This window comes from Photobacterium sp. (assembly GCF_033720175.1).
Classification (GTDB): domain Bacteria; phylum Pseudomonadota; class Gammaproteobacteria; order Enterobacterales; family Vibrionaceae; genus Photobacterium.
The window spans coordinates 1-57,671 of the sequence record NZ_JAWWDA010000014.1 but is presented as its reverse complement, the minus strand read 5'-3'; the positions used below and the strand labels follow the sequence as shown (position 1 = coordinate 57,671).

Sequence of the window (57,671 nt, the reverse complement as noted above, 5' to 3'; positions counted from 1 at the left end):
ATAAACAAACTCAAAAATACATGGGTTCAGTTGGGGATTATCAGCACACTGTTCAGTGAACAATTGTCCCTCAAACGTAATATAAATGGCTTCGCCGGGAGCCACATCACGCACAAAATCAAACCCGACAGCATCAAGTGCGACCGACTCTGACGCCACCATGTATTCGATCCGGCCTTCAATTTCACGCCTGCCCAGACATAGCGGACGAATACCGTGCGGATCACGAAAAGCAATCAGACCGTGGCCAATCACCATGGCAACCACAGCATAAGCTCCTTTAACCGCGCGATGTACTTCGCGAACCGCAGTAAAAATATCGGCAGGAGTCAGCGGGTGAGCTTGGGCAACTTCAAGCTGATTCGCTAATACATTCAACAGAACTTCAGAATCAGAGGTTGTATTAACATGGCGCCGGGCTTGCTTAAACAAAGACTCCCTGATCTCTGAGGCATTGGTTAAATTACCATTGTGTGCCAGAGAAATACCATAAGGAGAATTCACATAAAACGGTTGAGCTTCTGAAGCGCTTGAACTGCCTGCTGTTGGGTAACGAACATGGCCAATTCCAACATCTCCCTGAAGACGTTGCATGTGCTTAGCTTCAAACACATCACGAACAAGCCCATTCGCCTTACGCAGACGGAAACGATTGCTTTCCAGGGTAACAATACCGGCAGCATCCTGGCCGCGATGCTGTAGCACGGTCAGTGCGTCATAAATAGACTGGTTTACCGGGGTTGAGCCCACGATTCCGACGATACCACACATATCCTAAATCCTCGTCACGCAAAAATTACCAATGGATGGAGTAACAGCACGCTCTGTTACTCTCCATCGTTGCCATAAGGCCGACGCTAGAGCGCGCCGGGTAAAAAGCTGGAAGTATTTTTCAGGTATGAGAAGAACCATTCAATAACCACCCCGAACTGAGGGATCAACTGCGACTGTTTCCACCAGTCCGCACTCGAAAATCCAGTAAAGGCATCAATAAAGAACAATACCGCAGAGACGATTAACACGCCCCTCACACCACCAAAAACAACTCCGAGTACCCGATCTGTCCCAGACAAACCGGTTTTCTGAACTAATTGTCCGATAACATAGTTCACCACCGCGCCGACTATCAGCGTTGAGATGAACAAAACAGCGATGGCGCTACCATTACGTAACGTCGCATCTTGAATATTGCTAAAGTAAGCTGCCAGCTGAGGGTAAAACTGACTTGCAACAAAAAAGGCAGTAAACCAAATCACGAGTGACAGCGCTTCTTTAACAAATCCGCGGATTAAACTGACCAATGCAGAGAAGCCAATCACGCCTAAAATTACGTAATCTATCCAGATCATCATTTATAGTTTCGTCTTGTTGATGCGTATTCTAACAGAAAAAATGAGAACGCAAACGTTTACCTAAGGGTTTAGTGGGTTAAATCTGAGCAATTGACCTTTTAACCCCGTTAATTTTTCCAAGTCTTTAATCTGGCCTGTCAGTTTATCTTTCGCGACATTCGGGCCGACCACCACTCGTGCCAAATCACCCGGCATAGGTTGTTTCGGAAAAACATGAGCCTGAAAACCAGCCTTACGGATCTTCGCCACTAACTGATGTGCATTGTCAAAATTCCGGAAAACACCCAGTTGTATAACCCAGCCGCTCTTTTGATAACCGGCTTTCGGCGGCTCAACAGCTTGAGGGGCAACGGCTAACGGTACCTCTTCTTGGGCAATGTCTGAATCACCGGAAACCTCATACCCACTCTCATCGATAACAGCGGAAACCGGCTCTTGCGGCAGCTCGATATCGGCAAATTCAGGTTCAGGGATCGTCGTAAAGCCTTCCTGAGCATTCACTTCGGGCTGTAACGGAATGCTGGCAAACTGCTCCTGGTAATGTTGTTTCTTGCCATCAAACAAATCGGGCAGAAAAATCACCCCGATTGCGACCAGAATGATGGTCCCGACCAGACGGCTTTGGAATTTACTCGCCACGTTTACTCCTGAATTGATCCAATATGGCTGGAAATCTGACCAACAGTGTAAAACGAGCCAAAGACGATTACCACATCGTCCTCTTCAGCTTGTGTTAGCGCTGCGTCAAAAGCTTGCTCTGGTGTTGAAAAACCGGCTGTAGCATGAGGTAAGTGCTCAATGATCTCTTCGGCTTTGGCCGCTCGCGGGCCTTTTAAGGACGCAGGATACCAGACATCAACCATCCCTTTCATCTCAGCAACAGTGGATGCGATATCTTTATCATGCAGCATCGCAACGACCGCATGAATACGGGCTTTGTTTTCCCGCTTTTTCAGCAGCTCCAGCTGAGTGGCAAAATAATTGGCAGAATGGGGGTTATGTGCAACGTCCATAATCACTAACGGTTTTTCAGCCACTCGCTCCATTCTGCCGGGCAGTGAGGCCTTCGCCAAACCCGCTGCAATATTTTCATCGCTGATATTCAGCTCGGCCGCGCCTAGTGCCATCAATGCTGTCGCGGCATTAGGCAAAGGCAGCGACGGCAGCGGGAGCTGCTGTAAATCAAATGCGCCACAATTCCAGCTCCAGCTCTCACCGTGGTGTTCATAACTGAACTGATAGCCAACCTGGTACAAGTGCGCTCCGATATCGTCGGCATGCGCCGGTACGGTGGAAGGCGGATTAGGCTGGCCACAAATTGCCGGCTTATCAGAGCGGAAGATACCAGCCTTCTCGTACCCAATGACTTCAATATCATCACCTAACCAATCAACGTGATCGACGGCAAGGCTGGTGATCACCGCGACATCATGTTCGACAATGTTCGTCGCATCCAGCCGCCCGCCCAGCCCGACTTCCAGAATCGCCACATCCACCTGATGCTGCTTAAGCAGGTGCAACGCCGCCAAAGTGCCAAATTCAAACAGGCTTAGACTGGTTCCACCCCGGCATTGTTCTATATCAGCAAAAGCCTGGCTATGTTGATGATCAGCCAGCTCCTGACCGTTAATGCGAACACGTTCGTTGTAACGAACCAGATGAGGAGAACTATAGACACCCACTTTATATCCGGCATCAAGCAAAATGGCTTCAAGAATGGCACAGGTAGAGCCCTTGCCGTTGGTTCCCGCGACGGTGATCACCCGCTCTGCGGGCTTGGTAAGCTGAGCATGTTGGGCGACGGCGAGCGCGCGATCCAAACCAAGATCAATGGCGCTGGTATGAAGTTGTTCTAAATAGGTCAGCCAGGAGGAAAGGGAGGCTGTGGCTTGTGGTGCGGTCAATCCAGACATTGGGATGTATTCACTTATTAATACCCATCAAAGGTACTAATTTAACACTGAACCGAGCCTGAGTTCACGTAAACAAGAAAGAAATTCTACTTAGCACCCGCTAGGTGTTTTTTTCTTGTTTAAACCCGTTGCCCGGTTCAGTGGCAACATCAAAAAGGCTTATGCCTCTTCGTTATTTTCTTTTTCAGCTTCTATCTGCAGTTGCTGAGGTTGATCAACCGGCACGACTAAAGGTGATGTGTTATTCGTCATTTTAGCCACCAGGCCGCCAATGCGCTGACGCATTTCGCGACGATCAACGATCATATCAATCGCACCGTGCTCAAGCAGGAATTCACTACGCTGAAAACCTTCAGGGAGTTTTTCACGCACTGTCTGCTCGATAACACGCTGACCCGCAAAACCGATCAACGCTTTTGGCTCACCAATGTTGATATCACCCAGCATGGCCAGACTTGCCGATACACCGCCCATTGTTGGATCAGTCAGCACAGAAATAAATGGCAGCCCTTTCGCCGACAGGCGTTCTAATGCCGCGCTGGTTTTTGCCATTTGCATCAGAGACATCAGTGCCTCCTGCATGCGCGCTCCGCCACTGGCAGAGAAACAAACCAGTGCACAGTTGCTGGCAATGGCTTCGTCAACAGCACGAACAAATTTAGCACCGACAACTGAGCCCATTGAACCGCCCATGAAAGAAAACTCAAACGCACAGGCAACAATTGTCTGCTCCAGCAGAGTGCCCTTCATTACGATTAATGCGTCTTTTTCGCCACTGTTTTTTTGGGCAGCAGAAAGGCGATCTTTATATTTTTTTGAATCACGGAACTTCAGTTTATCTTTCGGCTCCATATCAGCAGCCAGCTCTACCGGGCTTTCTGTATCAAGAAAAGTCTCAAGACGACGGCGCGCCTTCATACGCATGTGATGGTCGCACTTTGGACACACTTCGAGGTTACGTTCCAGGTCGGCGTGATAAAGTACTTGTTCACATGACGTACACTTTGTCCAGACCCCTTCAGGGATCGACACTTTTCGAGAAGAGACAATATTGCTTTTGGTTAGTATCTTTTCAAGCCAGCTCATGAATGACCTTTAGTCTATATTCCCCCGCTAATTTAAGCTGAGGATGAAAATTCGTTAACTATCGGGGGTGAATTAAAGCACAAAGTTGCCAATCTGTAGATAAAAAACTGGTTGTACCTTATGGTTTATACGCTAATCACCTCAATCTGCCAGGAAAAGAGGCCCTAGCGGTGCTGTTGGTAAACCAAATTCTTCAGGGTAATCGACGGCGACTAAGTATAGTCCCGCGGCCTTTGCTGTTTCACCTGCGACACGGCGATCTTTTTGTTCAAGTACCCACTTCATCCACTCCGGAGTTTCCTGGCCGCGACCGACCCGGATCAGGCTCCCCGCAATGTTGCGTACCATGTGGTGTACAAATGCATTGGCTTTGATGTCGATGATCACAAAGTCGCCCTGACGGCTCACATTGACATGCTTCATATCGCGCCATGGGCTTCGTGATTGACATTGAGTCGCACGCACTGACGAAAAGTCATGCTCTCCAACCAAATATTGCGCCGCTTCATGCATTTTTTCCTCGTCTAGGTGGCCGTGATAATGGCTAACACCAATACCAAATATAGCCGGACGTAATGCATTATTATAAATAATGTAGCGATAACGACGTGCAGTGGCACTAAAACGGGCATGAAAATCATCGCTCACTTCTGTTGCCCAACGTACTGCGATATCTTTTGGCAGGTGCGCATTGACACCAATTGTCCACGCAACCATTTTGCGTTCAACATCAACGTCAAAATGCACAACCTGACCCGTTCCATGAACCCCAGTATCTGTCCGTCCGGCACAAAATACGGTAATCGGTTTATTCGCCACATGTGATAACGCCTTTTCCAAACGTTCCTGAACACTATCTACATCACGTTGACGTTGCCAACCGCAGTACTTTGCACCGTCGTACTCAATACCTAAAGCTATTCGCATAATTTAATTCGTTCTCAGAGCGGCGCATGGCCAATATCAAAAGGGGGATTATAAGGAATAGAGTGTGGGAAAAGAACCCCCCAGACGCTTGATACGCCGTCTAAGGGGATATTCGTGGGATTATCTCATGTATTGCGTCAGTAAGCTCTTCGCTTCACGTTGGCTGCCTGCATCGCCACCGGCAGTGACTTCTTCCAGCAGAGCAATCGCACCATCGGCATCATTCATCTCGATATAAGCCTTGGCTAAATCTAACTTGCTGGCGAATTCACCTTGGTTATCAACATCAAAAGATTTAATGTCAGTCAGTACATCCGGAAACTCGTCTAAGCCGACCTCTAAGTTCAACGGTGCGGTATCCAAATCGAGCGAATTATTCAGCTCATCGTCCTTCATCAGCTCTTCAATACTGATATAGGGAGAACTAGCTGACTCCTCTTCTTGCAGTAATTCACTGGCACCTTCATCGAGCAGTAAAGACGATTCTTCCGCTTCTGCAAGTAGAGCTTCAGGATCAAACGCATCGACGTCTTCAACCTGCATATATGGCTGTTCAGACCAATTTTCACTTTCGAGTTCAGGTTCCGGTGTTGACGCCGCCCAAATTGCACTATCTTCTTCTGACATAACAAGATCGGTATCGGCCTCGTCATTATAATCAGCAGGTTCTTGAGACAATAAACGCTCACGCTCGTCCACATCTAAACCTTGCTCACCGGGCAGATGTAAGTCTTGTTCAACGTCGGGTTCCGATACTCGTACGCCGGTTGGCTCAGCTTGCTCGTCTAAGTCAGATGGTTCGTCTAAATCAGGTTGCTCAGCTGAACTTGGCTGCTCTGATACCGACGTCATATTCTGCGCCGGCTCTGCTGGAGCTTCAGGCTCTGCTTCAACTTCAAACATTGAATCAGGCTCAGTCAGCAACGCCGCCATGTCCAGCCCTGCGGACTCAACCAGAGCCTCATCAAACATATCAGCCGGTGCTGGCTGTGCTTGAGCGGGTAACGGGCGGGGGGTGTACTGTTCTTTCAGTCCTTGTTCAAGCTCATACTGTTCCAGTTCATGCTGCTCTTCAAAGGAGGCTTGCAACGCTTCATTTTCACTGAACTCAGGCAAGGTTGCTGGATCGATAGCTGCAAACTCAAATTTCTCAGCACTTAACTCTTCAGGTTGTAACGCCGGAGCCTGCGGTGCCTCTTCAATAAGCTCACTCGCTTGCTGAGGCTTATCGGTAGCCTCAACCGCTTGCTGCAGCTGCTTAACCATATTATCTAAAGCCGCTTGCTCTTCGTCTTCAGAAAGCGGAGATAACGCTTCTTCTGCGGCATCAGCCTCCGGATCGTTGAACGCTGCTTCTTCATCAAACTCAGGAAGGTCATCTAAAGACAGAGATTCCCCAATATCAGAGCCTATCGGCGGTAAATCCTGGAGCTGACTGGGATCCAATCCAACTTCTGCCAGAGCCGTATCTTCATCGAAGACCGGAAACTCGTCTAAATCAAGAGTTGTCGGCTCGGGGTCGATAACGGGCTTATCGAAGGCCGGATTATTAACGGTTTCAAACAGCTCATCAACACTGCGCTCTAAATCCTGAATATCATCGTTCTCAGGCTCATCAAGCAAGCTTTCAACATCAGTCACCAGCGAATCGATACTGTCTTGGTCTTCTGCCATTAAGCCAGGCTCAGGGGCCGGTGTTAATGCCGGTTGCAAAGCCGGTTCATCGCCATCCGTGGGTTCTATATTCTCTGGTTGCGGTGTCAACTCATCATGAGGCTGAGTCTCTAGCGCTTCATTGAGGATGGCGTCGAAAGCTGCCGCCGGATCCTCTTGCGAAGGAAAGTCAGCATCCATTTCATCGGCAACGCTTCCTGGCTCACCAACCGAGGCTTCAACCCGATTGGCTGAGCTGTCGCTATCAACAGATTCAAATTCAGGATCTGTCTGTTTTGCAAGGCCAGGAGCCTCAGTACCATCGGCTACGGCAGAACTGACCACATCCGAAATCAGGTGATCGTCCAGAATATCATCCAGCAAATCAGTACTGTTTTCTTCAATAACCAGATTATCAATGTCTACCAGCTCATCATCCGGTTCTGGCGCAACATTGAGCTCCGGCGGGTCACTTTCAAACTCATCGTCTGCCTCATCAAGCAGCTCATCAAGTAATGCCGTGCTGTTTTCGTCTATCGATATAGCCGAGTTCAGAATGCTGTCGTCTTCAGCTTCAAGCAACTCATCCAGCAAGGCTGTGCTGTTTTCTTCGAGATCTATGTCACTCGATAGCTCATCAGCGTCAATGATTTCATCAAGTAATTCGACACTGCCTTCTTTAAAAACCGTGTCTTGCTCCGGGAGCTCTGCCTCTTTTTGCTCAGCGAAATAAACAGCTTCATCGACAACCGTTGGATTTGCCAGTTCAGCCGCTTCTGCAAGAGCTTGATCTACCGCAGCCTGTTGAACGATATCGTCAGCTGAGTTTGTATTTTCAAGGGCGCGGTCTTGAGGGGTATCGGTAGTGTCAGGCGCTTTGGCAAAAGAGTCAGCCCCTGTTAACTCCGGCGACTCTGAACTCAACGAGTCGAACAACGTATCAAGCTCATCTTGTCCTGCGACTTCATTTTCAACTTCTGACAACAGATCATCAAGAATCGACTGATCAAGCAGCCCCTCGTCAATGCCGCCATTGGTCAGGAGTTCATCATCAAAAGTACTGTTCGCTTCATCTGAAGAGAGATCAAAATTCTGCTCATTGGCATCTTGTTCTTGCAACGACTGCTCCCACATGGCAGCCAAGGCTTCATCTGAATTTTGATCGGATGATTGCTCCATCAAATCTAACGCCCGCTCCATATCTTGCAGGCCAATCGCTTCCTCATTACCTTTAACAGAGATACTGCTCAATGAAAGATCGCTATGGATATCAAAGTCATCATCGCTATTGAATGAAAGATCCAGACTTTGAGCATCACCTGCTGCATGCCCTATCTCCACTCCTGAATCCGGAGCAAATAAACTGTCTTCCGGATCATCAAACAACGCGCTCTCATCACTGGCGAATAAATCGTCGATATCGTTATCATCGCTCAGCGTCAAATCCGGAGTCTCATCATCCTCGCCAGTCGGCGGTGCCACCATAACCGGCCCATTAGCCTCCGGAGCATCGAGTGACTTAACATCATCCAAAGCCGGCTCTGTTTTCTTACGGCCAAACAAAAGAAACGCGATGGCACCGGCAATCAGGGTGCCGGGTATTAGCGCCAGTGCCGCTAAAATCCATGGGTTAGCGATTGCGCCGTCGACCCAAGAAGGCTCTTCAACCACAGGTTGTTGCGGCTGGGTTTTCTGCTGTTCCAGGAAACCAATGATTTCACCACGCAACTCTTCATCATCGGTGATCTGATCTTTAAGCGCGGCAACCTCATGGCGCATTTCTGCCAGGCGAACCCGTAGCAAGTGATTGCTTTCCAGTAGCTTCGTCATCTGAACGTCAGATGCATCTAATTGCTCTTGCAGCTCTGGAGAGGCTTTCAACGGTTTAGCCGGAATTCCCCCTCCAGCCGCACTCTTGCTCGGCGTGACCGTTTCTTCGCTCGCTGTTTCGGGCTTAGCTAACGGAGTGACAACAACCGGGGGTTTCGCCTTGGCCACTTTTTGGGGTGACGAATTTGCTGAAGCCTTGGGTGCAGGCTTGGACGTTGAGGGGACGGCAGTACTGCGGGCCTGTCGCCGCTGGTCGATCTCTAAGCGACGCTTAACACTCTCGATATCTTCACGCTGAATTTGAGCCATTGTCGGCATTCTCAGCTGGCTTCCCGGGATCAAGCCATGGACATTATTATTCTCAAACGCTCGCGGGTTAGCTCGATGGATCGCACCGATAACCTGATAAACAGAGACTGACGGACTGGGACGATAACGAGATGAAATCGACCACAAGGTTTCATTATCCCTTGTTGGTCCATATTGATTAACGGACCCCGTATTGGATACAGCCCCGGTCTGGTTAGTGTTTCGGTAGCGGTCAGAAACGGCAACAGGCTGATCATCATCAGCCGGGCCAAGAATGCGGACAGTATTAGCATGAACCTGCATCGGTACTAAGAAGGCTGCAGTTGCAAAAATGACCGGTAAAATTAAACGTTTCATCATATTAGATTGATTAGACACTGCCCGGGGCCCTCTCTGGCAGGATATGGAATGACATAAAATCGATTGGATAAATATCAACAAGGCTGTAAACACCGCAAAGGCTTATCCAATCGTATTTACTATATCGAACTGGTATGCAGAAGCTGTAGTCTGTTCACGAAAAACTGTGGTTTTATTAGCAAATAAGGGACAAGTATCAAAGTTCAGGCACCGAGATTATAAATCTCGATGCTAGAACCGGGAGACTAGGTACTAGAAACTCGAACCTCGATACTAGAAACTAGAAACTAGAAACTAGAAACTAGAAACTAGGCACTCGAATCTCGAACCTTACAAATACTCTGCGATCAGTTTTTCTGCAATCTGAACACTGTTAGTTGCTGCGCCTTTACGAACATTATCGGCAACAACCCACATATTCAGGCCGCAAGGATGGCTGATGTCTTCACGAATCCGAGCAACCATAACGTGATCTTTCCCCGTCGCATTATCTACCTGAGTTGGATAATCGCTACCGTGGAAGACTTCAATACCTTCGGCATTGTCAAGCAGGCCTATCGCCTCTTCGATATTGACAGGCTGACGGGTTTCAACATGCACGGCTTCAGCATGGCCATAAAAGACAGGAACCCGTACACAGGTCGGATTAACACGGATACTGTCGTCCCCGAAAATCTTCTGGGTTTCCCACACCATTTTCATTTCTTCTTTGGTGTAGCCGTTATCCATGAAGTCATCAATGTGCGGTAAGCAGTTGAACGCAATTTGCTTATCGTAAGCCTTGTTTTCAGCCGGCATTCCGTTAAGCAGCTTCGCGGTTTGTCCCGCCAGCTCGTCGATGCCTTTTTTGCCTGAACCGGATACTGACTGATACGTTGCCACATTAATGCGCTCAATACCGTAGGCGTCATGAATTGGCTTCAGTGCCACCAGCATCTGAATCGTTGAACAGTTAGGGTTAGCAATAATATTACGGTTACGATAATCAGCGATGGCATGCGGGTTTACCTCTGGCACTACCAGAGGAATATCGTGGTCATAACGGAAATGGGATGTGTTATCGATCACGATGACCCCAGCGTCAGCGGCTATCGGTGCCCAGTGTTCAGATGCTTCAGCTCCAGCAGAGAAGAATGCAATCTGTACCTGGCTCCAGTCAAAGTCTTCAACATCTGTGATACGTTTCGATTTACCGTGGAAGCGCAATACTTTACCAGCGCCACGCTCGGTCGCCAGTAAATAAAGATTACGAACAGGAAAATTGCGTTCCTCCAGTATCTCTACTATCGTTCCACCTACAACGCCTGACGCGCCGAGTACTGCAATATCAAATTCCTGACTCATTGAGTTTCCTCTACTACTGTAAAACCTAATTTAGCCAGCGACTCTACCCCAAAGTTGGCCTTTCCTGCTACTGTAATCGCACTATATTCGCGTCGATCCCAGTAATTTTTTCTCATCTGATCAAAAGCCGCAGCCATTTGGCTATCATCGCCTGCTGTCAGGGTCATTTTTCGTCTAAACAGAGCATCATCTTTGCGGATGTCATAAATCAGCTGGATCAACATAAACAGATCCGCTTCATCCCAGGGTTTGCTCAAGCGAACATAGGGCACGGGGGCTACCGGCAACAGGCTTGAAGCTGCAACCTGCCGCGTAAGATTGAGCGATTGACAAAAACAGTTGTACACCATGGTGGTGCCGCGCGCTTTACCTTCCAAACCGTAGCCTGCAATATGAGGCGTCGCAAAAGCCAGTAATGGCAACAACTCCAAATCGACTAACGGCTCTTTCTCAAACACGTCCAGCACCGCTGTCAGTACTTTATTCTGGCCAGATTGCGCTTGCTGCAACGCAACTTTCAACGCCTGATTATCAACAACGGGGCCGCGGGCCGCGTTAATAAGAATGGCATCGGGTGCAAGCTTGGCCAAAAAGGCTTCATCGACTAAATGATACGTCGGGAAATCACCGTCACGGGTGATCGGAGTATGCAAGGAGATCACATCACACTGGGCCAGGAGTGTTTCCAGGGAATGAAAAGTACGGCTATCCCCTTGCTGCTTTTTCAATGGATCATTTAACAAATAACGAATACCCAGCGCATCAAGACATTGTGCTAAATAGCTGCCGACATTGCCGGCCCCGATAATACCGATCGTTTTATCGAAAATAGAAAAGCCCTGCTGCTGACCTAATACCATCAAGCAGCTTAACACGTACTCAGCGACCCCGACTTTGTTGCAACCGGGCGCTGCCGTGAAGGCAATACCACGTTCAGCCAGTAATTGTTGATCAACATGATCGTACCCAGCCGTTGCGGTACCTATAAATTTCAACTTATCGGCTTTTGCCAGTAATGCTTCATTAACGGCGGTTACCGAACGGATCATCAGGGCGTCAATACCGACTAAATCGCCAGCCGATAAAGTACGGCCAGGCTTGGCAATCACTTCCCCAAGCTGGCCGAACAATTCTGGCGCATAGGGCATGTTTTCATCGACAAGAATTTTCATTTTTTCTCCGGGGGAAAGGAAAGCGCTCAGAAGCCAAAGGAACTAAATACTAGGTACTCGAAACTCGAAACTCGAAACTAGTATCTTATGTCTAACGCCTTACGTCTAGCACCTAGCACCTAGCGTCTAGCACCTTTCTTCAGACATAAAAAAACCCGGCACAGGGCCGGGTAAAAAATCCAGGTAAAAAGCATCAGCATCTGGGTATAGACACCTTCTATAAAAGAAAATACTATTCACAAAAGCTGATGTTGCGTCTGTTTACTGGCACTGGCAACAGAAAACCAATCATTAAGATGCCTCCGCTAAAAGTCGTCCATTTGATTGGATCTCCTAGCCAGTGCCGTTCCTGGAAAAAGACAAAAGAAGTTTTCAGGAGCGAGTGTAAAGTGTCAAGTTACTCACGAGAGTTTCGAGTAGCGCGTTGCTAGAATTCCGAAACGCACTCCTCGCTTCTCCTTACCCACTTATCGTCACTCGCTCCTGATGGTTTTTAACCTTCGTATTTCTTAATCACGAGTGTCGCATTGGTGCCACCGAAACCGAAGCTGTTAGACATAACCGTCTTCAGTTCTTGCTCACGCGTTTCAGTTACGATATCCAGACCTTCTGCTGCCGGATCTAGATTGTCGATGTTAATACTTGGCGCAACAAAGTTATTATTCAGCATCAAGGTTGAATAGATGGCTTCGTGTACACCGGCAGCACCCAGCGCATGACCGGTCATTGCTTTGGTCGCAGAGATTGCCGGGCTGTTCTTTCCGAACAACTCCTGAATGGCACCTAATTCTTTAACATCGCCAACTGGCGTAGACGTGCCGTGGGTATTGATATAATCCACTGGCGCATCAAGATCTTTCATCGCCATCTTCATACAACGGACGGCACCTTCGCCTGATGGCGCAACCATATCGTAGCCATCAGAGGTTGCACCATAACCTACGATTTCACCGTAAATTTTCGCACCACGTGCTAGCGCATGTTCCAACTCTTCAACCACCAGCATGCCGCCGCCGCCAGAAATCACAAAACCGTCACGATCGGCATCATAAGTACGAGATGCTTTTGTCGGATCATCATTATATTTGGTTGATAGTGCGCCCATCGCATCGAACATCATTGTCAGTGTCCAATCGAGCTCTTCACCGCCACCAGCAAAGACAACGTCTTGCTTGCCAAGCTGGATCAATTCAACAGCATGGCCGATACAGTGTGCCGATGTCGCACATGCTGAACTCATGGTGTAGTTCACGCCACGAATTTTAAATGGCGTAGCAAGGCAGGCTGAAACGGTTGATGACATAGTACGAGGTACCATGTAAGGGCCAACACGCTTGACCCCTTTTTCGCGCAGAATATCAACGGCTGCCGCTTGGTTATGCGATGACGCACCACCCGAACCTGCCACCAGGCCAGTCCGGTCATTAGATACCTGATCGTCGGTTAAACCCGAATCTTCAATGGCTTGTTCCATCGACAAATATGCAAATGCGGCGGCATCACCCATGAAACGCATCTTTTTACGATCGATGTGCTCAGCCGGATTCATTTTCAAATCACCCCAAACATTGCTACGCAATTTCTTTTCTGCGAACTGTTCAGAGAAGCTAATCCCAGACTTACCACTTTTTAGAGAGGCCAACACCTCTTTAACGTCGTTACCAATGCTGGATACGATACCCATGCCTGTAATTACGGCTCGTTTCATGATGAATTCCTACTGTCATTTAACGTTGTCAATATTAACGGGTTTACTAACAGAAAGTGGTCAGCTTTCCCTACAATCGGGTACAATCGCCACCAATTATTGATTAAGTATATCTCTAGAGCTGTTTAATTCGCCGCTATTTCTTTTAAGAACAATGAGAAAGTACCCTATTGAATAATAACCAGGCGCTACCTGGCGAAATAGCAATGAGATGAAATTATACCATTTATGAGGTTTCCCTTGTCTGACAAGCGTATCGAGCACGCCATTCTTGATTGGAATGAGGCCGGCACTCCAGTATCTAATAACTTTGACGATGTCTATTTTTCTAACACTAACGGGCTGGAAGAAACACGTTACGTCTTCTTGCAACAAAATGGACTGCCTGAACGCTGGGAAACACTTAATCGCCGCCGTTTTGTGATTGCCGAAACGGGCTTTGGGACTGGGCTGAATTTTCTCGCCGCATGGCAATGGTTCAAAGCCTTTCGCCAGGCAAACCCAAGCGCAACAACCAAAGAGCTGCATTTCATCAGCTTTGAGAAATTCCCGGTTACCCGAGATGACTTAATCAAGGCCCATCAGGCCTGGCCAGAGCTGGCTGATTTAGCAGAGCAACTGCATCCCCACTACCCGCCAGCTGTTGCCGACTGCCATCGAATTGTGCTGGAAGATGGGATGATCACCCTCGATCTGTGGTTTGGCGATATCAAAGACTGTCTACCGCAAGTCTGGACCAGTGATGACGGTATTGTTGATGCGTGGTTCTTGGATGGTTTCGCCCCCAGCAAAAATCCGGAAATGTGGAATCAGGAGCTTTTCAGCGGTATGGCAAAAATGGCGCGCCAAGATTGCACCACCGCAACCTTCACCGCTGCCGGTTTTGTTCGACGGGGTTTAGTTGAAGCCGGTTTTGAGATGGCTAAAGTGAAAGGTTTTGGCCATAAGCGAGAAATGCTGGCAGGAAAAATCACCAAACGCCAACACAAGGCAAACTTCAAGCCCTGGTACGCCCGTTCGGCCGCGACGAATCCGACAGATGTCGCGATCATTGGTGGCGGCATTGCATCGGCGGCCACGGCACTGGCTCTGGTTCGCCGAGGCATGAAGGTTACACTTTATTGTGCTGACTCGTTACCGGCAGAAGGTGCATCGGGGAACCGCCAGGGCGCAGTCTACCCATTATTGAATGGCTCAAACGATACCCTTTCCCGCTTCTTTGCACCGGCATTTTTTTATGCGCGTCAGTTTGTTGAACAGGCCGCGGTAAAAAGTGAATTTTCCCACGACTGGTGTGGGGTCACGCAACTGGCCTGGGATGAGAAAGCCGCTAAAAAATTAGATAAAATGCTGACAGGTGCCTTCCCGCCAGAGCTTGTTCATGGATTGAACACCGAGCAAACCGAGCAAAAGACCGGGGTTAAATCAGGCCATTCGAGTGTTCACTACCCGAAGGGGGGCTGGCTGTGTCCGCAAGAACTGACCCGCGCGTTGGTTACCCAGGCACAAGAAACCGGGCTGCTTATGATCCAAGTCGAAACAGATATTAGTCAACTGGGATCGGTAAACGATAAATGGCAACTCACCGATATCTCGGGTAACACCTTTAGCCATGACAGTGTCATTATTGCAAACGGTCATCGTTTTTCTGAATTTGAACAAGCGAAAGCGATCCCTGCCTATTCGGTGCGCGGACAGGTTAGCCATCTTCCAACCAACAGCACGTTATCAGAACTGAAAACGGTACTGTGTTATGACGGCTATCTCACACCGGAAAATAAAGCTACGCAGACCCATTGTATTGGTGCCAGCTATCGCCGCAACAGCGTTGACTTGGCGTTTAGCGAACAAGAGCATGATGATAACAAGCAGCGATTAGTCAACTGCCTGCCAAGTGTCGGGTGGCCGACCGAAGTCGACATTTCAGATAATGAGTTTCGGGCCGGTGTTCGCTGTGCCAGCCGCGATCATTTACCCTTTGTCGGCGATGTTTGCCGTTACCAGGCATTGATTGAGCAGTATGCCGACCTCAGAGATCAGCAAGACACCGCAGAGGCGGTGCCTGTTTATCAAAATTTATACTCGATCGTCGGTTTAGGCTCTCGGGGGTTAAGCTCCGCCCCGCTGCTGGGTGAACTGCTAGCTTCGCAGATCTGTGGTGATCCGCTCCCCTTGCCCCATGCCGTATTAGATGCTCTGCATCCCGGCCGTATGTGGGTTCGCCGCTTAGTGAGAGGCAAGCAGCTTTAACAGTTACGAGAAACTATATCCCCTATTCAACAGCCGCTGTAACCGGAGGGGCGGTATCATTTCCGCCACCGGAATCTGATACTGCAACCCCAATCACTACAGCCGCGACCCCCACCGCAAGCACTGTCGCCGTCAGGCCTCCCGCAGATGCCGCCAACGCGGTATCAATCCCTGCGGCAGCGCCTGTCGAACTGCTGGCAGCGGTTGTCACAGCATCAGTTGATGTCGTTGTGGATCCCGCCGAGGCAGATGAAGATGTGGACGGTTGAGTTGCTTGATCTTCCGCGGCAAAAACAGTACTAGAAAGCATCCCAGCCAAAAGCAACGTAATCGCAAAATTCTTCATAGCTTTTCTTTATTCCCCTAACTTATAACAACAATCTTCTATTATTGATATACAGATAAGTATAGGACAAGAATGACTATTTGGTGAAAAATGACAGTGGTTCTATGGTTCTTTTTTGCCCCTTTACCACAGGGCCGCGGCTCGCCCATCAAATGTTGAAGACACACCTTCTATTTCATCTCTGTTCCTGTTACTACCTCTGCTTCAGGCTTCACGGCTTTCAGCTTTTCCGCAAGAGCCCTTTGCGCCTCGCAATCACCGTGAATCACATGGATTTTTTTAGGCCCCAACTCGATACCATCGACAAATTTAAGCAAATCAGCTTGATCAGCATGAGCCGAATACCCCTCCATTTGATGGATCTTTGCTTTTACCTCAATGTCATTACCGTTGATCTTTACTTTTTCACGGCCTTGAATAAGTTCTCGCCCCAACGTTCCTCGGGCCTGATAGCCGACCAAAATCACATCCGTTCTGGCATCAGCTAACAAAGCTTCCAGATAATTAAGAATACGTCCGCCAGTGCACATTCCACTTGCGGCCACCACAATGGCGGGCTCTCCCGTTGTCTTTAAGCGATTAACCAAGGCTTGATGGTCAGCATGAGAATTGATGGTAATACATTGGGAAAATGAAAGCGGATGGCGACCTTGCTGATAGCGATCTTTCGCCTCTCTTGCCCAAAGCTGCTTAAATTCTCGATACTGTTGTGTGATTTCACCCGCCAAAGGAGAGTCGAGGATAATAGGAATTGATTCCCAGTTTACTACCTGATTACCGGGTACTGCTGTCGCAATAATATTTTCAATATCAAACAGCAGTTCTTGCGTTCGCCCTACACTAAAGGCCGGGATTAAAATGGTGCCACCGTCAGTGAACGAACGCTGAACAATTTCCTTTAGCTGTTGTTCACGAACGGACACCGAATTGTGTGCTGTATCCCCATAAGTACTTTCAATGATCAGGGTATCGACCTGTTGGGGAGATTGGGGATCCACTAACAACGGTGTATTACAGGGGCCTAAGTCTCCGGAAAAAACTACAACTTGGTTATCAGGCATTTTCATTTCGATATAGGCGGAGCCTAAAATATGACCAGCCGGCTGAAAGCGAATACTGACCACCTCACCGGATGGCAGTACCAGTTGCGCCCAGCAGTCATAAGGGATGGGGATAAGTTTCTTTTTTACCACACTGGTGAAATGTTCGCACTGTGACCGATTCAGACCTAATTGTATTTTCAGGCCATCTTCCAGCATTAAAGGCAGCAAGGCAGCCGTTGCTTCCGTCGCATAAATCGGGCCTTTATAACCTGCCGCCAGTAACCAGGGAATACGACCAACATGATCAATATGGCAATGCGTCAGTAACAACCCACGAATGTGACCGATAGAAAATTCGATATCAAAAGAACCGGTGTTTTCCGAACCTTGAAATAACCCACAATCGATAAGCAACCCATGCTCACCGACTAATACTTCATGACATGAGCCAGTAACACCTGTTCTGGCCCCATGATGAGTAATTTTCACCCTCGTACTCCCCCTGATTGTATCGATAGCGGGATGATGACAAAGCTTAGAAGATCGGTGGAAAAGTGAGCAGAAATGCTCGAGACATATCACGAAAATATCTGTGAGGTTTAACTTATAGGTACAGCCAATCAAAGAGATCCGCACCATTGGGAAAACAGAACAGCCAACGATAAATGAGCTAGTTCAATATGGCACTATGAAAGAAAAAGCTGACACAACCGAGATGAAAAGAAAATCAAGAATAACGACCAAAAACACAAAAAATAAAACATTAAATATCAGTAGATTGTGGATATATCAAGCAAACCGCAACCCCCGATAGCTGATTAAAGAAAATATTAAGCCCTATAATCTGAACTCAACTTTTTGAAAGCCGAAAAAATTGTTATACTTGCGCGCTGAATCCAAACTTTATGTACTGTCTGATGTTTTTTGACCTTTTCTTCGTTTTCTTTTCATCGTTTACAGCCTTATTTTTACTTCGTAAATTCGCCAGAAGAATTGGACTGGTAGATAAACCAAACGAGCGTAAGCATCATTCAGGGTCTGTCCCGCTCGTGGGTGGAATAGCTATATGTATTACATTAGCACAGTACCTCTATTACAACCCGACACTCCTCGCTGATTCAGGCCTCTATGCTTTCTGTATCATTGTCTTAACGACTGTCGGCGCACTTGATGATAAATTCGATGTGAGCTTTAAGCTAAGGTTTTTGATTCAGGGTGCTCTGTCGATTTGTATGATCTACTTTGCCGGTTTGGAATTGCAAACCCTCGGTAACATGATCGGATTTGGTGCAATCGACCTTGGAGTGTTTGGCTATTTTATAACAGTGCTTGCAGTCATTGGTGCCATCAACGCATTCAATATGGTTGATGGCATCGATGGATTGTTAGGCGGGCTTTCCATCGTGACCTTCGGAGGGTTGGCTTTAATGCTGACTTATGATGGTCAATCTGAACTTGCCTATATTTGTTTGGTCATCATTATCGCAATTGTGCCGTACATCCTTTTAAACCTTGGCGCTTTTGGGCGCAGGCGCAAGGTGTTCATGGGCGATGCCGGAAGCATGTTAATAGGCTTCACGGTCATCTGGATGCTGCTGCTTGCCAGTCAAAATGGTACAAAACCACCTCTACGGCCAGTCACGGCGCTATGGCTCATAGCAGTCCCTCTAATGGATATGGCGGCAATTATGATCCGCCGGGTTCGTCGAGGTGATTCACCGTTCAAGCCCGACCGTGAGCATTTACACCATATATTTCAACGATTAGGATTAAACTCTGTCCAGACATTGATTGCTATCTGTTCTATCGCAGCACTTTACGCGGGCTTTGGTATTTATGGTGAGATTAACAACATTCCAGAATATGCTATGTTCTGGCTGTTTATTGGATTTTTTGTGATTTACTTTGCACTACTTTCAAATGTTTGGCGAATTACGGCAGCATTAAAAAAACACGGCATATTGTTACAAAAATAATCAAAACGTATTGATCACAAAATAAGCTACTTGCGTGATAGGGGCACGCGAAACCCTAGGGCGGTAGCATTCACCATTATTAATAAATTAAGGACACCATAAGTGGATAAACCAGAAACCATCCCACCAACAGATATTAAAGGCCAAAATGTTATCGATAACCAGGTAAGCTTAAATGAACTAATATCATACATTTGGAAGCATAAAATTCTACTCGTAGTTACTACCTTTATCGTTACTTTGTTATCTGTTGTATATGCCTTCATGGCTGAAGAAACTTGGTCATCAAATGCTGTGATAATTGAACCACAGATTAGTAACTTCTCCAGTTATAGAAATCAAGTCAAAAAATATCAACCAATTTTTGACATATCTCAGGAAGATGGAACCATCCTAATCAGTAAAGAATTAGATGATTTAGTCAATCCGAGTCTATTATTCCAATCATTCCTATCTCAGTTTAATTCTAGTTCAAATAAGCAAAAATACCTTAATGGAAACAATGATTTTCTCAAAGTAAAGAATACCATTGAAAAAAATGATTTATATGAGGATAACGTAAGAAGGCTTTATACTTTATGGTATAAGAAATTGAATGCTGAACAACTCACTCAGAAAAACTTACATCAGCCTCTAACTATTAATGCTAGCGCAAATAATAGAGATAGTAGCTTTAACATGCTAAATGAATATATCAACTTTGTTACAAAAAAAAGTAATGCTATCGCATTCAATAACTTACACTCAGTTGTATCAAACAAAAAAAATGAACTTGAACAGCAAAAGTTAATCTTGCTTACTCAAGCAGGTAATCGCCTTGAGGTAGAAAAAGCCCGTACTAAGTACTCATTAAATATAGCCAGATCAGCAGGCGCAGTAAAACCTCTCTCTAACTTTGGCTCAGACGAATTGTTTTCAATTAACCTAGGCTCAGATGCTCTATCTGAAAAACTCAATTCACTAGAAAACATAAAAAACCTAAGCATTATTGAGCCTAAATTACAACAAGTAAATGCAAGACTTACTTTAATTACTCAGATGCCTATTGCTAATAAAGTAGAGTTTAAGCCATTTAGTTTTCTTCAAGACGTTGAAAAACCGTTAAATCGAAGCAACCCTAAACGCCCATTAATCGTTCTATTAGGCTTGATTTTTGGTTTTATCATTAGTGTCTTGGTTATTACGACAAAACATGCAATTAAAAATAAATAATTACAACTATGGCATAAACAAATAACCCATATATTTCTACTCCAAAAACAGATAAATACGCAGCTATAATTATGATTAAAACAATAGCATTAACCGTTACATACTCAAATAGACTAGAATATTTAATTCCTGTAATTGAAGAGCTCAATAAACAAAATTTTTCTGATATTATAATCATTTTTAATGGTTGCGAAAGCGCTGTTATCGATGAAATTAGAGTAATATCAAAAAACCTCAGCTCTGATTTTCATTTATTGCAAACCCCAACTAATGAAGGTTCTGCTGGTGGATTTCACAAAGGAATTAGATACGCAATCGAGTCAAATATTGATTATGAACGCTTGTTAATATTAGATGACGATAACTTAATTCCATCCAATTTAAGAAATGAACTTGAAGATATTTCACTAAATCAAGACGAAATATTATTTATTTCACGCAAAGATAGAAGAAACCTTGTTCAGGCAAGAGATGATGGAAATCCCTGTTTAAATATATCTACCCGTAATTCTTTTTTAGGGCATGATTTATTTAAGCGATTTATTCCATCATATGAAAATACTGAGAGTGACATCATTTGCGCTCCGTATAGCGGGTTAGTAATCTCAAAAGAAATTCTAAATAATGGTGTTTTACCTGACAAGAGCTACTATCTCTACGGAGATGACTATGAGTTTAGCTATCGGCTAGTCATCGATAATGGACTAAAAATAAGAGTCTACAACAAATCAGAAATAACAGATATGGAAACTAGCTTCCATATATCAAATAAAAAAAACAGTAAGTTAAGTAACAGGTACTTAGATGCAAATGATACAAGAATATATCATTCAGTAAAAAACCAAATTGTTTTTTCAAAGAAAAGAATAAATAATTACTTCATATTTTTAATAAATCTACTACTACTTACTCCACTATACTTAGTCACTTTTATTGCTAATAAAAAATATAAAAGTTCAATTGTCTTCATGAAAGGATTAAGAGATGGCTTACTTAAAAAACAATAGCATGAAATTGAATATTGTTGTAGCACCTTATCGTGACGCTTATTTTTACCATAACTACGGCCCAGCAGTCAGAGATCTTCAGTTTATTTTTGAGTTGGAAAAATTAGAACAAGTCAGCAAAATAACAATTATTAATAGACCAGTTTCAATACTAGAAAAAATTCTATTGAAAAAACCAATCAAGAAATTAATTACTACAGGTAAAATCAGTACTGTACACAATGTATCTAAAGATATTTTTGGTGCTATTAAAGGAAGAGCTTGGGCTCAAGATATATACTCAAGCGCCATCGAAAAGACACTCAAAGAGAATTATAACCAAAACAAAATTAATGTATTTCTAGATTTTTTACCAATCGGCACATTTGAAGCTAACTGTTTAAATGGTTGGTATTATTGGTACGATCTCATTGATAATTTTAAAAAACATAATCGATTTTCAGTCAATGAAAAAAAACTTGTGGACAGGAAGTATCAATTCGCTTCTAAATATTCGGATCTAATTACAGGTGTAACAGAAGCAAGTTTAGCTAGCTTTAATATTCAAGCAAAACAAGTGATATCGAATAAAGTATTCATTGACTCTACTCAAACTGATACTGACTTCACTACTAGTAATGATAAATATGATTTTGGCTTTATTGGATTTGTAACCGATAAGTTTGATTATGATATTGTATATAAGCTATCTCAGAACTATAAAATAGTAATTTATGGATCAATACTTGATAAAACAATGAAGAAGAAACTTAGCAATACTAATAATGTCACCTTAAAAGGCAAGTTTAAATACAGTGAAATTAGGCAATTGTGTACAACTTTTGACATTGGGTTGTTGCCTTATTTAATTAAAAAAAGTCATGATGGTTCACCTCTTAAACTTTATGAGTATATCAAATACAATAAGCCATGTATAACTTCAATAGACTATGAGATTAAAAATGATGACTTAATAGTTAACTACAACAAACAATCAGTCGATGTAAAGCTAATTGAAAAACTATTAAATATCACTGGCAATCCAAAGATATCCGAACAAATAAAGCCAGAATGGCTTCTGAAAAATAATTTGCACCATATTATTATGAATAATATTCAACACACCAATAAAACACAAAGTGTAGAATAAAAAATGGATAACATATTTTTTATTCTAATACTAATTTTAGGATTAATGTCCAGCTTGTACCGCGTCGAACATTCCTCCAGAATAATAACTCCGTTACTATTCGTTATTACTATTTCTTTTTTTATCGGTTTTCGATCGGAGTTTTCAGGTGTAGATACTCAAACATATATAAAAATATTCTATCAAGCAGTTGAGAGTAATGAGCTTGTTTTAAACTATGAACTGTTTTTCTCTTTAATTATTTACTTATCATCTCAATTTTTAAGCGTTGAGATGTATTTATTTTTCATTGCGTTTTTTTCATTTTTAGGATTATTAATAGCAGCCAGAATGTTAAACTTATCAAATGCTACTGTTTTTATAGTCGTGTTTTTAGCATTTCTTCCTGGGTTGGATTTAGTGACCAATGGCATAAGAAATGGTTTATCCTTAACTCTTGGATTACCATTTTTTGTCTATGCTATGATAGTAAATAAGTCGAAAAGACTTATTCCAAAATTAATTAATATTACACCCGTTTTTTTCCATTACTCTTACATCCCTATTTTTTTTATGGGATTTATTAGTAGGAAGTTAATTAATTATAAACTATCCATAATTCTAATACTTATTTCCATTGTATTTTTCACTACATGGATAATTATACCTGCTGATTTAATTCAGGGCATAGCAAGACCGTATACATCTCTACCAGATCCATTTGGTAAATTAGCTAGATACATTATATTAGAAAAACAAATAATGTCTGAAGGTGTAAAAGCTTATTTTTATGTTGTATCACTACTCTTGACACTAATCACAGCGATCCCTTTGTTGTCTCAACCTCATACGGCAAAAAAAGACGATAGATATAATAGATTGTTTTTTATATCTTCATTAGGTATAATGGTATATTCGTCTGTTTATTTTATGGGCTTTTCATACCGATTTATGTTTCTGTTCTATCCTATACAAATACTAGCTTTCACATATGTGTGGGATAAGTACGTAACAAATCAACTCACTCGTATTATAATAGTAGCGTTTATCATTCTCAATTTCTTGGTGACATATTCAACATCAACGTTTACAGAAATGGATCTACTATTCGTTTATTAAGTCAACTGGTTTTTTAACTATGAAAATTCTTGTAACTGGTGGGGCGGGATTTATTGGTTCTGCAGTCATTCGTCATATTATCAACAATACTAAAGACAGCGTAGTTAACATTGACAATCTAACTTATGCAGGCAACCTAGAATCTTTAGAAGAAGTTAGCCGTAATGCTCGTTATACTTTCGAACATGCTGATATCTGTAATGCTTCAGAAATGGCCAGAATCTTCTACGAACATAAACCAGATGTTGCAATGCATTTAGCTGCTGAAAGTCATGTTGACCGTTCTATCGATGGCCCAGCGGCATTTATCGAGACAAATATTCTTGGTACTTACACTTTGCTAGAAGTTGCTCGACAATACTGGAACGAACTTGAAAGCGAAGCTAAATCAGCATTCCGTTTTCACCATATCTCAACAGATGAAGTATACGGTGATCTCGAAGGTACTGATGATTTATTTACTGAACAGACACCTTATGCACCAAGCAGCCCTTATTCAGCCTCTAAAGCATCAAGTGATCATTTAGTTCGAGCTTGGCAACGTACTTATGGTTTTCCAACTATCGTAACTAACTGCTCGAACAATTATGGTCCTTACCACTTTCCCGAGAAGCTAATACCGCTAATGATTCTCAATGCTTTGGAGGGCAAATCCTTGCCGGTGTATGGTGACGGTATGCAAATCCGTGACTGGCTGTTTGTTGAAGATCATGCCAGAGCACTGTACACAGTTGTTACCAAAGGCGAAGTTGGCGAAACTTACAATATAGGTGGTCATAATGAGAAAGCCAATATAGAGGTCGTAAAAACCATTTGTAACCTACTTGAAGAACTAGCGCCAAATAAACCAAATGGTGTCACTTCATATCAAGACCTAATAACCTATGTAAAAGATCGTCCTGGCCATGATGTTCGCTATGCTATTGATGCTTCAAAAATTGATGCCGAACTGGGATGGAAACCAAAAGAGACTTTTGACTCAGGGATCAGAAAAACTGTTGAGTGGTACTTAAACAATGAAACATGGTGGAGCCGTGTACAAGATGGGTCATACAGTCGCGAACGTTTGGGAATGGAAGGGTAATAAATGAAAGGAATTATTCTTGCAGGAGGGTCAGGTACAAGACTTTACCCAATTACACGCGGTGTTTCTAAGCAACTATTGCCTGTATATGATAAACCGATGATCTATTATCCACTGTCTACACTCATGTTGGCAGGAATTCGTGACATTTTGATTATTACAACTCCTGAAGATAACGAAGCGTTCAAACGTTTACTTGGTGATGGTTCAGACTTCGGAATTAATCTTCAGTATGCTATTCAGCCAAAACCCGAAGGCCTTGCTCAAGCCTTTCTGATTGGTGAAGAATTCATCGGCAAGGATAGCTGTTGCTTGATCCTAGGAGATAATATTTTCTACGGACAATCTTTCTCTCGAACTTTACGTAATGCTGCAATGCGTGAACACGGAGCATCTGTTTTTGGTTATCACGTCAAAGATCCTGAACGTTTTGGTGTAGTTGAATTTGATGATGATTTCAGCGCCATTTCAATTGAAGAAAAACCAGTAACACCTAAATCAAATTGGGCTGTTACGGGACTCTATTTTTATGACAACCGAGTAATAGATTTGGCTAAAAAAGTGAAGCCATCAGCTCGCGGTGAACTAGAAATTACGACATTAAACCAAATGTACCTGGAAGCCGGTACACTCAATGTTGAACTATTGGGACGAGGTTTTGCTTGGCTGGATACTGGCACACATGAGAGCTTACATGAGGCATCTTCGTTTGTGCAAACCATTGAAAATGTTCAGGGATTAAAAGTAGCCTGCCTAGAGGAAGTTGCATGGCGAAATGGTTGGCTAACAGACAAACAAGTTCTAGAAGTAGCTCGGCCGATGTTAAAAAATGACTATGGCCAATATTTACAGTCGCTTGTTACGGAACAAAATTTACAGCTGACACTTAAAGTATCGGATGAGTCTCGAAAATGAAAGTTTTAATCACAGGCAGTTTAGGTCAGGTTGGCCAAAGCCTAGTGCAACAACTCAATGGTAAAGCTAATCTATTGGCAGTAGATCGCTCAGAACTTGATATCACAGATGAATTGGCAGTGAATGCAACTGTACTAGCCTTTTCTCCTGATGTAATAATTAATGCCGCAGCTCATACTGCAGTAGATCGTGCAGAAGAAGAAGTCGAGTTATCATATAAAATTAACCGCGATGGCCCTTCTTACCTCGCTCAAGCCGCTAACAAAGTTGGGGCCGCCATCTTACATATTTCTACTGATTATGTCTTTGCCGGCAATCGAGAAGGCCTCTACTGCGAAGAAGATGCAACCAACCCGCAAAGTGTTTACGGCCAAAGCAAACTTGCCGGAGAAGAAGCTGTAACTAAACACTGTTGCCGACATATTATCTTGCGTACTTCTTGGGTCTTTGGCGAACATGGGAATAATTTTGTAAAAACCATGCTCCGCTTAGGTCAAGAGCGAGATACTTTGGGTATTGTAGGTGATCAACTTGGTGGTCCTACATATGCATGTGACATTGCAGATGCATTGATCGTAATTGCAGAAAAGATTTGTCAAGGAGACACTGTTCGGTGGGGCGTTTACCACTACTCAGGACTACCAAACGTTAGCTGGTATGAGTTTGCCATAAAAATTTTCGAACAGGCAAAAGGAAAATCTGTCGTGGCTAACGTGCCATTGCTAAGCAGTATTTCGACAAGTCAATATCCAACGCCAGCCAAACGTCCGGAAAACTCTAAACTTAACACACAAAAAATAACCAATGAGTTTGGAATTCCTGCATCAGATTGGCAGAAAGCATTACAAAACATTCATCTATACGCTTAATTGTTTCAATTTGAGGCAAACATGAAAATATTAGATACCCGAATTCCTGACGTAAAAATTATCGAACCAACTGTTTTTGGTGATGAACGTGGTTTCTTTATAGAAACCTGGCAGCAACAAAAATTTAATGAATTAGTAGCTCCACGAACCTTTGTGCAAGATAACCATTCAAAATCAAAGCAAGGAATCTTGAGAGGATTGCACTATCAGACGGAAAACACTCAGGGAAAGTTAGTTCGTGTTGTTTCTGGTGAGGTGTATGATGTTGCAGTAGATATTCGTAAAAATTCTCCAACATATGGCCAGTGGGTTGGTGTCATTCTATCGGCTGAGAACAAACGTCAACTATGGGTACCTGAAGGCTTTGCTCATGGTTTTTATGTGACCAGCAAGGAAGCAGAGTTTGTTTATAAATGTACCGATTACTACAATCCGACAGCAGAGCATACGATCCTTTGGAAGGATAAATCGTTAGCAATTGAATGGCCGCTACTTGGAGAACCCTTACTATCAGCCAAGGATGAAGCCGGTGTCGCTTTTAAGGACACGGTAACACTGTGAAAAGAGTTACAATTGTAGGGATCGTTGGAATTCCTGCCTGTTACGGTGGCTTTGAATCATTAGTGGAAAACTTGACACAATTTGCTTCTGATGAAGTTACATATCAGGTTTTTTGCTCCACTAATGCATATCCAGAGAAAAAAAATAGTCATAATAACGCTGAGCTTATTTACTTACCTCTCAAGGCTAATGGTATACAAAGTATTCTTTATGATATCTTATCATTAGTAAGAAGCTGTTTTCTAAAGCCTGACGTAACCGTTATTTTAGGCGTCTCTGGTTGTATATTCTTGCCAATTTACCGTTTATTTTCTAAGTCCAAAGTTGTTACCAACATAGATGGGCTAGAGTGGAAAAGGGATAAATGGGGAAGTACGGCAAAAAAATTTCTTAAGTTCTCTGAAGCATTGGCTATAAAACACTCAGATGTCATTATTGCTGACAACCAAGCAATTGGAGACTATGTTACAAAAGAGTATGGCAAGAACAACCTGATCATTGCATATGGTGGTGATCATGTAATCCCTGCGACACCACCAGTAATAAAGCAAGATGATTACTTCTTATCTATATGCCGTATAGAGCCAGAAAATAATACTGCTATGATATTAGATGCTTTTGCTAAATTAGACCAAAAACTTAAGTTTGTGGGCAACTGGAATAGTAGTGAATATGGCCGACAATTAAAAGTCGAATATAGCAAATATCAAAATATAGAAATCATTGATCCTATCTATGATATTGAAAAGCTTTACCGTTTAAGAATGGGCTGTAAAGGCTATATCCATGGGCATTCGGCTGGCGGTACTAATCCCTCACTTGTTGAAGCAATGCATTTCTCTAAGCCGATATTTGCTTTTGATTGTAACTTCAACCGTCACAGTACAGAAAATGAAGCCATTTATTTTTCTAACTCATGGCAACTGACAAAACAAGTTGAAGAATGTGATAACACTGAAAAATCAACAATCAGTGCAGATAAAATGAAAGAAATTGCGATGCGGCGGTATACATGGAAAACCATAACTAAAGAATACGAATCAACCTATTAAAACATTTAGAAAGGTTAGAAAGGGTTCCCATGTTGGTAACCCTCTTCCATCTAATTGTAAAATCATCTTATCTCTGCACTATAGCATCCTAATATAGGATGCTAGTTTAGCATTACACTTATCTATAACCAACTCGCTTTTAATATATGAGATCGCGTTATCAGAAACTTGCTGTAAATTTCTCTTCTCACTAACCTCGCCAATCAATTTCAAAAATGATTCTGGTGTCTTATCATCAAAATAAAATCCAGAGTGATCTTTCACAATATATTGATTTACTCCACCATTATCTGTGGTAAGAATAACACAACCAGAAAGCGCGGCTTCTGCAGGGGTAAGGCCAAAACCTTCGACACGACTAGAACAAATGAAAAACTTATTATTATTATATATTTCATTAAGGTTATTTCGTGTCGGTTTGTGATTGTATTTTATATAATCAGGAAAATCAGTTGGCTTTTCGTACACACTAAAGCACTCAAAGCTATAGTTTTCTTTATCCGGTATTAACGCGATTGCATCTAATAGAATATCACATCCTTTCCTAATGTTTGGATGATACATAAATAAAAAACTTGTTTCTTTTCGGTTCTCAGGCCTATTTAACAGCTTAAAAATATCACTTTCAATTCCATTTGGTAGTAACAAATCAACCTGTCCTCCAACGTATTTTATCTTATCCTTTAAATAGTTACTTATTGTGATTATCTTAAAGTCTTTATTTGTATATGTACCATATACATCTTGGTCAGAAAAACTCCAATTTTCAAAATCTTGAACAAAGTAAATCTTTTTACAATACACCTTGTTTTTTTTACTTAAATATAAGTAAGTTTCTATTGATGTACATATCAACACATCAAAAGTTGACAAATAATCATAATCAAAGTCATCACTTACCATATGGTTAACTTTACAAGAAAACCCATACCAACGATGAAAGTTCAGATATTTCAGAATCAGTTTTTTTAAAAAGCCCAAACCAGAGTTAAATCTATCAAGTGTTACATCATTATTTGTAGGATACAATACTGATACATCAAAGCCTTCTGATGACAAATAATCAGCATATTGATAAACAATTTTATACCCTCCTACAGACTCCCTCCTCGGCCCAGGTAATATAAAACCGACTTTATTATTTGACTGAAAACTCATAACCGCCCTTTTTAGCTACCCAATACATACCAATAAGAATAATAACTTGTGAACTCACGGCTGCTGAAATAGTACCATAATCACTATAATAATAGGTAAGCATTGTTATCAAGGAAACATTTGAAATACCTCCAACTAAAATCACACGCGAAAAGTATTTATCTTGCCCCATATTCAGACCAATCTGAGTACCCAATAAATTATTTAAAAAAATCATTAAAGGGATAATTAGCATGAATTTCAAATAAAACATCAACTCATTTGCAACACTAGGAAATATCAAATTAATAAAATAATCACCAAACAATAAAAATATTCCATAGCCAGATGAATAAACAAAAACTGATAAGATCGATATCATGCTAATCAGTCTATTTATATCCTTACCTTCATGTACACGACGAGATACTTGTGGAAACAATACATTTGTAAATGGAGTTGTCAGCATTGCCGTTACTCTTACCAATCTTTCAGCTGTATTGAAAACAATAAAACTAGTTGGAGACAAAATTAGAGGCAATATAAAAACATTTGCATTACTAATTAGGGATGTGCTCAACTGAGAAATAAAGACACTATAGCCATCTTTAAGTATTGCTTTTATTTCATTAAGCTGTATTTCTTTTGATGGTTCACCATCAAAACTTCCTAATTCACTATACATTTCCCTGCACATAAGGAAATTTGAAATAAACACAGCAAGGGCATTGAGAATCAAATAATAATACGCAGTTTCATCGCCGTTAACCACAATAAAAACAAAACTCAAAACCGCAACCTTAGGTATAAGTCCCAGTCTTGTTATTGTTGAAAAGTTACCTTTCCCTTGAAAATACCAATTGAATTGAAAAACATAAGCGAACAACCATAATATTGATGAGAGTACAAACTCAATTTGAACATTAAAAATAGCAATTTCAATTATAAATAAAAATAGGCTAGAAAAAACAAATATGAAAAACTTTGTATATAATGCAGTCTTAACATAAGAATAACAATTACTTCTATTTTCAATAATCCTCGATATTTCTTTCGTTCCTTTTAAATCAAAACCATAATTGATAAACAACGCGAAAAACAAAACAGCTGATTGTAATATTATTAGTAATTGATATTGCTCTGGTGAAAGTAAATCAATCAAAAAAGGTATCAACAATAAAGGAAGTATAAAGTTACCAACTTGATATATAAACTGACTTGTGATTTTTTTAAGCTGTCCCAAATTTGCCTCATAAATTTTTATCGTAGTACCAAAATGATAATTTCAGGTTATCAATAATTGTTCAATTTATTGTTTGACGTAGTCAATGATATCAACATTAAATCAGATGCAACGAAAAATCACATACCATGCAAGATGATCATCTCATATTGCCAGATATTTTTACAGATAAATTTAAAACACCAATTGCCAAATGTGAGTAAGTAACAGTCCAAAATGAGCATTCTTACTTCTCAATCACTTGTGATAAGAATGTCTCCTCAAGTAACAACACTAATCTTTTTCGCTTAATGTCACCTTACAGCTCCATTTTTCAAAAATTTAAAGTTAGACGCCCATTTCACCACGCATTCTCTTTAAGACAAAATCTTGATATGGATCCTCTATAAGTGGACCTAAATCATATTGCTCAATCGCAGTTTTATTACTGGCAGATGAAAGTGACGCAAGTGCAGCAAAATACTGAGGGTGACATCGAGACACGCAGTGGTTACCTGATCTCCGCCATGAAGTTGCTGCCAAGTATCATCAAGGTCTTATCATGATCTGTATGTGTCCTGGTCATATACCGACTAATTTTTGGCAAAAAAAAGCGACGCCATAACAGCATCGCTTCTTCTTGATACGCATTGATTATTCTGATGGATAACCATTAGGATTCTGTGATTGCCAGCGCCATGTATCGGTGGTCATATCATCCAAGGTGCGAGTTGCTTGCCACTGTAACTCCGATTGTGCTTTTGATGGATCAGCCCAGCACTCGGCAATATCCCCCTCACGACGAGGGGCAATCTGATAAGCAACGTCAACACCGGAGGATTTAGAAAACGCCTCTACCATCTGCAAGACGCTGTATCCGTTACCTGTACCCAAATTATAAGTATGCAGGCCTGGTGCCTTACCTTTATGATTCAGGGCTGCCAGGTGGCCGTCAGCCAAGTCAACGACATGAATATAATCGCGTACACCGGTGCCATCGACGGTTGAATAATCGTTGCCGAACACTGCCAGAAACTCACGACGTCCAACGGCAACCTGTGAGATAAACGGCATCAGGTTATTCGGAATGCCTTGCGGATCTTCCCCCAACTCACCAGATTGATGCGAACCAACAGGGTTAAAGTAGCGTAATAGCGTCACACTCATTTCTGGGTGAGCTTTCTGAATGTCCGTCAAACACTCCTCAACCATCAGCTTACTCCGTCCATAGGGGTTCGTTGCACTGGTTGGAAAATCTTCTCGAATTGGCACAGAAGCCGGATCGCCATATACGGTAGCCGACGAACTGAAAATCAGGCTTTGCACACCCGCCGCAAGCATCGCCTCGACCAGTACCAGAGTACCGTGAACGTTATTGTCATAATACTTAAGTGGCATCGCGACCGACTCACCGACCGCCTTCAGGCCGGCAAAGTGGATAACAGCATCAAGACTATGCTCATTGAAAATCTTATCCAGTATTGCGCGATCTCGTATATCACCTTCATAAAAGGCGGGTTGAACACCCGTGAGTTTTTCTATACGTCCTAAAACAGATTTCTTACTGTTATAGAGGTTATCGAGAATAATGGGTATCATACCTGCTTCTATCATTTGTACGCATGTATGGCTACCTATGTAGCCCATCCCGCCTGTTACAAGTACTTTCATTATCAATTCTCTCTAATATTCAATAATCAGCCAGCGAACCGTCTTACCATCTCTTGCAAGAATTTACTCTCGAAAAAGTGCCATGAACAGGAATACTGTTTCAATCCAATGATATATCATTACATTTACATTTTAGTTGCAGCGTGGTTATGTACACTGGCGTTCGACTGCACCACTTCATCACAATGCTTAGCGTGCCAAACTAAATCACCAATGCCATCAGAGGGATTAAAACCGGTTGGCGCGTCTAATAATATTTCGCGAATTTTTTCATGATCAAAGTTATGGCAGGCATCATCTAACCGTAGCAAAATCTTGTTCAATTCATGCCATGGCAGATAACTTTCATCAGCCGTCATAATCCGTTCATGGCTGGTTTTAGCGACATTGTCACCAATCAGCAGTTCTTCGTAGAGTTTTTCTCCCGGACGCAACCCCGTGTACTCGACCGCAATATCGCCATACGGATGTTCGTCATCTTTGACTTCAAGCCCGGAAAGGCGGATCAAGTTTTTCGCTAAGTCCGCAATTTTTACGGGTTCACCCATATCCAGTACAAACACATCCCCACCTTTACCCAGAGCCCCCGCCTGGATCACCAATTGAGACGCTTCAGGTATGGTCATAAAGTAACGAATAATATCCGGGTGGGTGATCGTGACCGGGCCACCCTGACGGATCTGGCGCTTAAACAGTGGAATAACTGAACCGGACGAGCCCAGTACATTACCAAAACGCACCATGCAAAAACACGTAACCGTATTTTTTTCGGCCAGCGATTGCAGTAATAACTCGGTCATACGCTTTGTTGCGCCCATCACATTAGTGGGACGTACTGCTTTATCGGTCGAAATTAGCACAAAGGTTTCGACTCCGGCATTAATCGCGGCTTGTGCGGTATACAGGGTTCCAAAGACGTTATTACGCACCCCCTCAACCACATTATATTCAACTAGAGGGACGTGCTTATAGGCTGCCGCATGGTATAAAGTTTGCACCTTAAACGCTTCCATCACCGCCTGAAGACGGTTTTCACGTTGTACCGAGCCTAATAGCGGAATGATCTCAACATCCAGGTTCAGGCTGGCAGCGAGTTCAGATAGCTCTTTTTCAATCGCATACAAGCCATATTCAGACAGCTCAAACAGTACCAACTTGGTCGGGTCTTGTTGTAATATCTGGCGACAAAGTTCAGAGCCGATTGATCCCCCCGCCCCTGTCACCATCACCACCTTACCGGTAATATTAGCCCCCATTAATATTGCCTGAGGTTCAACCGGATCACGGCCCAACAAGTCTTCAATCGGCACATCTCGCAGTTCATCGACTTTCGCGGCACCACTGACAATGTCTTCCATGTTCGGCACCGTTAAAACTTCGACTGGAAGTTCAGCTAAATTACAGATAACCGACTGACGTTCAGTACGGCTGGCAGACGGCAGCGCAAGCAACACTTTTACAACGTTACCATTTGCAACCATACCGTCTAAATCTTCCGGCGCATGGACATGCAACCCTAAAATCATGTTACGGTGCAAGGTTTTATCGCTATCAATAAATGCCAGAACGCAATAATCGGGACTTTGTCGTAAAGTAATACACAGCTGACGCCCGGTAGAGCCGGCACCATAGATAATTACCGGTATTTTCCTCGAATTGAGTCGTTTAGAAACCAGATTACGCATGACTAAACGTGAACCACCCGCTAGCAACGCCAGAAATGCGCCATAAATAATGGGTACAGTACGTGGAATTTCGGCCTGCAAATAAAAGCCTAAGCCTGAAAATGCAATAGCAGAAATAGCCGCGCCAATACTGATGACTAACAAGGCGTGAAAACTAAGATAACGGAGGATCGCGCGGTATAAACCTAACTTAACAAAAGTCAGTAGTGTTAATCCAGTCAGAATAAAAAAACACGACCATAGTTGTTTATTGGTAATTGTGTGTAAATCACCATATCTGACAAAGAAAGCGCCCCAGAAAGCGATCGCAATAAATACGCTGTCGCAGAGTAAACTCACAATACGTTTTTTGGTGCGCGACAGCGAAATAATCATCTCGTCTAATTTCATAAAGCCATCCCGGGCGTGAAGCTGCAATCATTGCAGCCAATGCTAAATTCATTATAGTTATTGATTAGTGACAAAAAATGCTGCCAGGCTTCATCGGACTGCATAAGAAAATTTTGGGGGCGAGGGGCAAGATACTAGGTACTTGCTACTCGATACTAGAAACTCGCTACTCGCTACTCGCTACTAGATACTCGACACTGGCTGTTGCCTCTTGCCCCGGTTCTTGCTCTGCGCCTTGGTTTATGTTTTGCTCTTTGGCATGCCAAACTAAGTCGCCAATACCATCTGACGGATTAAAGCCGGTAGGTGCTTCCAGCAAAATGTCACGAATGGTTTCATGATCGAAGTTATGGCAGGCATCATCTAACCGCAGCAGAATGTTATTCAGCTCATGCCATGGCAGATAACTTTCATCGGCCGTCATGATCCGCTCATGGCTGGTTTTACCCACGTTATCGCCAATGAGCAGTTCTTCGAAGAGTTTTTCACCAGGGCGCAGACCGGTATATTCCAGTGCAATGTCACCATGCGGATTTTCGTCATCTTTGACTTCAAGGCCTGAAAGACGGATCAGGTTCTTGGCTAAATCGGCAATCCGGACCGGCTCGCCCATATCCAGCACAAACACATCGCCACCTTTCCCCATTGCACCAGCCTGGATCACCAACTGCGCGGCTTCGGGAATGGTCATGAAGTAGCGAATAATATCAAAATGAGTAATGGTCACCGGCCCCCCCTCACTGATCTGACGTTTGAATAGCGGGATCACCGAGCCCGACGAGCCCAGTACATTACCAAAGCGCACCATGCAAAAACGGGTCGCATGATTTTTCTCGGCCAACGCCTGAAGCGAAAGTTCAGCCATCCGTTTGGTGGTTCCCATTATATTGGTTGGTCGCACCGCTTTATCGGTCGAAATAAGGACAAAGGTTTCGACTCCGGCATTGATTGCCGCTTGCGCGGTATACAGGGTTCCAAAGACGTTATTGCGTACCCCCTCAACCACATTATATTCAACTAGAGGAACGTGCTTATAGGCAGCCGCATGGTATAAAGTTTGCACTTTAAACGCTTCCATCACCGCCTGAAGACGGTTTTCACGCTGTACCGAGCCTAATAGCGGAATGATATCAACATCCAGATTCAGGCTGGCAGCGAGTTCAGATAGCTCTTTTTCAATCGCATACAAGCCATATTCAGACAGCTCAAACAGTACCAACTTGGTCGGGTTTTGTTGTAATATCTGGCGACAAAGCTCCGAGCCAATCGACCCACCGGCCCCAGTCACCATCACCACTTTGCCCGTAATGTTTGCCCCCATCAGTTGCGGCTGTGGCGCAACCGGATCGCGGCCAAGCAGATCTTCAATGGGCACATCACGCAACTCGTCGATTCTAGCCACACCGCTCACGATGTCTTCCATACTCGGTACGGTTAACACTTCAACCGGAAAGGGAGAAAGCATCTCAATCACTTGTTTACGTTCCGCGCGACTGGCACGCGGCAGCGCCATCAGTACTTTTTTAACACCGCCGTGAGCAATTAAGAATTCAAGCTCATCCGGTGCATGCACATGCAGCCCTAGAATAATAGTCCGATCTAGGCTGCTATCACCATCTACAAACGCCAGCGCCCGATAATCCCGGCTGTGACGTAGTGACTTCGCTAACTGCCGGCCAGTTGAACCCGCACCATAGATAAGTACAGGTGTTTGCGATGCGTTTTTACGCGTCGATACCATGCTGCGCATCATTAAACGTGAACCACCCGCTAACAACGCCAGAAATGCGCCATAAATAATTGGCACAGTACGTGGAATTTCTGCCTGAAAATAAAAGCCCAAACCTGAAAATACAATCGCAGAAATAACCGCACCAATACTGATAACTAACAACGCATGGAAGCTAAGATAACGGAGGATCGCGCGATATAAACCTAACTTAACAAAAGTAAGTACTGTTAATATCGTCAGAATAAAGAAACACGACCATAATTGATCGTCGGTAATTGAGCGAAGATCACCATATCTAACAAAGAAAGCGCCCCAGAAAGCGAACGCCACAAATACGCTGTCGCAAAGCAAACTGACCACACGCTTATTGGTGCGCGATAGTGACAATATCCTTTCGTTTAATTTCAATTTCATAAAGCCATACCAACGTTATGTAGCGAACTTTACCGCTAAACAGGAAGTTCATTAGAGTTATTATTTTATAATGTATAAATTTTCGAAGCACTGATCGACACTGGCAACAAATGCAACGTGCAGCATTATATGTGAAATAATCACCTACGATTCAATGAACCATAGGCGATAATTTCGGTAAAATTGAGAAAATCACTTCGTCGCAGCAGTTAACACATCACGTATAACTGAACATGTTTTGCTCATATCAGCTTCAGTTAATGTTGGATGCACAAGGAACATCAGACTGGTTTCTCCAAGTTCTACCGCATTCTTCAATCGCTCAGTTGGGTGCCATGGCGTGTTGTCAAAAGCTTTTTCTAAATACACTTCAGAGCAGCTTCCCTGAAAACAGGGTACCCCTTGTTCAACAATCGCTTCAACAATACGATCACGAGTCCAGTCTTCTTTAAGGTTTTCAGGCCTGATAAATAAGTAATGTTTATATTCAGCATGCTCTATATATTCTGGTACATCAACGGTTCGCACGACGTTAATCGCGCTAACCGCGTCATCAATTGCCTTGCCATTAGATTGGCGCCTTGTTGTCCACTCTTTCATGCATTTAAGCTGAATACGCCCAATCGCCGCCTGCATTTCAGTCATGCGCCAATTGGTGCCAAAGCTTTCATGCAACCAACGGAAGCCCGGCGGATGCTGGCGCTCATAAATCGCCTCAAAGCTTTTACCGTGATCTTTATAACTCCACATTGTCGACCACAAAGTTTTATCGTTAGTGGTGACCATGCCGCCTTCACCACCTGTGGTCATGATTTTATCCTGGCAAAATGACCAGGCACCGATATGACCAATAGTACCAACAGAACGGCCTTTGTATTTAGCACCATGTGACTGAGCACAATCTTCAATAACATAAAAGCCATATTTTTCAGCCAGCTCCATGATTGGCCCCATGTCTGCTGGCATACCCGCTAAATGGACAACAATAACGGCTTTCGTCTTTGGAGTAAGAACTGCTTCAATCGTTTCAGCCGTAATGTTTTGACTATTTAAATCAACATCGGCAAATACTGGCGCAGCACCCGCGGTCACAATAGATGAAGCTGATGCCAAAAAAGTTCTAGGCGTCGTGATGACTTCATCACCCGCACCAATATTTAACGCTTTAAGCGCAATATCAAGGGCAAGTGTACCGTTACCTAAAGCGACGGCATATTCACAACCCGCCCAGGCGGCGAACTCTTTTTCAAATTCACGGCCTTCTTGGCCAGTCCAGTAATTCACTTTGTTTGATAACAGAACATCACGAACAATATTGGCTTCTTCTTCTGAAAATGAAGGCCATGGGGAAAAATTAGTATTTAGCATATTAATATCCAAAAAAGCCTTTTTTAGTTTTACGACCGAGATGATCAGCTCTTACCATTTTTCTCAATAATGGATGAGCCCGGTATTTAGGATCGCCTGTTTCGGAATAAAGCGTTTCCATAATTGATAACACAACATCGTTGCCAATCAAATCAGCAAGCTTCAAAGGCCCCATCGGATGATGAGCTCCTAGCTTCATCGCTTTATCAATATCATCTTCATTTGCTACACCTTCAGCAAGAATACTTACCGCTTCATTAATCATCGGGATAAGCATTCGATTAACAACAAAGCCAGGCCCTTCATTAACAACTACAGGAGACTTCCCAAGCTTAGTAGTGAATTCAACCAATTCATCGACAATTGAACGATCAGTAACATGACCCACGACTACCTCAACAAGCTCCATTACTGGTGCCGGATTGAAGAAATGAAGACCAACCACACGCTCAGGGTATGGAAGCAATGACGCAAAATCGGTTATTGATAATGACGACGTATTAGTCGCAACAATCGACTTCTCAGTGACCAAATTGGCAATTTTTTTGAAAATCTCACATTTAATGGCATAATTTTCCGCCACTGCCTCGATAATTAAATCAGCACCTTCAACATCCTGAATAGAGGTTGTGAAAGAGATCTTAGAAAGGCCATGATCAAGTTGTACACCCGTAATGATGCTCTTTCTCTTGAGCTTAGAAAGATATTTATTACAAGATGATATTACAGCTTCACCTTTTTCATCTGAACGAGACACTACTATAATTTTACGAACGGTTTCTGATGAACAAAGTACTTGAGCAATTCCAGCCCCCATGGTTCCGGATCCAATTAGCGCAACGTTCATAACTCTGGCATCTCCTTTAGTTTCTTTGCAGGATTTCCCGCGAATATTAAATTTGGTGCAATATTCTTTGTAAGAACACCACCCATTCCAAGCATTGCACCACTCGAAAGCGTCAAACCTTGCTTGATAGACGCACCAGTTCCAACTTCAACACCAGTTTCAAGTATTACATTTCCTGACACAGCAGCCATAGGCGCCACAGTCACGAAATCTAAAAAAGTTGTTTCATGTCCAACCGTTACATTCAAATTTAAGATACAATGCTGACCAATCTCAACATCAACAGTCAGAATTGATCCAGCACAAACCATAGTTCCTTCACCAATTGATACATGCTTCGAGTTAATAACACTTGGATGAATTAATGTTGCGAAAGTGGGGTTCCCAACTGTTAGCATTTTTTTTGCAACTAGTATTCTTGTACGCGGAGAACCAATAGCAATAACGAACTTGCAATTTCGATGTTGGCACCATGAAGAAATCGTCCCCAACACAGGCACACCCAATACAGTTTGCCCTTCCATGTCTGGTGAGTCATCTAAAACACCGACAACATCAAAGTTACAATCTTTAGCTAGCCAAATGATTTCCTTAGCAAAACCACCGCCACCAACAACAATTAACTTATCCATTATTTACTACCTTCAAACTTAGGTGCCGTTGCTTCACCTTCAGCACTAATACCATCACGAAGAAAAACCTTTTTTACAGTTAAAAAAAGAATTTTTATATCTAGCCAAAATGATTGATTTTCTACATACCAAACATCCAGTTTAAACTTCTCTTCCCAACTAATAGCATTACGTCCATTAACCTGAGCCCAACCAGTGATACCAGGGCGAACAGTATGACGCTTAGATTGTTCATCACTATATAACGGTAAATATTCAATCAGCAATGGACGTGGACCAACCAAACTCATATCACCTTTAAGTACATTCCAAAGTCCGGGAAGTTCATCTAAACTGGTTGAACGCAGCATAGCTCCAAACGGTGTCATTCGCTGTTCATCCGGTAATGGATCGCTGTTTTTGTCAATGCCATCTAACATAGTCCGGAATTTCATCATTTTAAATACACTACCATCAAGGCCAGGACGGTTCTGCATAAACAAAATCGGCGCACCAAGTTTGAGGCGGACTAATAAAGCAACAACAATAATTACTGGTAGTAAAGTTAATAAAACGAATAACGCAACTAAAAAATCTAATACTCTTTTCATCAGAAATCACTCTTCTCTTTATAAAAAGTAGTCATGCGTAGCCAATGTTCATACCGTTCAAACTTAGCTGTAATATTATCTCTAGCCTTCGTGCCCATTAACGCCAAGCAATCTGATAACATCGCCTTCTCCATTACATCGAATAAAGGGGCGTATTCTCCAGCTTTAACAAGCCAGCCATTAACTCCCGGCTCAATAATTTCGTTACAACCATTAATATCCGAAGCTATTACTGGCAAAGACATCGCTCCAGCCTGTAATAATACATTAGGAAAACCTTCTCTATAACTTGGCAATACCAAAATTTTAGATAGCGCTAACGCAGGTCTGATATCTTTCTGAAATCCAAGCAAATGGATTCTAGGATGCAGTTTTAATTTACCGAGTACGAGTTCATTAAGCGGTGCAGTTTTATCCATTTCCCCCAATACCAGTAAATGAGCATTATCTGGCAGTAAATAAAATGCTTCGACTAGCTCAAGCAAGCCCTTATCTTTATTTAATCTACCAACAAAACAAAAAATGAATGCTTCAGAAGCTAACCTAAGGTTATCTCTTAATGATATGAATTCGGGGGTTTCAATGACTTGTTCTCGATTGAAATGTGCAGAATCCACACCTGCGATATTACCAGACCCGATAACACTGAGCTCCTTACAAGTTATTTTACTCGATAACAAGTCATTTTTTACACCTATCCCCTCGGGTACAATTGTGGTCGCGCATAGACAAATCAAACGATCGATAGACATTAATAATTTTCTTTTTATTCCCGTCGATGTGGGGAAAATCAATCCAGTAAATGAATGAATACGCACAGGGACTCGGCATATCCATGATGAAAGCATCGAAATAAGACCCGCTTTTGGAGTGTATGAATGAATAATATCCGGCTTAATACACCATAATAATTTAACCATTTTATAAATGGAGTAAAGGTCATAAAACGGATTTATACCTCTCACCATAGGAACAACATTGACCCTAATACATTCATTACTCTCAACACTAAAGATACGATCACCATCAGACGTGGCAAGATAAACATCAAAATGCTGATTAAGATATTTGGGTTGTTTGCTTAAAATAGTATCAAGTGTTTCAGGTACCGTTGTTACAATTAATAATCTTTTCATACATTTTTTAGCCAACCGCATGATTTAACACCCTGGAAACCAATTTTTTCTATAGCCTTCAATCATTCTATCTAGGCTAAATTTTTCGATAATTCTGTCTGAGCAACCTTGACTTCGTTTAAGCCAAGTAGAATCATGTTGCATTTCATTCAGTGCTAAATCTATCGCACTTGCTAGTTTAGCTGAGTTTTTTGCTGGGACTACCCACCCTAAATCTCCAACAATTAATGCTGCGTCCCCAACATCAGTAACAACACAAGGGGTACCCGAAGCCATAGCCTCGGCAACAACATTTGGAAAAGCTTCTCCACATGACGCTAGAACATGTAAATCTAATGAATTCATTACGGCAGGTATATCATTTCGACGCCCCAATAGAATAACGTTGTCACATAAACCCAATTTCTTAATAATGGATACTAGCTCGAGATTATACACATCACAATCGGTACCGATTAAAGCACAACAGATATCTGGGTGATTACCTCTAACCTCTTGAATTGCAATAAGTAAATTCTCATGATCTTTTTGTGGATCCCACCTAGCAACAAATCCAACTAGCTCAGTATTTTCAGCTAAATTTAGCTCTTCTCTAATATTCTTCCCTGCAATTAAATCGGGGCGAAATCGATTTGTATCATAACCATTTGGCACAACTGAAAAGACACCTTTATACCCAAAGGATCTATGAACATGAACAGACTCTTCCGCACAACTAATTATTTTTTTCGGTATCCAAGGTGAAAGCCAAGAACACAATTTTGCAAAAATAAATGTCGAGCGGCTATTGACTTCTGGAGATAAATTAGAATGTCTAATCCCCCAGAAAATATTTTCACACCCACTTAAACGTGCCATTATTCCGCCAAAGAAATCTGCATGATACATCCAGGTCTGGACCACATCTGGTTTTTCTTTTTTCAATACAATATAAATCCGCCGAAGAGCATTGAGTTTAACCTTACCTCGAGGCATATTTAAGGTAATGACTTTAATACCCGATGCTGTCAGGTGTTCTCCATACTTGCCATTACCCATCAAAGAAATAACTATATGCTCAAATTCATTACAGCTAGAAGTGACCAGGCGAAATAATGCGCCTTCTGCGCCACCATCACTTAATCCAGTGATAATATGAATAACTTTCATTTTTTCCATTGATAATTCACACATTCTATTAGCGGGAGGTTAGATAATATATTTAGAAATCAATTCACATTGATTTTTCCGTTTTTCTGCTTGAAATATACGATATTAATAAGAAGATAAGGATAGGGGCAAACATCCATTTTTGGCGTACAGAAATACCTAAATTTGCAGTTGTACTCGCCAGAATAAACCACGACATAACTACATATGACCACATAAAAATTCGGTTACCAATTAAACTATGACGACTTTTTACTCGACTAGAACGAACTTTTGAAAAAAAATAATAAACAATTATAGCTAACAAAACTAAATTATCGAGCGATGCTGCCAGAGCCGTGATACTGCGCGCTTCAAAAGGAAGAGGTCTTAATAAATAGGTAAAAAGCTGCATTGGCAATGACATTGACGCGATATCAATACTAGCCCCACCAGATTGATTATAACCCTGCCGTTTGTCAATATATGTATGAATATCACTAGCACTACTTACTTGCTCCAAACCTGCATATTTGAGTGCAAATGGCACCATAATAACAGCAGCTCCTATAGCAAGTATACCGACTAGCATTCGTTGTGTTATTGAAACTTTCCGATGAACAAATATGGCAACCCCTATCGCTATAACGAGCATACCAGCCATATGCGGCCGCACAAACAACATTATAAAAATGGATACAATCATAAGCAACGTTCTCCTCTCTAGTGCCAAAGCAGCCCATAGAGCAAGCCCAATAGCTAAGAATGATAACGAATCCTTTCCTATCGCCGATGACCAGAAACTAACAGAAGGTAATAGAACCACAAGTAAAGCAACTCGACGCAAAAATAGCGAACTCGAGATAACAACTTGGTTTAAGCTAGCGTAAAAGGCCAGCAAACCAATACTTCCAAAGATATTAAAAACTAAAAAAACACCAAGATATGAAAAATCCATAAGTCGAAAAACATAAACTAAATATTCAACAGCTCGAGTACCTAAAGAAAATGAAGAAGGCCCAAACTCACCATTAATATAATATAATGTAGAATCAGCCACATTATTTATCGAGTAAAACATATACCCAATACAGAATAACGAATGCCAACAATATAAAAACAAAGAACGGTACTTTTTAACTTTAAAATATTTCGAAACCATTAATGTAAAAAACACACCGAGCAAAAAAACTAAAAATGCGCTAATTATGTGCCAAACATTACTAATTACTTCCATTAAATTGCATCCTCTCTAATAGTAAAGCTCCCTATTAAACAATCAAATAAAGACAGAGACCGTCCTATCATTTATATTTATTTAATTATGCTTGCCTCCGTTTTTTTTCGAAAACTTTTTTCTCTACATATTGATATAGAGCTTCAGAAAAACACTCATCTAAATTACTTTTCTCATTCACATATAACCACTCATCTCTGTACTCATAATGGCCAGGTGAGTTATTAAGTGTGTATGGACCAAAATTTAAAATTTGGTACTCTATTAGGTACGCTTCATTTTCTGAAATTGCAATATCTAATGAGGCATAGGGTTCATTTAAAGTTTCAAAGATCTGCTTTGCAAAAGCTAACACTATAGAGGGAACTTCATCAAATTTAAATTTGCCACTGCCACTTGCTCGAAAATCATTTTTTCTAACATCGCGACGCAAGACAAAAAATTTACTTCCAAAAGCCAGAACTTTATAATCACATGTTAAGCCTTTTATAAAGTCCTGCGTAACTGCTAAAGAAAAACCTTTATAACGGTAATTATATATATCAAACTCGTTAGTCGTTAATTTTAACGCTCTCTGCTTTTTTATTAGCTTTCTTTTAAAACCCACTTCAAACTGTTTTGATTTAATTACTTTTTCATCTTTATTTGACTTTACAAGAGTCACTCCTGAGCTGCCTGCTCCCGTTACCTTCTTGAATACATAAGGTTTTTCTCGTTTAAGCTCATCAAAATCAAACGCATAGTCACCTGCTAAGTTACCAAATGACATATCTTCTCGCATTAACTGTTGAAATCCTTTATTTTCATGAGCTAACAGAGCAGTGTAACTTGGAATCAAAGTGCATTTTTTATCAATGAAAAACATTAAGTCCTTGAGATAGGCCCTCATATTCAACTCATCAGAAGAACAATAAATAACAATATCCTTTTGGCTTAGCTGAACGTTAAGTAAATCCCTGTAAGTTATTACTTCGACCTTGCGGCCTAATATTGATAATTGCTCAACAATCTTTTCAACATCAATACTGAGCCAACTTTGTCCTGCACTTCCAAAAAAACCATTACTCCAAGTTGTTATATAAATAGTGCTCAACATTTTTTTACCCTTAGTACAAAAGCCCATGAAACACCTCCTAATAAAAGCCGCGCAATGACTATTGCTATTACAGCGCCAATAGCACCAAAGTTGTAAATTAATAATAAACTTATAATAAATGATAATACAGAACAAAATATTGTAATGTTTCGAGCAATTATCTCATGCCCCGCAATCATCAAATACCCTGAATTATAAGACAAAAACATAAAAACACCAAAAACACTGACAGCTCCAATAAATAGTAGCTCTGTCGCTAAAGTATTTCTCTGATTAAAGTAGATGTTTATTATTTCATCACAAAAAAACATTAAAAACATTGAAAGAAAAGCACCAATAGCTAACATGGCTTGACTATATAACCGATGATAAGCTATATCTTTTGATAATAAAGATATAAATGCGCTAAATACTACCCTTCCAATTGAAATCATTGCTTCTAATAACCCCATAACAGCGCTATAAACACCAACAACCTTATCTGCTGAAAATAATCCCAGAATAAATACTGCTGAATTATTGTATAGAGAGGGAGCTAACTGAGAAAGAAATGCATCCGTAGATCCCTTCATACAAATGAAAATTGACCTATATGAGGGCATGAAAATTTTAACCTTGTAAATATTAACTATAATAAAAATGCTTGTAATAAATGCCCCTCCCATAGCCAACGCATTCAAAATCACTACCCATAGATAATCATCAGGGGACTTTACAAAAGATATAACCCCAAAGATATAAATTAATTTAAAAATTCCATTTAAAATAGCAACTGTCTTTATTTTTTCTATCGCCTGAAAGAACCAAACAGGGAGCAATGCTTGAAAGGCAATATATAAAAATGATGAGAAAAACAAAATACCTTCATATTTAAACAAACCAAAATTAAATATGGCAATAAAAAAAACAAGACAACCTATTGTGAGAAACAAGCTCGTAAATAGAGTTTTATTAAACTGTTCATCTACCTCATCTTTATTTATAAGTACACGACTAATATCTCTAACGGCTGTTATCTCAAAGCCAAATCGGATTACGATTCCTGCATATCCAGCAACAGCAATAGAGAAGGCTATCATTCCCATTTTATCTAGCTCTATTACTCTGATTAAATAAGGGGTAATAATAAGGGGCACAAACAAGTCTACGCCCCTAGCTAAAAATAGGTATATGATATTTTTTAATGACTGTCCTAGTGAACTTCCTTTCAATGTCAATTTAATTTTCACTCAAAAATTTTTTATACCAAGGTATGGATTTTGAAATTCCATCCAATATACGACATTCTGAAATATAACCTAAATTATTAGATGCTTTTGAAATATCGGCTTGAGAATGTCTTACATCTCCAGCTCTAAAGTTTTGATAAATAGGTGCTGAAGTTACTTCAACATTATTTTTCTGTAAACCAATCCGAATTGCTTCATATAAATCATTCAACGTTGTTCTATCACCAACAGCGACGTTATAAATCTCATTCTTAGCTTCATCTGGTGCTGATGCTGCTAGAATATTCATTTGAACTGTATTATCGATAAAACAAAAGTCGCGGCTTGTTTCGCCATCACCATTAATGAAAACATCTTCTTGCTTTATCATAGCTATGGTCCATTTAGGGATTACTGCGGCATAAGCTCCATTTGGATCTTGGCGAGGTCCAAAAACATTAAAATAACGTAAACCAATTGTTTTAAATCCATAAGTACGCGCGAATACTCCAGCATATAACTCATTCACATACTTTGTCACAGCATACGGTGACAATGGATTACCTATATTTTCTTCAACTTTTGGCAATGCTGGATGATCACCATAAGTAGAACTCGAAGCCGCATAAGTAAAGCTTTTTACTTGCTCATCTTTTGCAGCCGTTAGCATGTTAAGAAAGCCAGTAATATTACTCGAATTAGTCGTGATAGGATCGTTTATTGAGCGAGGAACAGAGCCTAAAGCCGCCTGATGAAGAACATAATCCACTCCCTTTACAGCGTCTCGGCAAGTTTGTTCATCTCGAATATCTCCTTCGATAAAACTAAAGCGATCCCACTGTTCCACTTCAACAAGTGATTTTACTTCATCCAGGTTATGTTGATGGCCTGTAGCAAAATTATCCAAACCTACAACTGTTTGGTTCAGTTTTAATAGCTTTTCTAAAAGGTTTGAGCCAATGAAACCTGCAACGCCTGTGACTAGCCATACTTTAGGTGCATCTAAAAGATCTTGTTGTATTTGTTCGTATTTAGTCATATCTAAGTCTTTATTTACCATAACAGCAGTTCATTACTAAATATGCTGTTAACATAGATTCCCGCTTTCGCGGGAATGACGTATTGGTTACTTTCTATTAACCAGTATTTATAATCCAATCATTACAAACGAAGATCAGAAAAGTCAGTTGCTAATATGTACTTCAAGTCATAAATAATCGATTCAGGCTTAGTCAGCGCTTTAATATCATCTTGTGACATTGCTTTAAACTCATCATGAGCAACGGCCATTATCACGCCATCATATTGTTCAGATGGTTTCTCTGTTAACACACAAATGCCGTATTCTTCTTGTGCTTCTTTCGCGCTTACCCAAGGGTCATACACATCAACTTTGACGTTGTATTCTTGCAGCTCGGCAATGATGTCGACTACTTTGGTATTACGTAAATCAGGGCAATTTTCTTTAAAGGTTAAGCCCATAAGAAGTACGCTTGCCCCTTCTACATGAATGCGCTTTTTCAGCATCGATTTTATAAGCTGTGATGCAACATAACGACTCATGCCATCGTTGATACGACGACCTGCAAGAATCACCTCTGGGTGATAACCGATTGACTGCGCTTTGTGAGTTAGGTAATACGGATCAACGCCGATGCAGTGACCACCGACCAGACCTGGACGAAATGGTAAAAAGTTCCACTTGGTTCCAGCTGCTTTCAATACTTCTTCAGTATCGATGTCTAGTTTATTGAAAATCACAGCCAGTTCATTAATCAATGCAATGTTTAAATCACGTTGGGTGTTTTCAATCACTTTAGCCGCTTCTGCAACTTTAATTGAAGAGGCTTTATGTGTGCCAGCCACAATAATTGAACCATAAATGCTATCAACAAAATCAGCGATTTCAGGTGTTGATCCTGCAGTTACTTTCTTTATTGTTGTCACACGGTGCTCTTTATCACCTGGATTAATACGCTCAGGGCTATAACCTGCAAAGAAATCTTTATTGAAGGTAAGGCCTGATACCCGCTCAAGTACCGGTATACAGTCTTCTTCCGTAGCACCTGGGTATACCGTTGATTCATAAATTACGATATCGCCTTGGCTAATCACTTTACCCAGGCTTTCTGATGCCTTTACCAGTGGCGTTAAATCCGGACGCTTGTGCTCATCGATTGGCGTTGGTACTGTCACAATGTAAACATTACACTGTTTCAGATCTTCTAAGCTTGCAGAGTACGTCAGTTGCGTTGCTTCCACTAATTCTTCAGTGGAACACTCTAATGTTGAATCTTTGGCATCACGTAGTTCTGCAACACGGCCTTCATTTATATCAAAGCCGATAGTGTCAAATTTTTTGCCAAACTCAACAGCCAATGGCAGACCAACATAACCTAAACCAACAATACCAATTTTTAAATTATCGAGAGAATAATCCATGGTTTTACCTTATATTTGAATAATTCAAGGTTGAAATAATTCAACATTACAGCTAAATGTATTAAAACACTGAGACAAAAACTATTTTAGTTGAGATACTAAAATTATTTTTACGAAAAAAGTAAAGGCGCTAATGACAGCGCCTTTTCCTTTTTAACTAATAGCGATATACCCTATTTATTCGACTCGTAACTATAGTTGTAATATCCATAGTTACCGCCGTAATAACTGCTCGCTTTGCGCACCACAGCATTAAGAATAAAGCCTTTCACTTCAATGCCATTCTGTTCGAAGCGCTGCTTGGTCACTTCAATTTCTTTCACTGCATTCTGACCGAAACGACCTACCAGCAAGGTGGTACCAGCATGGGCACCGACAATGGCCGGATCGGTCACTGCAAGAATTGGTGGGGTATCGATAATGACAAGTTCATAGTTTTCAGATGCCCATTCCATCAGCGCCTTAAAGCGTGGGTGCATTAACAGCTCAGAGGGGTTAGGTGGCACGGTACCACGTCCGATATAATGTAAGTTCTCGACACCTGGCTCTTTAATTAGTGCTTCAATATTTTCCTGACCACTCAAGTAAGCTGACAAACCTGGGGTATGGGTGACCGCCATCTGGCGTTCCATCTGACCTTTACGCATATCCGCATCGATTATCAGCACTCGCTGACCTGCTTTCGCGACTACTGCTGCCATGTTGGCCGAGATAAACGACTTACCAATACCCGGACTTGGCCCGGAAATCATCACGATGTTGTTTTTGGCTTCCATCATCGCAAAGTGGAGGCTGGTACGCAGGCTACGCAAAGCTTCAATCGATAAATCTGCCGGGTTAGAGACCGCCAGCAGTGTCTCTTGAACAGAAAGCTGTTTCTTACTTTTTTGCTTTTTCTCCAGCTCAATCTGCCAGTCAGACATAGGTACACTGGCATAAACCGGCAAGCCAATGGCTTCAATTTCATCCGGGCTTTCAACACCACGGTGGAAAGCCGCCCTGAGCAGCGCTATCGCCACCGCCAGCATCCCCCCCAGCAACGTCGCCAACACTACAATTAGCGATTTCTTTGGTTTAACCGCACGCGTATATGACTGAGCTGCATCCAGAATACGGACATTCCCTACCGTACTGGCCTTAACAATGTTCAGTTCTTGTACTTTATTCAGTAGTTGCACATAGATCTGCTGGTTGACTTCTACATCACGCGTCATACGCAGTACTTCACGTTGAGTTTTCGGCAACTTCTGTACCTGACGGTTTAAGCGCTCACGTTCACTCAATAAGGTCTTGCGCTTATCAAGCAGAGAAAGATATGCCGGGTGTTCTTTGGTAAAACGCTGAGATATTTCACTTTCTTTAAAGGTTAGCTCATTTAATTGAGCTTCCAGCGTCACCATCACATCAAGGGTAGACTTTGCTTCTAGGCCTAAATCGATAGAATCATTGTCTTGGCGAAACTGGTTCAGTCTATTTTCAGCCGCTGTTAGCTCGGTTTTAATGTCCGGCAAATGAGTGCGTAAAAATATCAGACTGTTTTCTGCTTCCGCTGAGTTACGCTCAACATTCTGCAGGAAGTAATACTGGCTGATATCGTTAAGGATCTTCTCGATATCGGCACGGTTTTCACCGGTTAGCGACAACTGCAAAATACCGGTTTGCTTGCCACGTTCACTCACTGCCAAATTTTGCTGCAGCTCCTGAATCGCATCTAAGCGAGAGCGCTTTGAAATAGTAAAGCTTGCGCCATTATCGGCTTTGAGCGAAGAGACAAACAGGCGGTAGTCACCTTGCAAAGCTAACTGTCCCACTTTGCCGCTCAGCACTTCACGTTCATCTTTATCAGTCAGAACATAGTTGCCGGTCTCACTATCAGTCACCGTAAGGGTAAACACCGACAGGCTAATATAGTCCGGCACTTCAAAACGACCAATATCGATATCGACCTGTTCCCCTTGAAGACGCGCAAGTCCTTTGCCAACAACTGGTAGGTAATTTTGGCTCACTACCGTCGTCAGATTTAACTTATCCACGGTTTTGCCGATCACCATGCGAGACTTGATGATCTCAACTTCAGTGGTCGCTGATGACTCGCTGGCAAACAGCTCGCCCATATCACCCAGAGCTGGCATGCCGCTGCTTTTTTGCTCAACCTGAATTAAGGCGTCAGCTTTATAAATGGGTGTGGCTAGCAAAGCGTACGCAACACCGACTACAGCAAAAATGAAAGTAATTAAAATGATGTTCCAGCGATTATCGATCAGGATGCCAAACAGCTTACCTAGGTCGATTTCGTCGGAGGCTTCGGTTTGTTTAACCGGATTGTTTTGCGTGGCGCTCATGGTTGATTCCAGTAACGAGGTAATGAGTAACGAGTAACGAGTAACGAGTAACGAGTATCGAGTATCGAGTATCGAGTATCGAGTATCGAGGGTAAATCAATCTCTCGTCACTCGTTACTTAAAACTCGCCTCTATTGTTCTTTACAACTTCTTTGCCCATGCATCAGCCGCTTGTTCAATCAATCCGTATGCATGATCGAACGCTTCTTTGCTCTGGCGGTATGGATCGGGGATGTCTTGCTGACCGATCCATTGGCCGAATAGCATAGTTTTTCCACGGGCTTCAGGGGCGATATTAGTGACCGCTTCAATGTGGCCTTTTTCCATGACTAAAATCAGATCATAGTCGCGGCACAAGTCACTGTTTAGCTGTTGAGCTACATGACCTTCGAGGCTAACGCCATGTTCTGATGCTACCATAGACGCCATCTTATCAGCAGGTTTGCCGACTAAGGCACCAACACCGGCAGAAGCAATTTCTTTGTTAGGTAGAGCTTTTTTTAACAAATATTCGCCTGACGGAGAGCGGCATATATTGCCGACGCAGACGACGAGAATCTTATTGAACATGGTTCACCAGGGTCTAGGGGAGAGTATCGAGTTTCGAGTATATCAGTTACGAGTTTCTAGGGTCTAAGTCCTAGGTCCTCGCGACTCGAATCTAACAAATACTCTCCGCAATCTTCTTTAATTTGTGATGAGCGGTACTTTATCAGCCCACCAATCATGCGACTAACTTCTATTGATTCATTAATCAATTGGTCAGCTCGTTGCTCAGGGATGTAGTTAAGATCTCTTGCCAGCGTTAACTGTGTTAATAGCTCACCACAAGATCCCTTTGCGAAGTATAGAAAGCGAATATTATCTTTAGCCGTTTGACGTTCTGCACCTTCCGCGATATTAGACGGAACAGAAACCGATGAACGCGAGATCTGATCTTTTAAGCCATAGTCTTTGCAAAATTTGATTTCTTTGCAAACACTCAAAGCCAACTGATAGCTTCTCTGCCAAACATCTAACTTTCTGAAATGCATGTTCATCCTTGAAAGATAACAGATACGAGTATCGAGTTTCTAGGTTCTAGAAACTCGTACCTAGAATACTCTCTACTGAAGTAGAAACTTCGTTTCTATGGCCAATTCCTTACCCGTAACACACCTTCAGTCAATTCATTAAAGCCAGTGATTGTTGGTAGTAGCTGACTAATCACACGATTCCAGCGCGTGATAGGTGCGGCGGTAACGTAAACAATATCGTATGGCTGAAGTTCAAATTCGGTGCCAATGACTAAGGCCGCGGCATCTTTAATGTTGAGCTGGTAGATGTCAGCAATGGTATCTGATTGGCTGTCACTTTGGTTACCTGACAACGTTTGATTTCCTGATAAAGCTTGATTTCGGCTACCGCGGATAACGAATATGCCGGTTGCATCGGCGTCCAGTTCATTGATACCGCCAACGTTGCTCAATGCTTCCGTCAGGCTCATACCAGCACGGTCGATTTTAAGCAATTTTGGCTCGTTCACTTCACCCATAACAAACACCTTTTGAGCATCGTTACGTGGTACGTGAACAATATCACCCTGACGGAGTAGCCTGTTTTGGGTTAAATCACCACGTTGCATCAAGGCATATAACGAAATGTTTTGCTCTTCACCGTTACGGGTCAGTGTCACATTACGCCAGTCAGCATCAACGGCCAGCCCTTCTGCACGGTTAATGGCATCTAATAATGTGAGCGGTACATTGGTAATAGCCTGCTGGCCTGGCTTATTCACCTCACCGGTGATGTAAGTTTTTTGCGCTCTGAATGAGGCAACATTAACATCCACTTGCGGACTTTCAATGAAAGCTGCCAAGCGCTTAGTCATTTCAGTTCGAATTTCAGTAACCGTCTGACCTTCTACTTTGACCAAACCGATGTAGGGATAGAAGATAGTACCGTCGGCGTGAACCCAGTTACCAGATTCACTGGAGCTACGATAAGAGCCAGCAGGAATCGTCAGTTCCGGGTGATCCCATATGGTGACGTTTAAGATATCGCCCGGCCCGACACGGTATTGATAACGCGCAATTTCGGCATCCAGACCTGCATTGGTTTTCGAATAGGTTCGTGGTGCTTTAAACCGCGATACCGCATCAGCCGTTAACGAATAGACATTTACACGCTCTGATATATCAGTGCCTTGTTCTTCGTTAGTGGTAATAACGTTTTTATTATCAAGGCTTAAATGCGAACCAGGTAGCGTGCAACCTACCAGCATGACGGATGCCATAGCGGTAATAAGAAACTTCTTAGTAAAATCCATGTTTTTATTAATGTTTTAAATTGGGATGAGAAGGAAAGCCAGTGAATAGTGGCGAGTGGCGAGTAGCGAGTAGCGAAAAACCAGAACAGAGAAACCTAGGCTCTCAACACTCGGGCCTCGATTCTCGAGCCTCATTCAGACATGCTACCGCCCTTGGGTTTCAGCCCCCAATGCGCTTTCAATGTCAACTGTAATTGTAAATTGTCGTTGTTTCATACAAAGAGATTAAAGTCCTACTCTCTGTCAGAAAAATAGCTTTTGGATAGTACAAAAATTTGACGAACAAATAAACCCATTCGCATGATTTTATAATATGATTGCATATAAGTGAATCATCGCAGCCTTATTCAAAAAATCATAAACATAATAAGCACATACTGACCATTTATTTAACGTACAAAAGGGAGCTAACATTCAGAAGTGACGTGTTTCCCTCTCATTTTCAACTCTTTCTCCCAAATTTATAAGAATCCATGCCATATGCAGGAGACTCATTGCTATTAAATTGATATCAAAATATTATAAATGTGAGGGTTTACCTTCTTTTTACATTTTTATACAAGAATAAGGGAATAGGATGAAGAAAACGGCAATTGCTCTAGTGGCAGCTCTTACTATGGCTAGCTCTGCGTTCGCGGCAACTGAAACTGGTACGGCTGCAGCAACGACAGGTTCTACAACGTCAGCAACTACTGCTGGCACAACTACTGCAGCAACATCAACTGGCGCTGCTGCTGGTACAGCAGGTGCAACCGCTGCGGCTGCGGGTGGTATTACAGCAACTGCAGTCGCAGTTGGTGCAGCAGCCGCTGTTGCCGCTGTTGCTGTCGCTGATTCAACAAGCAACGATACTGCAACGACAGTGACTTCCCAGGGTTAATGGATTAGTTATTGACCGTCACGAGGTTCGGGGCTCTTGAGCCTCCAACCTCGTTTTTATTACTTTGTACCTCGATTTTAATATCTTTAACCTCGGAACTCAGATGCGCCTGAAGAAGAAAACAATCACGCTGCTCTCAAGCCTTTTGCTGGCAATGGGATTAACAGGATGCAGCCAGAAATTTAATGATGTCAACGACACAGTCAAGCTGGCACTTTTGGGGGAAAAGGATATTCAGCTCAGCGCCTATGACGTGGAGCAGCTGCCTTATGCCAGTATTTATGCTCAAATTGATAATGGCCCTCTGGCATTTATGGTGTTAGCTTTTGCTGAGTCAAAACATATTATTGATATACCCTCTGCAGATTATCGCTCTGACGTCCAACTGAAATGGTTGTCGGCTGACCGCGGTATGTTGGTTACGGAACATGGTCGCGTGGTTAAAACCCATAATTTACCGCAGGGTAATATTGTGGCGAGTCATAGCAATCAGCCAGATCCCCTTGCTTTAGGCTTGCATCTCAATTCTACCCCAACATCATGGCAACACACTCTTGACTGGCAACCGGGGTATCACTTTGGTTATCAGCTGAACTCTCAGTTTGAACAACAAGGTGCAGCCGTTATCATGATTAAAGAAAAACCGGTTGAAGTTTTGCATTATATTGAACGTGTTTCTGTCAGCAGCCTTGGCCTGAGTTATGACAATGATTTCTGGGTTCACCCATACACAGGAAAAGTGTTGAAAAGCCGTCAAAAAATGGCCCCTGATCTTCCCTACGTAGATATCACATTACTGAAGCCATACTCATAAATGGAATTATGATGAAAACACTCTCTCTTTTATTTCGCTCCGTAGTTTTTTGCTGCGCGGCACTGAGTCATCTTTTTTCTGTTGCACCCGTTTATGCGCAGACTCAAGTATCCGTGGCCACATCGATTAATGTTGATCAGGTTATCCCGCTTACTTACCCTGCCCCGGTCAGATTAGAACAAGTATTAGCCGATAGCCTGGCGAATATTAAAACTTTATCAGATCAGGTTACGCTTTCCACACCTCAACCTGTATTCTGGTCTGGCGCTGCATTATTCGACCTGCAACACTTCGAATCATTCAATCAGCAGCGACAAACGGTGTTAAATCAACTTGAACAGCTGGCTGAGGAATGGAATGATGATGCTGAACAATTCCATACTGTCACGAACTTAATCAGTGATATTTCTGGCCTCAAGTTGTCTAATCGGATTTTTATCCCTCTCGATCTGGATCTAATCAGAATCAACACTTCTCATAATCCGCTATTGGATGGTGACTATCAGTTAATTCTGCCAATACGTCCCAAACATGTTTGGGTTTTAGGTACGGTCAAGAGACAACAAAATGTTCCATGGCAACAGCGAGCCGATGCGAATTATTATCTGAATCAAATCACGGTATCTGAAAATACTGATAATAGTGTTGTTTGGGTTATTCAACCCGATGGCGTTACTGAAATACACTCCATTGCGTACTGGAATAAAAAACATAAAGATATTGCACCCGGCGCTACTGTGTTTGTCGGTTTCAATTCACTGCCATCAAAATTTTCTTCCCTTAACCAGGATATTGTAGAATTGCTAAGGAATAGAGCGCTGTAATGAATACTCGTTTATTTACATTATTCTCATTGTGTGGCTCATTTAATCCACGTTGTTCATTATCGGCAATCGCCTTAGCCTTGCTACCTGTTTTTCATGCGCAGGCTGACAGCTTCAGTTACCCTGAATTTACGCCATCACAATCAGATTTTGGTGGTGTGGGGCTAATGCAGATGCCGACAGGCCGAATGGCACCTGAAGGAGAATTTAATGTTTCTGTAACCTTCAATGAAAATTATCATCACTATACGGCAACGCTACAGCTTTTCCCCTGGCTAGAAAGTACGGTTCGCTATACTCAGCTGCAAGATCTGCTTTACTGTGATGATCCCAGCTTCTGTGGTACCAGTACTCTCACCGATAAAGGTATGGACTTTAAGTTTCGTTTATGGGAAGAAAGCTACTGGCTGCCTGAAACCTCTGTCGGAGTCAGGGATTTTGCCGGTACGGGTTTATTCGACGGTGAATTTATCGCAGCCAATAAACACGTTGGACCGCTTGATGTCACGTTAGGTGTTGGCTGGGGCTATATTGGTAACAGCGGTAATATTACCAACCCGTTTTGTAAAGCCTCTGATAGCTTTTGTGAACGCCCAGCGGGTACTTCCGGCCGTGGTGGCATGACTGAGTTTGATAGCTTTTTCAAAGGTTCCGCCTCTGTTTATGGCGGTTTAGAATACCAGTCACCCTGGCAGCCACTACGGTTTAAAGTTGAGTATGATGGCAATGACTATACCGGTGACAGACCGGCGACATCCGGTTCAACCGGCATGCCACAAGACAGTAAGTTCAACTACGGCGTACTTTATCGCTTAGGTGGCTGGGGCGATCTGCGTGCCAGCTATGAACGCGGCAATACCTGGACCTTTGGTTTTAATTTACGCACTAACTTTAATGACCTTAAAGCCAGCTGGCAAGATGAACCCGCCCCAGTTTATGCACCGAAAACCACTAACCGTGAGATCAGCGATGCGGAATGGCTGGTTGTTGCTGATGAATTGCATAAAATTGCCGGCTATGAAAACCCAACGATTTATGCCAGTGATGATACGGTTACGATTATCGCTTCGCAAACTAAATACCGGGATCGTCGTGAAGCGCATTCGCGGGCAGCAACAGTGCTTGCCAACCACAACCCTGATGTCTCTGAATACCGGTTAGTTGAAACGGCCAATCATCAGCCAACAACCGAAACACGTATTGATTCAGAACAATTTACCCGAGTAGCCAATCAAGCCTATATTCATGCCAAGGTTGAAGACAGTAGCCAGGTTATAAACCCGACAGAACCAGAAGGCGAGCGCATTGCAGAGCCTGGTAAAAACTGGGATGTGAGCATAGCGCCGACCCTGCAGCAGTCTATTGGCAGCTCTGAAGATTTCTATTTGTTTAACATCGGAATCAATGCTGGTGCCAGCTACAGGCTTGGTAACCATATTGAAGTCGGCGGGTCGGTCTATCTCAACCTGTATGATAACTACGACAAGTTCTTATACGAAGTACCGCCTGATGGCACAGACTTAAAACGAGTTCGTACTCTGGTTCGTCAGTATATTAATGACAACCCGGTGCGTTTAAATAACCTGCAGTTAACCTGGATGGATAACTTCGGCGATAATGTTTATGCTCAGGCATATGGCGGTTATCTGGAAATGATGTTTGGTGGTGTGGGTAGTGAACTTCTCTACCGCCCGCTTGGCAGCAACTGGGCATTTGGTATTGATGCCAACTATGTGATCCAGCGCGATCCGGATTCACAATTTGATTTCTTTACCGATGAAGTGCAAACCGACCCGCAAGACGGACGCCCATACCGAGTTCAGACAGGTACAATCACTGGCCATGCATCTGCCTATTATCAACCGCAGTGGAGCTGGTTACCAAATACCTTGTTTAAGGTAAGTGCGGGGAAATACCTAGCCGAGGATAAAGGCGTCACTATCGACTTTTCGAAGCAGTTTGACAGTGGGGTGATTGCCGGTGTATTTGCCACTTTCACAGACCTTTCATCTGAAGAGTATGGTGAAGGCAGCTATACCAAAGGCTTCTACATTTCGGTCCCGTTCGACATCATGACGGTGAAACCAAGTAATAACCGGGCAACGATTTCGTGGTTACCTCTTACCCGAGATGGCGGACAGATGGTTAACCGTAAATACCAGCTGTATAGCGTGACGGATGCGCGCAGCCCATGGTATGGGCGAAAGGCAGTGAACTAAAGTTCAAAAGCGAGTGTCGAGGAGCTAGTTTCTAGGATCTCGGCACAATTTCTGGGGTTCTGGGGTTCTGGGGTTCTGGGGTTCTGGGGTTCTGGGGTTCTGGGGTTCTGGGGTTCTGGGGTTCTGGGGTTCTGGGGTTCTGGGGTTCTGGGG

General features: G+C 42.5%; 48 protein-coding genes (1 of these 48 running past the window's edge). 16 read left to right on the top strand and 32 right to left on the bottom strand.

Going from position 1 to position 57,671, the window contains the following annotated elements; translation table 11 throughout:
- The 10 genes from purF to fabB all read right to left on the bottom strand — a co-directional run.
- On the bottom strand, positions 1–771 hold the 5' portion of the coding sequence (gene purF / locus R3289_RS15320) for an amidophosphoribosyltransferase (RefSeq protein ID WP_318926564.1). 744 nt of this gene lie to the left of the window's left edge; the window shows 771 of its 1,515 coding nt (coding positions 1–771); the start codon lies at positions 769–771; its stop codon lies beyond the left edge, outside the window.
- An 86-nt stretch (positions 772–857) separates the two neighbouring features.
- Entirely contained in the window at positions 858–1,349 is a 492-nt protein-coding gene (locus tag R3289_RS15315) for a CvpA family protein (RefSeq protein WP_318926641.1), read from the bottom strand.
- Positions 1,350–1,412: 63 nt separating this feature from the next.
- Positions 1,413–1,991, bottom strand: a complete 579-nt coding sequence (locus tag R3289_RS15310) for an SPOR domain-containing protein (protein ID WP_318926563.1) — start codon at positions 1,989–1,991, stop codon at positions 1,413–1,415.
- Between the two features lie 2 nt (positions 1,992–1,993).
- Positions 1,994–3,265 (bottom strand): bifunctional tetrahydrofolate synthase/dihydrofolate synthase, encoded by a 1,272-nt coding sequence (gene folC / locus R3289_RS15305; protein ID WP_318926562.1) that lies wholly within the window; start codon positions 3,263–3,265, stop codon positions 1,994–1,996.
- Positions 3,266–3,424: 159 nt separating this feature from the next.
- Positions 3,425–4,351: an acetyl-CoA carboxylase, carboxyltransferase subunit beta gene (accD, locus tag R3289_RS15300; protein ID WP_318926561.1), complete on the bottom strand. Its 927-nt coding sequence runs from the start codon at positions 4,349–4,351 to the stop codon at positions 3,425–3,427.
- A gap of 141 nt (positions 4,352–4,492) precedes the next feature.
- Positions 4,493–5,278, bottom strand: coding sequence for a tRNA pseudouridine(38-40) synthase TruA (gene truA / locus R3289_RS15295; RefSeq protein WP_318926560.1), 786 nt, complete (start codon positions 5,276–5,278; stop codon positions 4,493–4,495).
- A 120-nt stretch (positions 5,279–5,398) separates the two neighbouring features.
- Positions 5,399–9,430 carry a FimV/HubP family polar landmark protein gene (locus R3289_RS15290; protein WP_318926559.1) on the bottom strand — a complete coding sequence of 1,344 codons (4,032 nt, stop codon included), beginning with the start codon at positions 9,428–9,430 and terminating at the stop codon, positions 5,399–5,401.
- A 330-nt stretch (positions 9,431–9,760) separates the two neighbouring features.
- Positions 9,761–10,774, bottom strand: a complete 1,014-nt coding sequence (locus R3289_RS15285; RefSeq protein ID WP_318926558.1) for an aspartate-semialdehyde dehydrogenase — start codon at positions 10,772–10,774, stop codon at positions 9,761–9,763.
- Complete coding sequence (locus tag R3289_RS15280) at positions 10,771–11,946, bottom strand: 4-phosphoerythronate dehydrogenase (RefSeq protein ID WP_318926557.1); 1,176 nt, start codon at positions 11,944–11,946, stop codon at positions 10,771–10,773. The genes R3289_RS15285 and R3289_RS15280 overlap by 4 nt, the downstream gene beginning before the upstream one ends.
- A gap of 493 nt (positions 11,947–12,439) precedes the next feature.
- A complete protein-coding gene (fabB, locus tag R3289_RS15275; protein WP_318926556.1) occupies positions 12,440–13,654 on the bottom strand; it encodes a beta-ketoacyl-ACP synthase I in 1,215 nt (404 codons plus the stop codon).
- A gap of 228 nt (positions 13,655–13,882) precedes the next feature.
- Between fabB and mnmC the strand changes: the two genes are divergently transcribed.
- Positions 13,883–15,904: a bifunctional tRNA (5-methylaminomethyl-2-thiouridine)(34)-methyltransferase MnmD/FAD-dependent 5-carboxymethylaminomethyl-2-thiouridine(34) oxidoreductase MnmC gene (gene mnmC / locus R3289_RS15270; RefSeq protein ID WP_318926555.1), complete on the top strand. Its 2,022-nt coding sequence runs from the start codon at positions 13,883–13,885 to the stop codon at positions 15,902–15,904.
- A gap of 22 nt (positions 15,905–15,926) precedes the next feature.
- Here mnmC and R3289_RS15265 read toward each other — a convergent pair whose 3' ends face one another.
- Together R3289_RS15265 and R3289_RS15260 are read right to left on the bottom strand one after the other, a co-directional pair.
- Positions 15,927–16,250: a hypothetical protein gene (locus R3289_RS15265; RefSeq protein WP_318926554.1), complete on the bottom strand. Its 324-nt coding sequence runs from the start codon at positions 16,248–16,250 to the stop codon at positions 15,927–15,929.
- Positions 16,251–16,420: 170 nt separating this feature from the next.
- On the bottom strand, positions 16,421–17,782 hold the full coding sequence (locus tag R3289_RS15260; RefSeq protein WP_318926553.1) for an MBL fold metallo-hydrolase: 1,362 nt from the start codon (positions 17,780–17,782) through the stop codon (positions 16,421–16,423).
- Positions 17,783–18,210: 428 nt separating this feature from the next.
- Here R3289_RS15260 and wecA point away from each other — a divergent pair, with 428 nt between their 5' ends.
- The 10 genes from wecA to R3289_RS15210 all read left to right on the top strand — a co-directional run bounded on the left by wecA (position 18,211) and on the right by R3289_RS15210 (position 28,196).
- Positions 18,211–19,269: a UDP-N-acetylglucosamine--undecaprenyl-phosphate N-acetylglucosaminephosphotransferase gene (gene wecA / locus R3289_RS15255; protein WP_318926552.1), complete on the top strand. Its 1,059-nt coding sequence runs from the start codon at positions 18,211–18,213 to the stop codon at positions 19,267–19,269.
- Between the two features lie 102 nt (positions 19,270–19,371).
- Positions 19,372–20,481, top strand: a complete 1,110-nt coding sequence (locus R3289_RS15250; protein WP_318926551.1) for a Wzz/FepE/Etk N-terminal domain-containing protein — start codon at positions 19,372–19,374, stop codon at positions 20,479–20,481.
- A gap of 71 nt (positions 20,482–20,552) precedes the next feature.
- Positions 20,553–21,488, top strand: coding sequence for a glycosyltransferase (locus R3289_RS15245; protein ID WP_318926550.1), 936 nt, complete (start codon positions 20,553–20,555; stop codon positions 21,486–21,488).
- A complete protein-coding gene (locus R3289_RS15240; RefSeq protein ID WP_318926549.1) occupies positions 21,466–22,617 on the top strand; it encodes a hypothetical protein in 1,152 nt (383 codons plus the stop codon). Before R3289_RS15245 ends, R3289_RS15240 begins: the two co-directional genes overlap by 23 nt.
- A gap of 3 nt (positions 22,618–22,620) precedes the next feature.
- Positions 22,621–23,715, top strand: a complete 1,095-nt coding sequence (locus tag R3289_RS15235) for an EpsG family protein (RefSeq protein WP_318926548.1) — start codon at positions 22,621–22,623, stop codon at positions 23,713–23,715.
- Positions 23,716–23,734: 19 nt separating this feature from the next.
- Entirely contained in the window at positions 23,735–24,799 is a 1,065-nt protein-coding gene (gene rfbB, locus R3289_RS15230; RefSeq protein ID WP_318926547.1) for a dTDP-glucose 4,6-dehydratase, read from the top strand.
- 3 nt (positions 24,800–24,802) lie between these two features.
- A complete protein-coding gene (rfbA, locus tag R3289_RS15225) occupies positions 24,803–25,714 on the top strand; it encodes a glucose-1-phosphate thymidylyltransferase RfbA (RefSeq protein WP_318926546.1) in 912 nt (303 codons plus the stop codon).
- Positions 25,711–26,583: a dTDP-4-dehydrorhamnose reductase gene (rfbD, locus tag R3289_RS15220; protein ID WP_318926545.1), complete on the top strand. Its 873-nt coding sequence runs from the start codon at positions 25,711–25,713 to the stop codon at positions 26,581–26,583. The genes rfbA and rfbD overlap by 4 nt, the downstream gene beginning before the upstream one ends.
- A 21-nt stretch (positions 26,584–26,604) precedes the next feature.
- A complete protein-coding gene (gene rfbC / locus R3289_RS15215) occupies positions 26,605–27,144 on the top strand; it encodes a dTDP-4-dehydrorhamnose 3,5-epimerase (protein ID WP_318926544.1) in 540 nt (179 codons plus the stop codon).
- Positions 27,141–28,196, top strand: coding sequence for a DUF1972 domain-containing protein (locus R3289_RS15210; protein ID WP_318926543.1), 1,056 nt, complete (start codon positions 27,141–27,143; stop codon positions 28,194–28,196). Before rfbC ends, R3289_RS15210 begins: the two co-directional genes overlap by 4 nt.
- Positions 28,197–28,274: 78 nt before the next feature.
- Here R3289_RS15210 and R3289_RS15205 read toward each other — a convergent pair whose 3' ends face one another.
- Together R3289_RS15205 and R3289_RS15200 are read right to left on the bottom strand one after the other, a co-directional pair.
- Positions 28,275–29,354: a glycosyltransferase family 4 protein gene (locus R3289_RS15205; protein WP_318926542.1), complete on the bottom strand. Its 1,080-nt coding sequence runs from the start codon at positions 29,352–29,354 to the stop codon at positions 28,275–28,277.
- Positions 29,335–30,576 carry an oligosaccharide flippase family protein gene (locus R3289_RS15200; protein ID WP_318926541.1) on the bottom strand — a complete coding sequence of 414 codons (1,242 nt, stop codon included), beginning with the start codon at positions 30,574–30,576 and terminating at the stop codon, positions 29,335–29,337. Before R3289_RS15200 ends, R3289_RS15205 begins: the two co-directional genes overlap by 20 nt.
- Before the next feature lie 389 nt (positions 30,577–30,965).
- On the opposite strand from R3289_RS15200, the gene R3289_RS15195 reads away from it, so the two are divergent.
- Complete coding sequence (locus R3289_RS15195) at positions 30,966–31,121, top strand: hypothetical protein (RefSeq protein WP_318926540.1); 156 nt, start codon at positions 30,966–30,968, stop codon at positions 31,119–31,121.
- A gap of 88 nt (positions 31,122–31,209) precedes the next feature.
- Here R3289_RS15195 and galE read toward each other — a convergent pair whose 3' ends face one another.
- From galE to R3289_RS15105, 18 genes are all read right to left on the bottom strand, one after another.
- Positions 31,210–32,226, bottom strand: coding sequence for a UDP-glucose 4-epimerase GalE (galE, locus tag R3289_RS15190; RefSeq protein ID WP_318926539.1), 1,017 nt, complete (start codon positions 32,224–32,226; stop codon positions 31,210–31,212).
- Positions 32,227–32,351: 125 nt separating this feature from the next.
- Positions 32,352–34,301, bottom strand: a complete 1,950-nt coding sequence (locus R3289_RS15185) for a nucleoside-diphosphate sugar epimerase/dehydratase (protein WP_318926538.1) — start codon at positions 34,299–34,301, stop codon at positions 32,352–32,354.
- A 166-nt stretch (positions 34,302–34,467) separates the two neighbouring features.
- Complete coding sequence (locus R3289_RS15180) at positions 34,468–36,447, bottom strand: nucleoside-diphosphate sugar epimerase/dehydratase (RefSeq protein ID WP_318926537.1); 1,980 nt, start codon at positions 36,445–36,447, stop codon at positions 34,468–34,470.
- 192 nt (positions 36,448–36,639) lie between these two features.
- Positions 36,640–37,815 (bottom strand): DegT/DnrJ/EryC1/StrS aminotransferase family protein, encoded by a 1,176-nt coding sequence (locus R3289_RS15175; RefSeq protein ID WP_318926536.1) that lies wholly within the window; start codon positions 37,813–37,815, stop codon positions 36,640–36,642.
- Between the two features lies 1 nt (position 37,816).
- Positions 37,817–38,662: a 3-hydroxyacyl-CoA dehydrogenase family protein gene (locus R3289_RS15170; protein ID WP_318926535.1), complete on the bottom strand. Its 846-nt coding sequence runs from the start codon at positions 38,660–38,662 to the stop codon at positions 37,817–37,819.
- Entirely contained in the window at positions 38,659–39,294 is a 636-nt protein-coding gene (locus R3289_RS15165; RefSeq protein ID WP_318926534.1) for an acetyltransferase, read from the bottom strand. The genes R3289_RS15170 and R3289_RS15165 overlap by 4 nt, the downstream gene beginning before the upstream one ends.
- On the bottom strand, positions 39,294–39,884 hold the full coding sequence (locus R3289_RS15160) for a sugar transferase (RefSeq protein WP_318926533.1): 591 nt from the start codon (positions 39,882–39,884) through the stop codon (positions 39,294–39,296). The genes R3289_RS15165 and R3289_RS15160 overlap by 1 nt, the downstream gene beginning before the upstream one ends.
- Positions 39,884–41,041 carry a glycosyltransferase family 4 protein gene (locus R3289_RS15155; RefSeq protein ID WP_318926532.1) on the bottom strand — a complete coding sequence of 386 codons (1,158 nt, stop codon included), beginning with the start codon at positions 41,039–41,041 and terminating at the stop codon, positions 39,884–39,886. The genes R3289_RS15160 and R3289_RS15155 overlap by 1 nt, the downstream gene beginning before the upstream one ends.
- 3 nt (positions 41,042–41,044) lie before the next feature.
- Positions 41,045–42,178, bottom strand: a complete 1,134-nt coding sequence (locus R3289_RS15150) for a glycosyltransferase family 4 protein (protein WP_318926531.1) — start codon at positions 42,176–42,178, stop codon at positions 41,045–41,047.
- A 55-nt stretch (positions 42,179–42,233) separates the two neighbouring features.
- Positions 42,234–43,385, bottom strand: coding sequence for a hypothetical protein (locus tag R3289_RS15145; protein ID WP_318926530.1), 1,152 nt, complete (start codon positions 43,383–43,385; stop codon positions 42,234–42,236).
- A gap of 85 nt (positions 43,386–43,470) precedes the next feature.
- Positions 43,471–44,481 carry a hypothetical protein gene (locus R3289_RS15140; protein ID WP_318926529.1) on the bottom strand — a complete coding sequence of 337 codons (1,011 nt, stop codon included), beginning with the start codon at positions 44,479–44,481 and terminating at the stop codon, positions 43,471–43,473.
- Positions 44,475–45,710 carry an oligosaccharide flippase family protein gene (locus R3289_RS15135; protein WP_318926528.1) on the bottom strand — a complete coding sequence of 412 codons (1,236 nt, stop codon included), beginning with the start codon at positions 45,708–45,710 and terminating at the stop codon, positions 44,475–44,477. Before R3289_RS15135 ends, R3289_RS15140 begins: the two co-directional genes overlap by 7 nt.
- Positions 45,700–46,728: an NAD-dependent epimerase/dehydratase family protein gene (locus R3289_RS15130; RefSeq protein WP_318926640.1), complete on the bottom strand. Its 1,029-nt coding sequence runs from the start codon at positions 46,726–46,728 to the stop codon at positions 45,700–45,702. The genes R3289_RS15135 and R3289_RS15130 overlap by 11 nt, the downstream gene beginning before the upstream one ends.
- Before the next feature lie 122 nt (positions 46,729–46,850).
- Positions 46,851–48,131, bottom strand: a complete 1,281-nt coding sequence (gene tviB / locus R3289_RS15125; RefSeq protein ID WP_318926527.1) for a Vi polysaccharide biosynthesis UDP-N-acetylglucosamine C-6 dehydrogenase TviB — start codon at positions 48,129–48,131, stop codon at positions 46,851–46,853.
- 173 nt (positions 48,132–48,304) lie between these two features.
- Entirely contained in the window at positions 48,305–50,473 is a 2,169-nt protein-coding gene (locus R3289_RS15120) for a polysaccharide biosynthesis tyrosine autokinase (RefSeq protein WP_318926526.1), read from the bottom strand.
- Between the two features lie 141 nt (positions 50,474–50,614).
- Positions 50,615–51,043, bottom strand: coding sequence for a protein tyrosine phosphatase (locus R3289_RS15115; RefSeq protein ID WP_318926525.1), 429 nt, complete (start codon positions 51,041–51,043; stop codon positions 50,615–50,617).
- Between the two features lie 56 nt (positions 51,044–51,099).
- Positions 51,100–51,507, bottom strand: a complete 408-nt coding sequence (locus tag R3289_RS15110; RefSeq protein ID WP_318926524.1) for a four helix bundle protein — start codon at positions 51,505–51,507, stop codon at positions 51,100–51,102.
- A 95-nt stretch (positions 51,508–51,602) separates the two neighbouring features.
- Positions 51,603–52,781, bottom strand: coding sequence for a polysaccharide export protein (locus tag R3289_RS15105; RefSeq protein WP_318926523.1), 1,179 nt, complete (start codon positions 52,779–52,781; stop codon positions 51,603–51,605).
- A gap of 577 nt (positions 52,782–53,358) precedes the next feature.
- Here R3289_RS15105 and R3289_RS15100 point away from each other — a divergent pair.
- The 4 genes from R3289_RS15100 to R3289_RS15085 all read left to right on the top strand — a co-directional run bounded on the left by R3289_RS15100 (position 53,359) and on the right by R3289_RS15085 (position 57,518).
- Complete coding sequence (locus tag R3289_RS15100; protein ID WP_318926522.1) at positions 53,359–53,661, top strand: hypothetical protein; 303 nt, start codon at positions 53,359–53,361, stop codon at positions 53,659–53,661.
- 103 nt (positions 53,662–53,764) lie between these two features.
- Positions 53,765–54,475, top strand: coding sequence for a YjbF family lipoprotein (locus tag R3289_RS15095; protein ID WP_318926521.1), 711 nt, complete (start codon positions 53,765–53,767; stop codon positions 54,473–54,475).
- 11 nt (positions 54,476–54,486) lie between these two features.
- On the top strand, positions 54,487–55,299 hold the full coding sequence (locus R3289_RS15090) for a capsule biosynthesis GfcC family protein (RefSeq protein WP_318926520.1): 813 nt from the start codon (positions 54,487–54,489) through the stop codon (positions 55,297–55,299).
- Positions 55,299–57,518 carry a YjbH domain-containing protein gene (locus R3289_RS15085; RefSeq protein ID WP_318926519.1) on the top strand — a complete coding sequence of 740 codons (2,220 nt, stop codon included), beginning with the start codon at positions 55,299–55,301 and terminating at the stop codon, positions 57,516–57,518. Before R3289_RS15090 ends, R3289_RS15085 begins: the two co-directional genes overlap by 1 nt.
- The last annotated feature ends 153 nt before the right edge of the window (positions 57,519–57,671 follow it).

Bases quoted from the DNA above. Each gene is read 5' to 3' on its own strand.
- R3289_RS15315 (WP_318926641.1), bottom strand. From the start codon at position 1,349: ATGATCTGGATAGATTACGTAATTTTAGGCGTGATTGGCTTCTCTGCA.
- folC (WP_318926562.1), bottom strand. From the start codon at position 3,265: ATGTCTGGATTGACCGCACCACAAGCCACAGCCTCCCTTTCCTCCTGG.
- accD (WP_318926561.1), bottom strand. From the start codon at position 4,351: ATGAGCTGGCTTGAAAAGATACTAACCAAAAGCAATATTGTCTCTTCT.
- truA (WP_318926560.1), bottom strand. From the start codon at position 5,278: ATGCGAATAGCTTTAGGTATTGAGTACGACGGTGCAAAGTACTGCGGT.
- R3289_RS15290 (WP_318926559.1), bottom strand. From the start codon at position 9,430: ATGATGAAACGTTTAATTTTACCGGTCATTTTTGCAACTGCAGCCTTC.
- R3289_RS15285 (WP_318926558.1), bottom strand. From the start codon at position 10,774: ATGAGTCAGGAATTTGATATTGCAGTACTCGGCGCGTCAGGCGTTGTA.
- R3289_RS15280 (WP_318926557.1), bottom strand. From the start codon at position 11,946: ATGAAAATTCTTGTCGATGAAAACATGCCCTATGCGCCAGAATTGTTC.
- fabB (WP_318926556.1), bottom strand. From the start codon at position 13,654: ATGAAACGAGCCGTAATTACAGGCATGGGTATCGTATCCAGCATTGGT.
- mnmC (WP_318926555.1), top strand. From the start codon at position 13,883: ATGAGGTTTCCCTTGTCTGACAAGCGTATCGAGCACGCCATTCTTGAT.
- R3289_RS15265 (WP_318926554.1), bottom strand. From the start codon at position 16,250: ATGAAGAATTTTGCGATTACGTTGCTTTTGGCTGGGATGCTTTCTAGT.
- wecA (WP_318926552.1), top strand. From the start codon at position 18,211: ATGTTTTTTGACCTTTTCTTCGTTTTCTTTTCATCGTTTACAGCCTTA.
- R3289_RS15245 (WP_318926550.1), top strand. From the start codon at position 20,553: ATGATTAAAACAATAGCATTAACCGTTACATACTCAAATAGACTAGAA.
- R3289_RS15240 (WP_318926549.1), top strand. From the start codon at position 21,466: ATGGCTTACTTAAAAAACAATAGCATGAAATTGAATATTGTTGTAGCA.
- R3289_RS15235 (WP_318926548.1), top strand. From the start codon at position 22,621: ATGGATAACATATTTTTTATTCTAATACTAATTTTAGGATTAATGTCC.
- rfbB (WP_318926547.1), top strand. From the start codon at position 23,735: ATGAAAATTCTTGTAACTGGTGGGGCGGGATTTATTGGTTCTGCAGTC.
- rfbA (WP_318926546.1), top strand. From the start codon at position 24,803: ATGAAAGGAATTATTCTTGCAGGAGGGTCAGGTACAAGACTTTACCCA.
- rfbD (WP_318926545.1), top strand. From the start codon at position 25,711: ATGAAAGTTTTAATCACAGGCAGTTTAGGTCAGGTTGGCCAAAGCCTA.
- rfbC (WP_318926544.1), top strand. From the start codon at position 26,605: ATGAAAATATTAGATACCCGAATTCCTGACGTAAAAATTATCGAACCA.
- R3289_RS15205 (WP_318926542.1), bottom strand. From the start codon at position 29,354: ATGAGTTTTCAGTCAAATAATAAAGTCGGTTTTATATTACCTGGGCCG.
- galE (WP_318926539.1), bottom strand. From the start codon at position 32,226: ATGAAAGTACTTGTAACAGGCGGGATGGGCTACATAGGTAGCCATACA.
- R3289_RS15185 (WP_318926538.1), bottom strand. From the start codon at position 34,301: ATGAAATTAGACGAGATGATTATTTCGCTGTCGCGCACCAAAAAACGT.
- R3289_RS15180 (WP_318926537.1), bottom strand. From the start codon at position 36,447: ATGAAATTGAAATTAAACGAAAGGATATTGTCACTATCGCGCACCAAT.
- R3289_RS15175 (WP_318926536.1), bottom strand. From the start codon at position 37,815: ATGCTAAATACTAATTTTTCCCCATGGCCTTCATTTTCAGAAGAAGAA.
- R3289_RS15170 (WP_318926535.1), bottom strand. From the start codon at position 38,662: ATGAACGTTGCGCTAATTGGATCCGGAACCATGGGGGCTGGAATTGCT.
- R3289_RS15165 (WP_318926534.1), bottom strand. From the start codon at position 39,294: ATGGATAAGTTAATTGTTGTTGGTGGCGGTGGTTTTGCTAAGGAAATC.
- R3289_RS15160 (WP_318926533.1), bottom strand. From the start codon at position 39,884: ATGAAAAGAGTATTAGATTTTTTAGTTGCGTTATTCGTTTTATTAACT.
- R3289_RS15155 (WP_318926532.1), bottom strand. From the start codon at position 41,041: ATGCGGTTGGCTAAAAAATGTATGAAAAGATTATTAATTGTAACAACG.
- R3289_RS15150 (WP_318926531.1), bottom strand. From the start codon at position 42,178: ATGGAAAAAATGAAAGTTATTCATATTATCACTGGATTAAGTGATGGT.
- R3289_RS15145 (WP_318926530.1), bottom strand. From the start codon at position 43,385: ATGGAAGTAATTAGTAATGTTTGGCACATAATTAGCGCATTTTTAGTT.
- R3289_RS15140 (WP_318926529.1), bottom strand. From the start codon at position 44,481: ATGTTGAGCACTATTTATATAACAACTTGGAGTAATGGTTTTTTTGGA.
- R3289_RS15130 (WP_318926640.1), bottom strand. From the start codon at position 46,728: ATGACTAAATACGAACAAATACAACAAGATCTTTTAGATGCACCTAAA.
- tviB (WP_318926527.1), bottom strand. From the start codon at position 48,131: ATGGATTATTCTCTCGATAATTTAAAAATTGGTATTGTTGGTTTAGGT.
- R3289_RS15120 (WP_318926526.1), bottom strand. From the start codon at position 50,473: ATGAGCGCCACGCAAAACAATCCGGTTAAACAAACCGAAGCCTCCGAC.
- R3289_RS15115 (WP_318926525.1), bottom strand. From the start codon at position 51,043: ATGTTCAATAAGATTCTCGTCGTCTGCGTCGGCAATATATGCCGCTCT.
- R3289_RS15110 (WP_318926524.1), bottom strand. From the start codon at position 51,507: ATGCATTTCAGAAAGTTAGATGTTTGGCAGAGAAGCTATCAGTTGGCT.
- R3289_RS15105 (WP_318926523.1), bottom strand. From the start codon at position 52,781: ATGGATTTTACTAAGAAGTTTCTTATTACCGCTATGGCATCCGTCATG.
- R3289_RS15100 (WP_318926522.1), top strand. From the start codon at position 53,359: ATGAAGAAAACGGCAATTGCTCTAGTGGCAGCTCTTACTATGGCTAGC.
- R3289_RS15095 (WP_318926521.1), top strand. From the start codon at position 53,765: ATGCGCCTGAAGAAGAAAACAATCACGCTGCTCTCAAGCCTTTTGCTG.
- R3289_RS15090 (WP_318926520.1), top strand. From the start codon at position 54,487: ATGAAAACACTCTCTCTTTTATTTCGCTCCGTAGTTTTTTGCTGCGCG.
- R3289_RS15085 (WP_318926519.1), top strand. From the start codon at position 55,299: ATGAATACTCGTTTATTTACATTATTCTCATTGTGTGGCTCATTTAAT.